The 57,671-nt window shown below is 40.8% G+C and carries 45 protein-coding genes (1 of these 45 running past the window's edge); 31 read left to right on the top strand and 14 right to left on the bottom strand.

Annotated features, from left to right (window positions below):
• Together tilS and Q0064_RS14100 are read left to right on the top strand one after the other, a co-directional pair.
• Positions 1–1,111, top strand: the 3' portion of a protein-coding gene (tilS, locus tag Q0064_RS14105; RefSeq protein ID WP_298148851.1) for a tRNA lysidine(34) synthetase TilS. The gene continues 140 nt to the left of window position 1, outside the view; the window shows 1,111 of its 1,251 coding nt (coding positions 141–1,251); the start codon falls outside the window, past its left edge; it ends in the stop codon at positions 1,109–1,111.
• Entirely contained in the window at positions 1,108–3,132 is a 2,025-nt protein-coding gene (locus Q0064_RS14100; protein WP_298148850.1) for a thioredoxin family protein, read from the top strand. The genes tilS and Q0064_RS14100 overlap by 4 nt, the downstream gene beginning before the upstream one ends.
• A gap of 7 nt (positions 3,133–3,139) precedes the next feature.
• On the opposite strand, the gene Q0064_RS14095 is transcribed toward Q0064_RS14100, so the two are convergent.
• From Q0064_RS14095 to Q0064_RS14075, 5 genes are all read right to left on the bottom strand, one after another.
• Complete coding sequence (locus Q0064_RS14095) at positions 3,140–3,859, bottom strand: DUF4386 domain-containing protein (RefSeq protein WP_298148849.1); 720 nt, start codon at positions 3,857–3,859, stop codon at positions 3,140–3,142.
• Between the two features lie 4 nt (positions 3,860–3,863).
• The gene (locus tag Q0064_RS14090; RefSeq protein ID WP_298148848.1) at positions 3,864–4,316 is read right to left on the bottom strand and encodes a hypothetical protein; all 453 of its coding nucleotides are present in this window, start codon (positions 4,314–4,316) and stop codon (positions 3,864–3,866) included.
• Between the two features lie 93 nt (positions 4,317–4,409).
• Positions 4,410–4,970: a Crp/Fnr family transcriptional regulator gene (locus Q0064_RS14085; RefSeq protein WP_298148847.1), complete on the bottom strand. Its 561-nt coding sequence runs from the start codon at positions 4,968–4,970 to the stop codon at positions 4,410–4,412.
• Between the two features lie 307 nt (positions 4,971–5,277).
• Positions 5,278–6,741 (bottom strand): magnesium chelatase, encoded by a 1,464-nt coding sequence (locus Q0064_RS14080; RefSeq protein WP_298148846.1) that lies wholly within the window; start codon positions 6,739–6,741, stop codon positions 5,278–5,280.
• A 1-nt stretch (position 6,742) separates the two neighbouring features.
• Positions 6,743–7,849: a VWA domain-containing protein gene (locus Q0064_RS14075; protein WP_298148845.1), complete on the bottom strand. Its 1,107-nt coding sequence runs from the start codon at positions 7,847–7,849 to the stop codon at positions 6,743–6,745.
• Positions 7,850–7,985: 136 nt separating this feature from the next.
• Here Q0064_RS14075 and Q0064_RS14070 point away from each other — a divergent pair, with 136 nt between their 5' ends.
• The 3 genes from Q0064_RS14070 (at position 7,986) to Q0064_RS14060 (ending at position 11,685) form a co-directional block, all read left to right on the top strand.
• Positions 7,986–9,374, top strand: coding sequence for an MBL fold metallo-hydrolase (locus Q0064_RS14070; protein WP_298148844.1), 1,389 nt, complete (start codon positions 7,986–7,988; stop codon positions 9,372–9,374).
• Positions 9,375–9,449: 75 nt separating this feature from the next.
• Positions 9,450–10,571 (top strand): TlpA disulfide reductase family protein, encoded by a 1,122-nt coding sequence (locus tag Q0064_RS14065; RefSeq protein WP_298148843.1) that lies wholly within the window; start codon positions 9,450–9,452, stop codon positions 10,569–10,571.
• 1 nt (position 10,572) lies between these two features.
• Positions 10,573–11,685 (top strand): TlpA disulfide reductase family protein, encoded by a 1,113-nt coding sequence (locus Q0064_RS14060; protein ID WP_298148842.1) that lies wholly within the window; start codon positions 10,573–10,575, stop codon positions 11,683–11,685.
• Between the two features lie 188 nt (positions 11,686–11,873).
• On the opposite strand, the gene Q0064_RS14055 is transcribed toward Q0064_RS14060, so the two are convergent.
• From Q0064_RS14055 to asnB, 8 genes are all read right to left on the bottom strand, one after another.
• Positions 11,874–12,533 carry an SOS response-associated peptidase family protein gene (locus tag Q0064_RS14055; RefSeq protein ID WP_298148841.1) on the bottom strand — a complete coding sequence of 220 codons (660 nt, stop codon included), beginning with the start codon at positions 12,531–12,533 and terminating at the stop codon, positions 11,874–11,876.
• A gap of 35 nt (positions 12,534–12,568) precedes the next feature.
• Entirely contained in the window at positions 12,569–13,228 is a 660-nt protein-coding gene (locus tag Q0064_RS14050) for a thiamine diphosphokinase (RefSeq protein ID WP_298148840.1), read from the bottom strand.
• A gap of 793 nt (positions 13,229–14,021) precedes the next feature.
• Positions 14,022–15,098 carry an endonuclease gene (locus Q0064_RS14045; RefSeq protein WP_298148839.1) on the bottom strand — a complete coding sequence of 359 codons (1,077 nt, stop codon included), beginning with the start codon at positions 15,096–15,098 and terminating at the stop codon, positions 14,022–14,024.
• A complete protein-coding gene (locus tag Q0064_RS14040) occupies positions 15,095–16,312 on the bottom strand; it encodes a methyltransferase domain-containing protein (protein ID WP_298148838.1) in 1,218 nt (405 codons plus the stop codon). The genes Q0064_RS14045 and Q0064_RS14040 overlap by 4 nt, the downstream gene beginning before the upstream one ends.
• Positions 16,313–16,358: 46 nt before the next feature.
• Entirely contained in the window at positions 16,359–16,883 is a 525-nt protein-coding gene (locus tag Q0064_RS14035) for an HAD-IIIA family hydrolase (RefSeq protein WP_298148837.1), read from the bottom strand.
• Entirely contained in the window at positions 16,870–17,625 is a 756-nt protein-coding gene (locus Q0064_RS14030; protein WP_298148836.1) for a Rossmann-like and DUF2520 domain-containing protein, read from the bottom strand. Before Q0064_RS14030 ends, Q0064_RS14035 begins: the two co-directional genes overlap by 14 nt.
• 239 nt (positions 17,626–17,864) lie before the next feature.
• A complete protein-coding gene (locus tag Q0064_RS14025) occupies positions 17,865–19,172 on the bottom strand; it encodes an amidohydrolase (protein WP_298148835.1) in 1,308 nt (435 codons plus the stop codon).
• A gap of 1,113 nt (positions 19,173–20,285) precedes the next feature.
• Positions 20,286–21,902 carry an asparagine synthase B gene (gene asnB / locus Q0064_RS14020; RefSeq protein ID WP_298148834.1) on the bottom strand — a complete coding sequence of 539 codons (1,617 nt, stop codon included), beginning with the start codon at positions 21,900–21,902 and terminating at the stop codon, positions 20,286–20,288.
• A gap of 384 nt (positions 21,903–22,286) precedes the next feature.
• On the opposite strand from asnB, the gene Q0064_RS14015 reads away from it, so the two are divergent.
• From Q0064_RS14015 to Q0064_RS13920, 20 genes are all read left to right on the top strand, one after another.
• On the top strand, positions 22,287–24,695 hold the full coding sequence (locus Q0064_RS14015) for a glycoside hydrolase family 31 protein (protein WP_298148833.1): 2,409 nt from the start codon (positions 22,287–22,289) through the stop codon (positions 24,693–24,695).
• Positions 24,696–24,777: 82 nt separating this feature from the next.
• Positions 24,778–25,596: a M48 family metallopeptidase gene (locus Q0064_RS14010; protein WP_298148832.1), complete on the top strand. Its 819-nt coding sequence runs from the start codon at positions 24,778–24,780 to the stop codon at positions 25,594–25,596.
• Positions 25,597–25,942: 346 nt separating this feature from the next.
• Positions 25,943–26,899, top strand: a complete 957-nt coding sequence (locus tag Q0064_RS14005) for a hypothetical protein (protein ID WP_298148831.1) — start codon at positions 25,943–25,945, stop codon at positions 26,897–26,899.
• Positions 26,900–27,237: 338 nt separating this feature from the next.
• Positions 27,238–27,870, top strand: a complete 633-nt coding sequence (locus tag Q0064_RS14000; RefSeq protein ID WP_298148830.1) for a hypothetical protein — start codon at positions 27,238–27,240, stop codon at positions 27,868–27,870.
• 159 nt (positions 27,871–28,029) lie between these two features.
• The gene (locus Q0064_RS13995; protein WP_298148829.1) at positions 28,030–28,836 is read left to right on the top strand and encodes a DUF3667 domain-containing protein; all 807 of its coding nucleotides are present in this window, start codon (positions 28,030–28,032) and stop codon (positions 28,834–28,836) included.
• Positions 28,837–28,956: 120 nt separating this feature from the next.
• The gene (locus Q0064_RS13990) at positions 28,957–29,193 is read left to right on the top strand and encodes a hypothetical protein (protein WP_298148828.1); all 237 of its coding nucleotides are present in this window, start codon (positions 28,957–28,959) and stop codon (positions 29,191–29,193) included.
• Complete coding sequence (locus tag Q0064_RS13985; RefSeq protein WP_298148827.1) at positions 29,175–29,429, top strand: type II toxin-antitoxin system RelE/ParE family toxin; 255 nt, start codon at positions 29,175–29,177, stop codon at positions 29,427–29,429. The genes Q0064_RS13990 and Q0064_RS13985 overlap by 19 nt, the downstream gene beginning before the upstream one ends.
• A 612-nt stretch (positions 29,430–30,041) precedes the next feature.
• Positions 30,042–30,281, top strand: a complete 240-nt coding sequence (locus Q0064_RS13980; RefSeq protein WP_298148826.1) for a hypothetical protein — start codon at positions 30,042–30,044, stop codon at positions 30,279–30,281.
• Entirely contained in the window at positions 30,265–30,552 is a 288-nt protein-coding gene (locus Q0064_RS13975; protein ID WP_298148825.1) for a type II toxin-antitoxin system RelE/ParE family toxin, read from the top strand. Before Q0064_RS13980 ends, Q0064_RS13975 begins: the two co-directional genes overlap by 17 nt.
• Before the next feature lie 349 nt (positions 30,553–30,901).
• Positions 30,902–31,648, top strand: coding sequence for a 3-oxoacyl-[acyl-carrier-protein] reductase (fabG, locus tag Q0064_RS13970; RefSeq protein WP_298148824.1), 747 nt, complete (start codon positions 30,902–30,904; stop codon positions 31,646–31,648).
• 17 nt (positions 31,649–31,665) lie between these two features.
• Positions 31,666–33,690 carry a hypothetical protein gene (locus Q0064_RS13965; protein WP_298148823.1) on the top strand — a complete coding sequence of 675 codons (2,025 nt, stop codon included), beginning with the start codon at positions 31,666–31,668 and terminating at the stop codon, positions 33,688–33,690.
• On the top strand, positions 33,687–34,112 hold the full coding sequence (locus Q0064_RS13960) for a thioredoxin family protein (protein WP_298148822.1): 426 nt from the start codon (positions 33,687–33,689) through the stop codon (positions 34,110–34,112). The genes Q0064_RS13965 and Q0064_RS13960 overlap by 4 nt, the downstream gene beginning before the upstream one ends.
• A 300-nt stretch (positions 34,113–34,412) precedes the next feature.
• Positions 34,413–35,546 (top strand): alpha/beta hydrolase-fold protein, encoded by a 1,134-nt coding sequence (locus Q0064_RS13955; protein ID WP_298148821.1) that lies wholly within the window; start codon positions 34,413–34,415, stop codon positions 35,544–35,546.
• Positions 35,547–35,549: 3 nt separating this feature from the next.
• Complete coding sequence (locus tag Q0064_RS13950; protein WP_298148820.1) at positions 35,550–36,971, top strand: leucyl aminopeptidase family protein; 1,422 nt, start codon at positions 35,550–35,552, stop codon at positions 36,969–36,971.
• Between the two features lie 3 nt (positions 36,972–36,974).
• Complete coding sequence (locus Q0064_RS13945; protein ID WP_298148819.1) at positions 36,975–38,192, top strand: ATP-grasp domain-containing protein; 1,218 nt, start codon at positions 36,975–36,977, stop codon at positions 38,190–38,192.
• Positions 38,193–38,926: 734 nt separating this feature from the next.
• The gene (locus tag Q0064_RS13940) at positions 38,927–39,775 is read left to right on the top strand and encodes a hypothetical protein (protein WP_298148818.1); all 849 of its coding nucleotides are present in this window, start codon (positions 38,927–38,929) and stop codon (positions 39,773–39,775) included.
• A gap of 259 nt (positions 39,776–40,034) precedes the next feature.
• Positions 40,035–40,550 (top strand): hypothetical protein, encoded by a 516-nt coding sequence (locus Q0064_RS13935; RefSeq protein WP_298148817.1) that lies wholly within the window; start codon positions 40,035–40,037, stop codon positions 40,548–40,550.
• Positions 40,551–40,964: 414 nt separating this feature from the next.
• On the top strand, positions 40,965–41,864 hold the full coding sequence (locus Q0064_RS13930; RefSeq protein ID WP_298148816.1) for a tetratricopeptide repeat protein: 900 nt from the start codon (positions 40,965–40,967) through the stop codon (positions 41,862–41,864).
• Positions 41,865–42,899: 1,035 nt separating this feature from the next.
• Positions 42,900–45,107, top strand: a complete 2,208-nt coding sequence (locus tag Q0064_RS13925) for a S41 family peptidase (protein ID WP_298148815.1) — start codon at positions 42,900–42,902, stop codon at positions 45,105–45,107.
• Between the two features lie 468 nt (positions 45,108–45,575).
• Positions 45,576–47,987, top strand: coding sequence for an outer membrane beta-barrel family protein (locus tag Q0064_RS13920; protein WP_298148814.1), 2,412 nt, complete (start codon positions 45,576–45,578; stop codon positions 47,985–47,987).
• 4 nt (positions 47,988–47,991) lie between these two features.
• Here Q0064_RS13920 and Q0064_RS13915 read toward each other — a convergent pair whose 3' ends face one another.
• A complete protein-coding gene (locus tag Q0064_RS13915; RefSeq protein WP_298148813.1) occupies positions 47,992–48,825 on the bottom strand; it encodes an AraC family transcriptional regulator in 834 nt (277 codons plus the stop codon).
• 160 nt (positions 48,826–48,985) lie between these two features.
• On the opposite strand from Q0064_RS13915, the gene Q0064_RS13910 reads away from it, so the two are divergent.
• From Q0064_RS13910 to Q0064_RS13885, 6 genes are all read left to right on the top strand, one after another.
• The gene (locus tag Q0064_RS13910) at positions 48,986–49,813 is read left to right on the top strand and encodes a phytanoyl-CoA dioxygenase family protein (protein WP_298148812.1); all 828 of its coding nucleotides are present in this window, start codon (positions 48,986–48,988) and stop codon (positions 49,811–49,813) included.
• Between the two features lie 2 nt (positions 49,814–49,815).
• Positions 49,816–50,652, top strand: a complete 837-nt coding sequence (locus Q0064_RS13905) for a sugar phosphate isomerase/epimerase (protein ID WP_298148811.1) — start codon at positions 49,816–49,818, stop codon at positions 50,650–50,652.
• A complete protein-coding gene (locus Q0064_RS13900) occupies positions 50,645–52,009 on the top strand; it encodes a sugar porter family MFS transporter (RefSeq protein WP_298148810.1) in 1,365 nt (454 codons plus the stop codon). Before Q0064_RS13905 ends, Q0064_RS13900 begins: the two co-directional genes overlap by 8 nt.
• Positions 52,000–54,168, top strand: a complete 2,169-nt coding sequence (locus Q0064_RS13895; RefSeq protein WP_298148809.1) for a GH92 family glycosyl hydrolase — start codon at positions 52,000–52,002, stop codon at positions 54,166–54,168. Before Q0064_RS13900 ends, Q0064_RS13895 begins: the two co-directional genes overlap by 10 nt.
• Positions 54,165–56,066 (top strand): beta-L-arabinofuranosidase domain-containing protein, encoded by a 1,902-nt coding sequence (locus Q0064_RS13890; RefSeq protein ID WP_298148808.1) that lies wholly within the window; start codon positions 54,165–54,167, stop codon positions 56,064–56,066. The genes Q0064_RS13895 and Q0064_RS13890 overlap by 4 nt, the downstream gene beginning before the upstream one ends.
• A 68-nt stretch (positions 56,067–56,134) precedes the next feature.
• The gene (locus Q0064_RS13885; protein ID WP_298148807.1) at positions 56,135–56,617 is read left to right on the top strand and encodes a hypothetical protein; all 483 of its coding nucleotides are present in this window, start codon (positions 56,135–56,137) and stop codon (positions 56,615–56,617) included.
• Positions 56,618–57,671 lie beyond the last annotated feature (1,054 nt).

Below are 57,671 nucleotides of genomic sequence, written 5' to 3'. Positions count from 1 at the left end.
CGCTTTCGCGGAATCGCAGCGGATACCATTTTTTAGCACGCGTTTTGACACCAAATCGTTTGCCACGAACGCCAAAATATCCACTCAGGAGGCCGCCCGAATTTTGCGCTATCACTATTTCGAAGAAATTCGAACTCAGCAGGCGTTCGAGTTTATTCTGACGGCACATCATTTAAACGATAGTATTGAAACCGTTTTGTTTCATCTGGCGCGTGGAACCGGAATCGATGGTTTGTTGGGAATTCCGAAACGCAATGGAAGCGTCCTTAGACCTTTACTGTCTTTTTCTAAAGAAGAAATTCTAGAATACGCCGCAGTGAGAAATCTCAGTTGGCGAGAAGATGCTTCCAACGCAAAGACCGATTATACGCGAAATAAAATTCGGCACGAATTGGTACCGCTTTTTAAAGCTCTAAATCCGAGTTTCGAAGCCAGTTTTCATGCAAGTATTCAAGCTTGGGAACAAACGCAATCGCTCGCTACCGATGCTGCTGCCGCCGTTCTAAGTCAGGTGGTGCAAGACAGTCACGGCCAAAAGAAATTGCACATACCTGAATTGTTGAAGTTTCCTAATTATCGAGCTTACTTGCAATTTTGGTTGGCCGATTTTGGTTTTCATGCATGGAACGATATTTACGATTTACCTTTCGGAGAAACGGGAAAACGCGTTTTTTCGGAGGATTACGTTTTGACAAAAGACCGGGATTTTTTACTTCTTTCTTTGAAAGAGGAGGAACCACCGATACATGTGGAGATCAAAACCATTCCGTTTGCCTTGACAGAACCGATTGCATTTTCGGGCACTTACGTAGAATCATATCAGAAATCTAAACGAACGGAAATATACGTTGATGCCGATTTGATTTCTGGGAATTTAAATCTCAGAAATTACGTACAAACTGATAAATTTGCTCCTGAAGGAATGTCTGCCGGCACCAAAAGTGTTGGGAAGTTTTTAAGAGACGAAAAGGTATCTTTGGAGTATCGAAAGAAAGCACTGGTTTTATGCGATTCACAGCAAGTCATTTGGGTCGTGGGATACCGTGCAAACAGAAATTACCTCGCAACAACACAAACTAAATCAATTCTTAAGTTCACTTTGTATTCATGAAGAAAATACTTTCTTTTTTCGTTTTGCTCTTTGCCTTTTCGGCAGTGGCGCAGGTTGTTCAGCCTGTAAAATGGCAAACTGCTGTTGAAGATAACGGCAATGAAACGTTCACTTTGGTTTTCACCGGAAAGATCGATGCCGGCTGGCACGTTTATTCGCAAACCACACCCGATGGCGGTCCGCTTCCGCTATTGGCAACATACGAAGCTGCGGGAAAAGGTTATGATTTGATTGGAAAAACGACAGAAAGCAAAACTAAACGTGCGTTTAACGATGTTTTTGGTGTGGATGAAGTTTTCTTTGAAGGAAAGGTTGTTTTACGCCAGAAAATTTCCAGAAAAAATCCGAAGATAAAGTCTGTTGTTGCGTCACTTTCCTATCAAGTTTGTGAAGAGAAATGCATTAACGAAGATAAAACCTTTACTTTTTCACTTCCTGAACCCAAAGTTTCCACTCCAGTGGCTGGTGAAAGTAATACGGTAACTGCTGTTGATACGGTTTCAAAAGCTGTTGATACTGCGGCAGTTGGCACCAATGTAAAGTCGTCAAAGAAGGAGGAAAAATCAGCGAAAATTAAAGTAGAGAAAGCTGAAGAAAAGAGTAATTGGAGCATTTTTCTTTTAGCGTTTTTAGGCGGTATAGTTGCCACTATAACGCCTTGTGTTTTTCCGATGATTCCGATGACTGTAAGTTTCTTCTTGAAACAATCGGGAAGTAAGGCGAAAGGTCGTTTTAATGCAATATTTTACGGCTTTTGCATCGTATTGATTTGCGTATTGATTACGTTGCCTTTTCATTTGTTGGAAGGAGCAAATCCAGACGTTTTTTCAGAGATTTCGACCAATGTTTGGCTGAATGTGTTCTTCTTTATCATTTTCAGCATTTTCGCCGTTTCATTCTTTGGCGCATTCGAAATTACCATGCCAAGTGCTTTGGCTAACAAAGTTGATTCGGCTTCGGATCGCGGCGGCAAAATTGGTATTTTCTTTATGGCGCTTACGCTGATTATCGTGTCGTTTTCGTGTATTGGTCCGGCATTGGGATTCGTTTTAGGAACATCGCTTAATTCGGATGGCGGCGCATGGATTTTATCTTTAGCGATGTTAGGATTTGGCCTCGGATTGGCTTTGCCGTTTATGTTTTTTGCTTTAGCGCCTTCTTTACTTGGAAATCTTCCAAAATCGGGTGGTTGGCTCAATACGGTCAAAGTTGTTTTTGGTTTTATTGAATTGGCATTAGCTTTTAAATTTTTATCGAATGCCGATTTAGTGTTGAATACGCATTATCTTGAACGTGAAGTATTTATCGCTATTTGGGTTGCTATTTTCGGCTCGTTAACCTTGTACTTGTTCGGAAAGATTCGTTTCCCGCACGATAGTCCGCTGGATCATTTATCTGTTTCGCGAGCATTACTTGCTGTCTTAACGTTTAGTTTTACAGTGTATTTAATTCCCGGATTATGGGGCGCGCCCTTAAAGTTAATTAGCGCATTTCCGCCACCTTTAACGTACAGTGAAAGTCCGAATGGCTTTGGAGGAAGTGTAACTACCGAAAGTGCTACAGCTTTACCTGATGGTGCCGTTGCTGGTCCGCACGGAATTGCCAGTTTTGAAGAATACGAAGCTGGTTTAGCGTATGCAAAAAAGGTGGGAAAGCCCGTATTAATTGATTTTACCGGAAGAGCTTGCCAAAATTGTAGATTGATGGAAGCCAATGTTTGGTCGGATCAAGAAGTATTAAAAATTTTGAAGAACGAAGTTGTGCTCATCTCGTTGTTTGGCGATGAACGTACCAAATTACCCGAAGCTGAGCAATACATTTCTAAAGAAACCGGAAATAAAATTGCTACCGTCGGGCAAAAATGGAGCGAATTCCAAAGACAACGCTACGGCACGAACGCGCGTCCTTACTATGTTTTGATGAATCACGAGGAAAAGATTTTAAATGAACCTGTTGCGTACACACCGGATATAGACACCTATTTATCTTGGTTGAAGGATGGTGTTGGAAAAATGAAGTAATGTACTTTTAAGATATTTCGGGAGCAATTTCTTTAAATGAAATCGCTCCCGCTGCTAATTTTATACCAAGGATAAATAACCAAATTATCCATAAAGTACTACCTACAAGTCCGGAATATGGAGCTACAGGCGATCCAGGAATTACGGTTGCAACCAGTTCACTTTGAGCAAGAAAGTATATCGCCGATGTTACAAATGCCATAATTGCAAACCATTTAGCAATAAGTTTTAATTTTAGTAATGCATGTGCGAATAGGACAGTCCAAGTAATTGTAAATAATTGACCAAGGTGCTCGCCTAAAGCAACTCCAAGAAACTGATTCATTATTCTAAATTGCATAGCAGTGCTTGCTCGAACTGCTGCGTTTCCTTGCATGTAGTGTTCTGATAAGATGGGTACCACTAATGCCCAGCGGAGCAAACCAATCATTTGTAACACCAAACCAAGAGTGCCCACTGTAGTAATCCAGCGCAGATAAAGTATGCGCTGCTCTAATCTTTGTCCTATTTTGATGTAGGCAACTATTAGTGGCAAACCAAGTAAAGCAAATGCCCACCAAGTAATTATTAGTTTTACACCTCCTTGGTTGAATTTTTCTAAGACAATTTTTACATCGAATCGCAAGATATTTGGATAATCAAAAATCTGCTGAAGAATCATGTAAGGAATTAATACTCCCATACTTCCAAGTATGAGATAGTATCCGCTGCGTTTTTCAGTATTCATGACTTTAAAATTTGAATGAATATCCAATACTTGGTGTAGGGTTAATCTGTAAATCTTTACCATCGGCTGCTAATGCAATGACACCAAGACGTAAATTAAGTCCACTCCAAACATACCAACGGAAACCGGCTTCAAGCCCGATAGCATTCACATCTTTATAGTCTCGGCTCGTTCCACGGAGATAGGATAAGCCACTGTAGAACGATGAGGGCACGTCTTTTTTATCGGTTGCAAGAAACCAGTAAGTAACACCCGATTTAACGAATTCAGTCGTTACACCGCTTTCGAAGTTTGTAGGATAGTAACCAACGTGAACCGAAAACTGTTTCTTTTGATATTCTAATCCAACCGATGGATTTCTAAAAGCATTCACGCTGATTAAGTTGTCCGGATAATTTTGAGCAAGCGCAAGCGAACTAGAGATAAGTGCTACTACTAAAAAGATTTGTTTTTTCATATCGTATATTGTTTTTTATTACGATACAAAACTCAGCATACAGCCAATCATCGAACTAGACAAATGTCTAAATCGAAAAAAACACAGATTGCCTTATTTACTTCTTAGTCTACTTAGATGCCGCGGTGTAATTCCTAACATGGATGCAATATATTGAAGAGGAACTTCTTGTAACAAAAGAGGTTCTTCTCGTAGGAGCTTATTGTACCGCTGTTCGGCGGTAAGCGTAATCAAATCGAACTTTGCTTTGTCGATACAGCATATCTGCCATTCTATTAGTGAAATGTAGAAGTCTTTAAATTTTGGCAATTGCTCTTTAAGAGATTCGACCTCTTTTTTCTCAATTGTCCAAAGAGAAGAAGTGGAAAGAGCACGAATGTTCTCACGGGCTGGAGTTTCTGTTAAATAAGCTAATAGCGATGCAACAAAGGTGTTTGGAAGCGAAATATATGTTGTTCGTTCTTCACCCATTTCGTTAAAGGAATAGTATTGAAACCGACCAACTTCTAAAAATCCGAGCTGCATTGATTTTTTACCTTCGGTAACAAAAAAGTCTCCTTTTTCAAATTGCGTCAATTTAAAGAAGCCAGAAATCTTATCACTTTCACTATCGGAAAAGCCTACATTTTTGAAATAGGCCGCTAGCTGTTCCATAGTTATACGTTTGGGAGTTACCGTAAATGTAAGCTAATATTTGTTTTAAGTCTTTTAAAACGAAGGAACTGTTTTTCCGAGAATTCTTTTTGTTTTGTGAAGTATTTTCAGACTACTCATTTCTGCGACAGCGATTGCAAAAGCAAGCGTACCGATAGAAAACGCAAACAACTGCGGTTAAAAGATGGCGACCTTAGAAGCCCTATTTTAAGCTGCAGTTGTGCATTTTATGAGGTACCTTGACTTGGAAAGCGCGGTGCCCGGCGTTTTTCGACAAACAGTAACGACGCCGGGCAGTTGCCCAAAATTACAGACCGCTCACGTAATTGGCGTACAAATCGCGGAACGTGGTGCTGTTTCGAACCCGATTTTTAGCGAGTTTCTTTTGAGCGGCGAGTCCCCAAAGTAACACCTCGGCGATGAAATAGCGGTCGGCTTTGTCGGCGTTTGCAGCATATTGATCGACTAATTGGAATAGGGCAGGGTTGCGTTCGAGCTCGGCTTTGTAGGCACGATCACTTTGATCTTCGGTTAGAACAATTTCACCTTCGTTGAAAAACCAGGTATAAATATCTTGATAAACGGAAGGTTGATTCGGCTTTTCGAGCTTTTCGATTTTTGGGAAAATACTCGTAAAAATCGACTTAACTGCTTCGTCGAGAATAAGTTGCGCAACATACGCGGCGCCTTCTTGTTCGCCTTCGTAAACCAACTCTACTTTACCAGTAATTGCGGGAATGACTCCGATGAAATCGCCCAAACGAATGGTCGTTTTGTTCTCGCCCGAGCGCAACGTGCGTAACTCGGCAGTGCTTAGCAAATTTTCAAAAGCAGTAACCGACAAACGTGCACTAACGCCGCTTTTCTGATCGATGTATTCACTTTCGCGTGCTGAGAAACTAATTTGTTCGAGCAAATCGCTGGCTAATTCTGGGATGTACACCTGTTCCAAACGCGTATCGGCTGCTGTTTCGTAGGAAGTAATTTTCTTGGCAGTTTCGATATCAATCGGATAATGCGTTAAAATTTGCGAACCAATACGGTCTTTCAAAGGCGTTACGATGCTTCCTCGGTTGGTGTAATCTTCGGGATTTGCTGTAAAAATAAACTGCATGTCGAGTTCCAAGCGAAGTTTAAATCCGCGAATTTGAACATCGCCTTCCTGCAAAATATTGAAAAGCGCCACTTGAATACGCGCTTGTAGGTCGGGTAACTCATTGATAACGAATATGCAACGGTTGGCGCGCGGAATCATTCCGTAGTGAATTACGCGGTGATCGGCGTACGAAAGCTTCAGGTTCGCAGCTTTAATCGGGTCGATGTCGCCAATTAAATCGGCCACGGTAACGTCGGGCGTAGCTAATTTTTCGGAGAAACGTTCGTCTCGGTGCAACCATTCGATTGGGGTTTGATCGCCTTTTTCGGCAATTAGATTTTTCGCGTAGAAGCTTACAGGAGCAAACGGATCGTCGTTAATTTCCGAGCCTTGAACCACGGGGATGTACTCATCGAGTAGGCCAATCATGGAGCGGGCAATTCGGGTTTTGGCCTGGCCGCGCAATCCTAAAAGATTGATATTGTGGCCGCTGAGTATGGCGCGTTCTATTTCAGGTAAAACAGTTTCGTGGTAGCCAAAAATACCCGGAAAAGCATCTTGTTTTGCGGCAATTTTTGCCTTCAGATTTTTCTTAAGTTCTTGTTTTATTGATTGATACGAAAATCCGGCTTTTTTGAGGTCACCGAGGGTTTTCAACTTTGTTAGCTCGTTCATGTTATCTAAGTCTCTTTTTTCTATTGTTTTTATAATCTTCAAAAATCATTTCTCCCAAACCTTTAAGTCCGGTGTAGAAGGCTTTTCCCTGATTGGCTTGCGTAAAGTTGTTTACAAATCGTTGTAAATAGGGGTCTTGCGCAATCATAAAGGTGGTTATCGGAATATGCAGTTTTTTAGCTTGTCGCGCCACGTTGTAGCATTGTTCTACGATGTATTCGTCGAGTCCGTTGCTGTTCATGTAATATCTACCGTCTTTTTCGCGCACACAGCTGGGTTTGCCGTCGGTAATCATAAAAATTTGCTTGTTGGTATTTCGCTTTCGCCGAAGAATATCGAGTGCCAATTGTAAACCTGCTACGGTATTGGTGTGAAAAGGTCCCACTTGCAAATACGGCAAATCTTTTAATTGAACTGGCCAGGCATCGTTTCCAAAAACAATGATGTCGAGTGTGTCTTTTGGATAACGCGTTGTGATGAGTTCGGCCAATGCCATAGCCACTTTTTTGGCTGGCGTGATGCGATCTTCGCCGTAGAGAATCATACTGTGACTGATGTCAATCATCAGTACCGTACTCATTTGCGATTTATATTCGGTTTCGTTTACGAGTAAATCGTCTTCGGTGAGTTGTAAATCGGCTCCGAAATTATTTTGGTGTGCGTTTCGCAGGCTGGCGGTTACGTCGATAAGTTCGGGTGCATCGCCAAATTGGTAGGCACGGTGTCCGCCGGTTAGTTCGTCGCCACGACCGTCGGATTTACTTCCGTGGTTTCCGGTACCTCGTTTGGCTAAGTCGCCGAAGATTTGTTCAAGTGCCGATTTTCGAATGAGTTGTTCTAGCTTAGAAGAAAGCTCGGTTTCGCCACTGCCGTCGGGTCGGATTTCTTGTCGGATGAAGCCGCGTTCGATTAAATCTCGTATAAAATCGTCGATGGTGTATTCGGGAGTTGTTAGTTTATATTCGTCGTCGAGCTGTCGTAACCAGTCGATTGCCTCATCGAAATCTCCCGAAGTATGCACAATGAGTTCTTTAAAAATCTCGAACAGCTTGTCGAAAGGGTCTTGTGGCAGCTGTTGGTAGGCACTAAATTTAAATCCAGATTTCATATCCTAAAGATACGTTTTACGAATGTGAATTGTTTGCGAACGAGTATTAATCTTTAGTTAAACCAAAAACGCACGGATTAACGTTTCTTTGCAACTTTACAAGCATATATGCACTAATTTTGGACAAATTTTGAATATGGTAATTCGACAAATTTATACGCCTTGTTTGGCACAAGCTAGTTACTTTTTGGCTTCCGATGGCGAGGCCGCCGTTTTTGATCCGTTGCGCGAAACACAGTCTTACATAGCCGAAGCACAGCAGCTTAACGCAGAAGTAAAATACGTTTTCGAAACGCATTTTCACGCTGATTTTGTTTCGGGACATCTCGATTTGGCTGCGAAAACCGGCGCAACTATCGTTTACGGACCAAATGCTGCGCCCAGTTTTGATGCCTTGATTGCAAGCGATTCTCAGGAATTTTTTGTGGGAAAATGCAAGATCAAAGTGTTGCACACGCCGGGTCACACCTTGGAAAGTAGCTGTTATTTAATTCATGATGAAGACGGAAAACCAACGTTTTTAATTACAGGTGATACGTTATTTATTGGCGATGTGGGTCGACCTGATTTGGCACAAGATACAGCAGCCGACTTAACTTCGGAGATTCTTGCAGGAATGTTGTACGATTCGCTGCATACCAAAATATGGCCTTTACCCGACGATTTGGTGATATATCCGAGTCACGGTGCTGGTTCGGCCTGTGGGAAAAATATGAGCAAGGAAACCTTTGATACTTTGGGACATCAAAAGCAGGTAAATTATGCTTTGAATCCGAATTTAAGTAGAGAAGGATTTATAGCAGAATTGTTGGATGGATTGGCAAATCCGCCGGCGTACTTTCCGCAAAATGTATTTTTGAATGCTAAGGGTTATGATGCCTTAGATCATGTTTTAGAGAAATCCTTAAACCCGCTTTCTGCCGACGCATTTCGCACGGCAGCCGAGCCAGCAGATGTTTTGATTTTGGATGTACGTCACGAAACAGAATTCACAACCGCGCACATTCCCGGAAGTATTTTTATTGGTTTAAACGGAACGTTTGCTCCTTGGGTGGGATCAGTTTTAGAAGATGTAAACCGAAAGCTCTTGTTGGTAACGCCTGTAGGTAAAGAACAAGAAGCGATTACGCGTTTGGCTCGTGTTGGTTTCGACGGCGTTATTGGCTATTTAGACGGAGGTTTTGATTCGTGGCAAGCAGCTGGATTTGAAACAGATTTTATCGAAAATATTTCTCCGGAAGCTTTTGCTGAAGTTTTAAGCGAAGAAACAACTGTTGTCGATGCGCGTAAACCTTCGGAGTATCAATCGGGGCATGTAAACAACGCCTTGAATTTGCCGTTAGATTCGATTAATAGTGCCATTCATGCCTTTCCAAAATCTAAATTTTATGTGCATTGCGCGGGCGGATATCGTTCGGTAATTGCCGCTTCGGTATTGAAGAAGAACGGTAATCATCATGCCGTAAATGTATTGTTAGGAATGAATGGAATTCGCAAAACCGAATTGCCTCTAGTAAGCGTTTAAATAAGTGTAGAATTGTGGTGTGAAATAGGTATTTTTGCACCTTCAAAACAAATAAAAAGAATTAACTAATTAATTATGACTAAAAAAGTGATTTTCGGCTTACTGGCAGCCGTGTCCATCGTTGCGTGCAGTAAAGTTGGCGAAAATGAATTTATCATTACCGGAGAAGCTAAAGGTGTGAAAGACAGCACGAATGTTGTTTTACAAAAGCAAGATTCTACTGGAATCGTTTCTATTGATACTGTTAAAGTTATCGATGGTAAGTTTAAAATCGAAGGTCAGGTTAAAGAGCCGTACTTGCACTTTATTGCCATTAACGGTATTCAAGGTGGTGTGCCTTTGATTTTGGAATCGGGTGAAATTAACGTAAAAGTGAACAAAGATTCTGTTCAAAACTCAACTGTTGGCGGAACAAAAAACAACGATTATTTGACGCAATACAGCAACAAAAGCAAAGAAATCAATAAGAAAATGATGGCTTTCCAAAAAGCTAACATGGAGAAGTTCAATCAAGCGCGTGCCACAAACGACACAGTTACGATGAATGATCTCATGAAGAAAAACAATCAGTTTGGTGAGCAGTTGAAAAACATGAGTTTTGAACACATCGATAAAAACAAAGATTCGTTCTTGTCGGTTTATTTCATCAACCAGTTTATCAACCAGCCTGATGCTGATTTAGCGAAATTGGAGAAGCAATTCAACGCCTTGACAGATGATTTGAAGAAAACTTCAGTTGGTAAGAAAATCAAAGAGCGTTTCGAAGCCATCAACAATACGAAAGTAGGTAGCACTGCTCCTGATTTTTCGGCTAAAACTCCAGATGGAAAAACTGTGTCTTTGAAGCAATCGTTAGGAAAAATTACCATCGTCGATTTCTGGGCTTCTTGGTGTCAGCCTTGCCGTCAGGAAAATCCAGCTATGGTGGCGCTTTACAACGAGTTTAGTCCAAAAGGTTTAAAAATCATTGGCGTGAGCTTGGATAGCGAAGCTAAAGCGTGGACAGAGGCTATTGAGAAAGACAAGTTAACGTGGACACAAGTTGCAAATTTGAAACCCCAGTCGGATCCAATCGCGCGTAAGTACAACATTTCTCAAATTCCAACTACTTATTTGTTGGATGCAAAAGGCAAAATTATCGCCGTTAATTTGAGAGGTGAGGAGTTAAAAGCAAAGGTACAATCCCTTTTAAACTAATATGAAAAAGCTACTATTGCCTATTTTAGGCTTGTTTTTATTGGCATTTGCAGTTGTAAATGGCGATTTCCAGATTCAAGGAACTGCCAACGGACTCGAAGGCAAAACAATCGTTTTCAGAAAGCAAGACGAAAAGTTAGGCTTAGTGGTAGTTGACAGCGCGAAAGTTGTTAACGGAAAATTCTCGTGGAAAGGTAAAGTAACTGAGCCGGAAATTTATTTTGCCGAAATTAAAGATACAGAAAGCCGTGTTGCTTTCATCTTGGAGAGCGGTAAAATTGAAATCACACTTTTAAAAGACAGCATTGGAAGCAGTGTTATTGGGGGAACGCAAAACAACAAAGATCTGCAAGGATTCAATGTTAAAGCCATGACGATTTCGCGGAAAATTCAAAAATTCCAAGAAACCAATAACGAAAAGATGCAGCAAGCACAGAAAAGCAACGACACCGCTACTGTGAATAGCCTCATGAAGGAGTTTGGGAACTACCAAAAAGAACTTATGAATCTGGCTGCTGAATTTCCAAAGAAAAACCCAAAGTCGTTTATCTCGGTTCTGTTTGTCGACAATATGTTCAATGCGCCTGAAGTTGATATCGAAGAAATCAAAAAAGTGTACAATAGTTTGGATGCGAAAATCCGTGCTACAAAACCAGGTTTGAAAGTATTGAAGAAAATTCAGGATTACCGCTCAGTAAATATCGGCGATCAAGCACCCGATTTCTCGGCTTCTAGTCCAGATGGTAAGAAAATAAGCTTAAAGGAGTCGCTCGGTAAAGTTACCATAATCGATTTCTGGGCAAGTTGGTGCGGTCCGTGTCGACGTGAAAATCCGAATGTTGTGAAACTGTATAACGAGTTTCATGCCAAAGGATTGAATATTATCGGTGTATCACTCGATAAAGACGCAGCTAAGTGGAAAGAGGCTATTGAGAAAGACCAACTTACATGGCCACACATTTCAAATCTCATGTTTTGGGACGAACCTATTGCAGCAACTTACGGCGTAAAAAGTATTCCAGCGACATTCATACTCGACGAAAAAGGTAAAATTATTGCTCGCGACTTGCGTGGTGAAGAACTTCGCGCTAAAATTGCAAGTATTTTAAAATAATACAATTGTTTTAAAGGTTGGAAAGGCTCTCATTTTTGGGAGCCTTTCTGTTTTAGCATTAGCCGATTATAGGTACAAAATATCAATCTAAAGTACTGCTTAACTTTTGCTACTTTTTAGCTGTCCACAAACGTCGGTAACCAACCCTAATTCAAATCCAGTTATCAGACTTTTTAAAACTAGATTTTCTAAAACAAACTAAGCTGCGCATCAGGTTCTAAGGGTTCAGCTACAGCCGTAAGTTTTACTTTACTTCTGTTTTCAAACAAAGATATAGGCTCGCGTTGCAGCCATAAATCTACTTCCTCAGCCTCTAAAACAACGGGCATGCGTTTTTTGCTGTTGTGAATTTCGGCCATTAATTCGTTTGCCTGTGTAGTAATAATTGAAAAGCTCAGAAATCGCTTTCCCCAATTTTCGTAAATATTGAAAATACAAGCGAGCGATAACAAGTTGTCGTTTGTTGCAGAAATTTCAAATAAGCGTTTTTGCTTGCCTTTTGCATCCAGCCATTGGTATTCAAAAAACGATTGTATGGGCAGTACACAGCGGTTGTTCAACGACGACTTAAAAACGGCTTTTTCCGCCAATGTTTCAATTCGAGCGTTCAAAGTATTGGTTTCTTTACGAAAAGCATCGACAGCCTTTGCGAAATCAGGAATGAGTCCCCAAACGCCAAAATCGGCATTATTTGCCAGTATGAGCGGTAGTTCGGGATAGCTAAAACCGCTAATTTTTGCTCGGTGTGTTTCATCGGGAGCAATAGCACCTTTTTTATCTTTGAATTTCTTGCGGTATTGCTTTTCGATAGTCGACAGTTTTTGAACGGGATTTACAAAATAGCACATACCAACTCGAGTTTAATTTTTTTAATGAAAAACGTCTAATCCCAACATTCCATCAGCAATAAATCGCCCGATTCGTGTTCTATTTTTACGATACCGTCATCGGCGGCGGCGTTGCTGTTTCCGTTTCGGTAACCCAGTGTAAGCGATTCGTTATTAAGCGGGTACAGCAAGTTTACAGTTCGAATTCCGTTTACTAAACCAAGGGGAACGAGCGATAATACAGTATTTTTCGGATACCATTTTTCGAAGTTTCGCGGTAAAAGTATCACCCGAGAATAGTCGTCGTAAACGGTGATTTTTAACGATTCGCGATAGGGTGCCAGCAGCGATAAGTTGCAAAAAGCATGATCGGCTCGGCGTCCGGTAGCCCAAACGACATTCACGGCCGGATGTCCGTTTGCAATAAGATAATCGAATGCTTTTTCGAGATCGGTTTTATTCTGATCGGGAGCAGAAACGAAGTTTAAATCAGTCTGATTTTCAGCGATAAGCGTTTGAGTTATCGAGTCGAAGTCGCCCAAAACAACATTAACTTTAATACGTTTCGCGAGCAGCCTGTCGATAGCCCCATCGAGTGCCACAACCACGGGCGACCATTCGAGTAGTTGTCCGAGCAGTTCGTCGCTGCACGCGGCACCGTTGGCAATGATGAGCGCCGGTTCCTGATTGTCTTTAACGATATGATGTGACGACACGAGTTTCAAAATTCTATGAGTTCCAAAGGAAAACAATTCTTTGCAAGAAACAAAATGTACCACCGCCGCAGGTTCGCAAGTGTTGAAATTAGTCCGCAAATAATTAGCAAAGCCCCAAATTTTCTAATCTTTAAATCTTTCAATCTTTCAATCTTTCAATCTTTCAATCTTTCAATCTTTCAATCTTTCAATCTTCCGGCCAGCTATTCCCGCCATTTGTTTCAAGTACGCACCAAAACGAGGTATTTTGCACGTGCAGCTCACGGCTTCTTTTAGTCGCCGCAGCTTTCGGCAAAATAGCCCCGTTTTGCTTTGCGCGCTTTCCACGTCTGTCGGGGCTGTGCAATACGTAACTAACGTAAAGTGCAATAAATAAATATAAAATACCTATATTTATCTCCTCAAATACTCTTGTAATTGATATTTAATTCTGAAGTCGACGTGTAAATTATCTACATTCTCAAAAACTTTTATTTTTTTAATTTATTTTCGGGTGAGCGATAGGAGTGGTATCCTTTTTGGCGTTACGGAATTTCCATTAAATTGTTGCCAAAAAGATATAGCGGATAGCGCGACGGCGGGGCATAGCATTTTTGGCGAAGCGTTACGATACAACCGCCGACACCCCCAAAAAAGTAAATGCACTAAAAATTGAACTATTTTAAACTAGGAACCGTCAGGAAAGATTTTTTAAACAGTTTTTACGATAATCGCTTATTCTCTAAATCTTGAAAATTTTCAAAAAAAAACCGAGAACAGCAGCCTCGGTTTACATTTTTTGATTTCTACAGGTTTAGTTCACAACTAACTTTTTGGTAGTTGTTTCGCCATTGGCGGTTAGTTTTACCAAGTAAAATCCTTTATTCAAGTTCTGAATTTGGTACGTATCGTTAACTTCGGTTGGCTTGTTAATGCGTTGCACGAGTTGCCCGTTGAGGTTGATTACTTCAATAGTTTCCAAATCTACGGATGCATTAACATAAACGTAATCTGCTTTGGCAGGGTTTGGATATATCGAGGTAGCTGCATCGAGGGTGCGCGTTTCGGTGTTCAAGAATAAATTTGGCCAGCGGTTTTCGGCTACAGGTCCGCCCCAAATTAGGGTCGCTAAAACCGGATTATCAATAAACGGATTGCGGTTTCCTTGGCGTAAAGATGCAGGTGCCGTTACTTGAATATACGTATTGCGTTGATCTTCAAACGGCGATACGGGATCTTCGGCATTCCATTGCAAGAAAATCTGCGGCATATTGCTATCAGATGCAATTGTACTTCCAGCTCCAATATTAATTGGTAAACACTGATCGCCATAACGCAAATACATGTACATGATGATACGAGCAACATCGCCTTTCCACTCATCTCCCGGATACCAATTTTGTCCTGTTGTTCCAGCATTACCACTTCCAGCAGCAAACTTTCGGTTGCCTCGTGCACTGTTCTGAGTAACATCGCAAGGGCGCAACATGTGCGGGTCGGCACCCGGACCTGATTGTCCCAAATCGGGAGTACCAACAGACTGTGCGTAAACGTGTTCCCGATTCCATTGGCCAGCACCACCACCGTCGTTGTTTTTGTCGCGAGCACGGTCGTTAAATGCCATGCCATCGGTGCCGTTTTCGTAACCGTACATCAACAATACTTGCGAGGAGTTTTGAGGGTTTAAATCGGTGAACTTGAGAATAGTCCACAAATCGCTGTAACTAATGTCTACCACATCGGTATCTGTTATCTTGGTTGTTAGTGCTGTTTTTAGTGCATTTCCTGTAAGATTCCAGTTAAAACCGTTGTAGTACGCCGCGGGTGCACCAGCTTGTGCAAAAACGCCGGCGGCGACAAATATAAATAGTGCGTTTATAATTCTTTTCATATGCTTTTACGTTCTAACAATGCCATGTAAAATCCGTCGAAACCAGTTTCGTGGGCAAAGATGTTTTTATCAGTTACAAAATTAAAGTTTTTTCCGTGGTCGCTTTCCAAAAATGCAGCTACTTGCTGCTGATTTTCAGATGGTAATATAGAACAAGTAGCATAAACCAACTTTCCACCTGGTTTTACCATTTCCGAGTAGCGATACAATACATCGCGCTGTACTTCGCGAATATTATCGATAAATTCGGGCTGTAGTTTCCATTTCGAATCCGGATTGCGTTTCAACACACCCAAACCGCTGCATGGTGCATCAATCAAAACGCGATCGGCTTTTTGGTGTAGTTTTTTAATCACTTTCGTGGAATCGATAATGCGGTATTCAATATTAAAAGCACCGTTTCGCTTGGCGCGAAGTTTCAGTTGCTTGAGTTTGCTTTCGTATAAATCCATCGCGATAAGCTGGCCCTTATTTTCCATTAACGAAGCCAAGTGTAAAGTTTTTCCACCAGCTCCAGCACAAGCATCGATTACGCGCATACCGGGTTTAACATCGAGTAGGGGAGCTACCAACTGCGAACTGGCATCTTGAACTTCGAATAAACCTTCTTTAAAAGCATCGGTTAAAAATACGTTGGCACGTTCGCGAAGTACGAGTCCGTGCGGTTGCTCTTCAAGATAATCGGTCGCTATATCGAGATCCATTAAAATGGCACGCAATTTTTGAGGCGTCGTTTTAAGCGTATTTACACGTAAAATAACTTTTGCTTGCTGATTTTGTGCATGAAGTTCTTTGGTCCATAATTCTTCTCCGAGTTCGGCGACGGCCATTTCATCCATCCAATCGGGAATGGCTTCACGGAACACACGTTGTTTAGAAAGTTCGTCGAAACGGCCTTTGATTTTTCGTTCAGGCACGCCTTGTAACTGCGTCCAATCTGGAATTGGATAACCGCGCAACACTGCCCATACGGCAAAAATTCGCCACAGGTCTGGTCGGTCGAAGGGCGCTTTTACGTCGGCAATTTCCGCGTATAGTCGCTTCCAACGTACAATTTCGTAAATGGTTTCGGCAACAAATTTGCGATCGTGGCTTCCCCAGCGTTTATCTTTTTTCAAAGCCAATGCAACGACTTTATCGGCGTAGGCATCTTCGTTGAAAATCATGTTCAAGGAATCAATCGTGGTGTAAACCAGATTTCGGTGTAATCTCATGCTATAAAAAAATCAGCCCGCAAAGGTAGCTCATTCTTTTGGAACATCAGTCGTGTTTGCCGTCAAAATACGTGGTCCATTTGCCTTGAACGCGCATCGTTTGTTCAATAACATCGCGCACAGCACCTACACCGCCATTTTTATGCGAAATGTACTTGGAAATGGCTTTGATTTCGGGCGCTGCATCCTGCGGACAAGTTGGTAAGCCAACTAGTTTCATGACATGATAATCGGGAATATCGTCGCCCATGTACAAAACGTGTTGCGGATCGATTTGGTAACCGTCGATAATCTCGTGAAAGGCTTCGACTTTATCGGCCGAACCCAAAACAATATCGGTAATTCCCAAATTTTGTAATCGAATGCGGACGCCATCGTTTTTACCGCCGGAAATTATAATGACACGATATCCTGATTCTACTGCCGCTTTCATGGCAAAACCATCGCGGATGTACATGGTACGCAACATTTCTCCGTCGTTTGTAATGTGAACCTCGCCGTTGGTTAACACACCGTCGACATCAAAAATGAAAGTGGTAATATGATTTAGTAGGTGCTTATAGGATTCCATGTTGATTTTGGATTAGTTCGGAAAGTTTTTGATATAAATTGCGCAATTCCGCATCAGTTAGAGCTTGTACGTGATTTTGCATCGTTGTCTGGTCGTTTCGCAATGCCGGGCCGGTTTGTGCTTTTTTAGGCGTTAATGAAAACGCTTTGTCGACTGTTTCGTAAATCAAAGGTTTTAGAACCTCAAACGGCACATTTTCGGTGTTAAGAATTTCTTCTGCGGAAGCGAATAAAGCGTTTACGAAATTGCAGCTAAACACGGCAGCTAAATGCAGTTTTAACCGTTGTTCTGAGCTTGCAGAGTACAGTTGTGCTTGCAAATTCTCTGCTAAAATTTCCAAGTGTTTTTGCGCTTGACTGGTATTCGATTCAAGAAAAACAGGAAGTTTGTTCCACGAAAGTGTTTTAGTTTTCGAAAAGGTTTGCAGCGGATAAAAAACACCGCGATTTTCGAATCGCCCGAGTGTGCTCATTGCTACCGAAGCTGCTGTGTGTGCAACAGTTCCTTGGAATGAACTTGGAATTTGCTCAACTATGCTAACAATTGCTTTATCGGCAACGGCAACAAGTATTAAATCGGTTTCGGATAGTCGGTTAAATGATGTCGAGCAACTTACCGGAAATCCGTGCACATCCGGATTTCTTCCGACAACTTCGACGAGTTTAAGCGTTTTACAATCGGCAATAGCCTGAGCCAAATGAAAGGCGACGTTTCCGGTACCGACTATTGAAATGTGCAACATGGAGGTAAAGGTACAAATTTGATTGTTTTTCTAGAAAGTAGTCGCTATAGCTGTAAAGTTACGTTTCATGTTTGCGATTCTTTACCTTTTCTTTATCGAGATTGGCTGAAACAGCTTTACGAAAGGTTGTTTTTGACTTTCAAACGAGTTTCTTGGTTTTTGGCAGGGAAAAAGGTTTCGTTTTTTTGCTTGTTGAAGAAACCAAAGCAGCAAGTTAAAAACCAGTGTGTTTGTGCGAATTACTTTCCGTAATCGAAAACTAACTGGCAGAAAGCAACAATACCAAGTTTAAACGAGCTATCGTCGAGCATAAAGTCGGGTGTGTGATGCGGCCCAGCGGTTTTTACATCTTTACCTTTCGGCATACCGCCTAAGAAGAAAAATAGTCCTGGGACTTTTTCAGCAAAGAATGAAAAATCTTCCGAGCCGGTTTTCGCAGGAATAAGTTTCACATTGTCAACGCCGGCAGCTTTTCTTAAACTCGGCAGCATTTTTTCGGTAAGCGATTCATTGTTAAATGTTACGGGATATTTAACGGAAAACGGCAATTCTACAACTGCGGTAGCGCCTGCAGCCTCGGCAGTTTTTTCGGCAATTTGTCGAATACGACTGTATATCAGCTGTTCATCGGATTCTGTAAAAGCACGTACATTACCGATAAGTTCAACTTTTTCTGAAATGATGTTATGTCGATTTCCTCCGTGAATGGCCCCCACGGTTACTACTGCGGCGTTTTCGGTAATGTTTACGTTTCGACTTACAATTGTTTGCAAGGCCATAACTACTTGTGCAGCAACCGGAATCGGATCAACTGCCAACCACGGCTGCGATCCGTGACTGGGCTTACCTACAATTGTTATTTTAAAATCGCCTACACCGGCCATAATTCCGGCAGGTCGATAGGTAATGGTTCCCGTTTCAATCATCGAATCCATGTGCAATCCGAAAATAACATCTACTTTTGGATTTTCCAATACACCTTCTTTCACCATAAGTTTAGCACCCCCTTCTTCGCCTTTTGGTGCTCCTTCCTCGGCAGGTTGGAAAATGAATTTCACCGTACTCGTTAACTGATTTTTCATGCTTGAAAGCACTTCGGCTACACCCAACAAAATTGCGACATGGGCATCGTGTCCACAAGCGTGCATTACAGGCGTTTCAGAACCGTTATACGTGGTACGCACTTTAGAAGCAAAAGGAAGGTTGTTACGTTCTTCCACAGGTAGAGCATCCATATCTGCTCGAAGGGCAATCACCGGACCGGGTTTTGCCCCTTTTAAAATTCCTACAACACCAGTTACCCCTACTTGAGTTTTTACTTCGAAACCTAACGATCGGAGGTGGGTTGCTATTAAAGCTGCTGTTCGCACTTCTCGATTTCCCAGCTCCGGATTCTGATGTATGTCGTGTCGCCACGCGATCACTTTCGATTCAATTTCCGTAGCCTTGCGCTTTATCTCGTCAGTTAAATTGTTTTTTTGTCCATATACAAGTGCGCTAAAAAAAGCAAGTAAATAAAACAGCTCGATGTTTCGTTGGGTGTGCATGTGTTGTTTAGTTGGAATAAATCGGTTGCTAAAGTTAATGGATTTTGATAGGAAAATACTTTTAGAACCGATAGTTCGCTCCGAAAAGGGAAAAAGTTTTTAGGATTAGAGTCTCAAAATTATAGGAACAAACTTCGATAAAATACTGCTGTTAGTTATCTTTTTGCTCGCCCGAACCCACTTTCGTTGAAGTCCGAGCCTGTCGTATGCAGCGTTGTGTACATTGTGTAAAACTTCGTGAAACATTGGGGTATTTTTATGAAGCTAGAAGCTAGTCCCGATGGCTATCGGGAGAGAAGCTAGACTTCGTGACGTTCACCACTTAACTTATCGTTTTGCCCAATCCAAACCACAATTCGTGGGAGCCTGAGCCTGTCGTATGCAGCGTTGTGTACATTGTGTAAAACTTCGTGAAACATTGTGCTCCCTCGACGCGTAAGCTTGTCGAAAGTTAGTTCCTGAGCTTGTCGAAGGCTAAACCGCAAAGGACGCAAAGATTTCCGCAAAGTGCGCCAAGTGGAACTTTTGTAGTATCAAGATTAGCGTATTAAGTATTAAGACTTTGATGCATTCACCACTTGACGTGTCATTTTCCCAACCTAAACGCACGTATCGTCGGAGCCTGAGCGTGTCGAAGGCAAGAGAATTATTTTTGGGAAATGACACGTTCTGTGTTTTCCTCAGCGGCGCCGTATTCAGCAAGATTCGGTGTGGTTCGGTGTTTTCTGTGCGCTAGAGAAGTTCGGAACGTCAGCTTGTAAAAGGTGGCGTTGTGTCCCTAGTGAAAAACATGGTGAAACATTGTGCTCCCTCGACGCGTAAGCTTGTCGAAGGTTAGTTCCTGAGCTTGTCGAAGGCTAACCGCAAAGATTTACGCAAAGTTCGCAAAGACGTTTTTTACCTTTTTCCCTTCTGATAGGTATCGGAGTTCGCTTTTTTAGCTTTTTTCGCTTTCTTAGCTTTTTTAGCTTTTTTAGCTTCTTTAGCTTTTTTAGCTTTTTTCTATTTTCTTATATTTTTCAATCTTTCAATCTTTCAATCTTTCAATCTTTCAATCTTTCAATCTTTCAATCTTTCAATCTTTCAATCTTTCAATCTTTCAATTGAAATTCGCTATGCGTGTTCGATCGATTTTGCAATTTCCACATCGGCATGTACGTGTGCAGCATTGGCGCGGCCGCTTGGATCTTGGTTTTCTTGCCATTTCGGAATCCATTTACGAACCGTTTGCGCAGCGCTTTGCTGTGGATAATATTTATGGAAAATACTGCGATAAAAATACGCTTCCTTGGTCGCCGGCGTGTTGTATGGGAACAATTTTTCGGCCTCCGCCATTTGCAAATCGCTTACCTGCGACGCACAATATTCAATTAACGTATCGATCCAGCTGTAGCCCACACCATCGGAAAACTGCTCTTTTTGTCGCCATAATACCGACTCCGGTAAAAACGGATCTTCTGGTGTATGAAACGCTTTACGTAAAATATATTTCTCTCGACCTTCGTAAGTTTTTGGCTGCTTTTCTACCGGATCAATCTGCATCGCAATATCTAAAAATGCTTTGTCTAAGAACGGAACGCGCGCTTCCAATCCGTGCGCCATGGTCGATTTGTCGGCGCGAAGAAGGTCGGCAGTAAACAACTTTTGTACGCGTTCTACCGTTTCTTTTCTGAAATCTTCAGCAGTTGGCGCGTTGCGGAAATACAAATAACCTCCGAAAACTTCATCGGCTCCTTCGCCAGAGAGTACCACTTTTACGCCCATGTCTGTAATGGCTTTTGATAAGAAAAACATGGGCGTACTGGCGCGAACCGAAGTTACATCATAGGTTTCGAGATGCCAGATGAGCTTTTCAAGAATAGCAATTCCTTGCTCAATCGTAAAGTGGATTTCGTGGTGTTCGGTTCCGAGAAATGCAGCAACGTCGCGAGCTGCTGCGGCATCTGGGGCTGATGCATCGAGACCGATTGAAAATGATTTTAACTTTTTCCCCTGTTTTTTTAGCAAACGCGCTGCAATAGCCGAGGTTAGGGAAGAGTCTAAACCTCCCGATAACAGCACACCAATAGGCACATCGCTCATCAATCGTTTTTGCGTTGCGGCAATTAAACCTTCGCGAATGGCTGCGTAATCTACAGCAACGGCTTCACTTTGTAAATCTTCGTATTTAGGTCTGTAATATTTCACAAAACCCGTTTCTGGAGTGTAATAGTGACCGGGAGGGAAGGTCGAAAATGTTTTACACTGATCAGCAATTGCTTTCATTTCTGAAGCAAAATAGGTTCTACCGCGCTCGTCGGCACCATAATACAAAGGCTTAACACCTAATGGGTCGCGACCCGCAATAAAATCATCGCCATCAACAACAACAAAGGCAAAGTCGCCGTCGAGCTTGTCTACAAAATCGTATTTGAATTTCTCGTACAAGCGCACAATGATTTCAGAATCCGATTTCGTTCTAAACGTATCGTGGGCAAAGTACGCTTGCTTAAGCAGTTGGTAATTATAAATCTCGCCGTTATGGATCATCCAAGCGGAACCGCTACCTTGAATGGGTTGTTTTCCTGAATGTAAATCGATAATCGATAAACGTTCATGGGCCAAGATATGTCCAGATTCAGTTACGTGGATATCACTTTCATCGGGTCCGCGGTGCGACATTCGTTTCGACAGTTGTGCAACTAGTTTTTCATCTTTTCCTTTTCCTATAACGGCTAATATTCCACACATAATTTTATTGCTTTAAATCTGTTGCAAATATGTTTGTTGCTGTTATTAATTTAAAACGAAAATCTATTTTTAGTTATAAATTAAAACATTTTAGTGTTATTTTATTTAAATCATTAAATCTTTTAATACAAATTACCTTGGTTTTATTTCAAATTAGAAGATGAAAAGCCCAGCGATTTCTCAAAACCAACTAAAATTGGAAATCGGGCCGCTACTTTTTGCTTGTTTTTGAGAGAAAATCATCCTTTTATCATGGGTGCGGAAGCCTAGTAAGACGGTAGTCTGAAAAAACATTTCAATACGAAAACGTTGTAGTTTCTTTCTGGTTTTTTAGGCAGACTTTAAAATCTTACTTTTGGAAATTTGCCAAACCAATTGTAACCTATGATTACCAATACCGAACTTGAATACAAAGGCGATCAGTACCCTTCGGCGGTGCTGGAAGTAAAACAAGAAGCCGATTCTATTTTCTTTTCAACCGGAAATAACGTCATTCTCAAAGTAACTGTTCTACGCGACAGTTTGTTACGCTTTCGCTACACAACTAAAGGGTATTTTAGCAACGATTTTTCGTACGCCATTGATAAAACACAGTCGCACGGTTATAACTTTTTAGAACTAACCGAAGGAGCCGACGTGTATCAAATCAAAACCAATAAAGTGGTTTGTATGATTCGAAAAGCCGACTTGCGTGTGGCGATTTTCGACTTAAACGGAAACATTATTCTAGAAGATGAGTCGGGTTTTCACTGGGAAGAGAATTATCACTTCGGTGGAAACATCGTTAAAATGAGCAAGATTTCTCACGAAGGCGAAAGCTATTACGGTATGGGTGATAAGGCTTCGCATTCGAATCTAAAAGGCAAGCGCGTCGAAAACTGGGCGATGGATCAATACGCGTTTCATAAAGATCAAGAGCCGCTCTATAAAGTTGTTCCGTTTTACATCGGTTTACACAACAAAAAAGCCTACGGAATTTTCTTTGATAACACTTTCCGTACTTGCTTCGATTTTGCACACGAACGCAGAAATGTAACAAGCTTTTGGGCTGAAGGTGGCGAAATGAACTACTACTTTATTTACGGTCCGGATATGGCCGACGTAGTTACAACCTACACGCACCTCACTGGAAAACCGGAAATGCCGCCTATGTGGACACTCGGTTACCACCAATGTAAATGGAGTTATTATCCGGAAAGTAAAGTCAAAGAAATCACCTCAAAATTCCGTGAACTGCGTATTCCTTGCGACGGTATTTATTTGGATATCGATTACATGGAAGGTTTCCGTTGTTTTACTTGGAACAAAGAGTATTTTCCAGACCCAAAGCGCATGGTTGCCGAATTGGCCGAAGACGGATTTAAAACCGTTGTAATTATTGATCCAGGAATTAAAATCGACCCAAATTACTGGGTGTATAAAGAGGCGCTAGATAAAGATTATTTCTGTAAACGTGCCGATGGTCCGTACATGAAAGGAAAAGTGTGGCCTGGCGAATGTAATTTCCCGGACTATACAAACCCGGAAGTACGCGAATGGTGGGCAGGTCTGTTTAAAGAATTGATCGCCGAAATTGGTGTAAAAGGAGTTTGGAACGATATGAACGAACCTGCTGTAATGGAAGTTCCCGGCAAAACATTCCCTATGGATGTGCGCCACGATTACGACGGAAATCCGTGCAGCCACCGAAAAGCACACAACATTTACGGAACTCAAATGGCGCGTGCAACCTATGAAGGTGTGAAGCGATTTGCCTATCCTAAACGTCCGTTTATTATTACACGTTCGGCATATTCGGGTGCACAGCGTTATACATCGTCGTGGACCGGGGATAACGTAGCCAGTTGGGAACACTTGTGGATTGCCAACATTCAAATGCAACGAATGTCGATTTCAGGAATGGGCTTCACCGGTTCGGATATTGGCGGTTTCGCGGAACAACCAAGCGGCGAATTATATGCACGGTGGATTCAATTGGGTGTGTTCCATCCGTTTTGTCGCACGCACTCTTCCGGCGATCACGGCGAACAAGAGCCATGGTCGTTCGACTCTGAAGTAGTTGATATCACGCGTAAATTCGTTGAACTCCGTTACAAACTGCTTCCGTATTTGTATACCATGTTTTGGGATTATGTAAACGACGGTGTTCCGATGCTTAAACCTTTGGTGTATTTCGATCAAGAAGACATTCAAACCCACTATCGAACCGATGAATTTTTGTTTGGAAATCAGATTTTAGTGTGTCCGATTTTAGAGCCAAACGCGCAAGGCCGACGCATGTACTTGCCGCGCGGAAACTGGTACAATTACTGGACCAACGAATGGATTTGCGGTGGAAAAGAACTTTGGGTAAGCACGGCTTATAACGAAATTCCGATTTTTATTAAAGAAGGAGCTATCATACCAAATTATCCGATTCAGCAATACGTTGGTGAGAAGAAATTTGAGGAAATTAGTTTAGAGGTGTATTACAAAGAAGGTAAAGAAAAATCGACTTTGTACGAGGATGCACAAGATGGTTACGATTACAACAAGGGACGCTACAGCCATTCAACTTTCAGCTTTCGCGGAAAGGAAAAAGAAGTTACGATTCTTCAGCACAAAGAAGGAAAATTCGTTACCGATTACAACAAATACCGCGTTCGTTTTTATGGCTTGCCTTTTGAAATCGGTAAAGTTCAAATCGACAACGAAGAAGTAAATTTAAAAGACGTTTTAGTTGGCAAAAACGAACTGTTAGTCGATAAAGATTTTACGGAATTACACATTGCAGCAAAAGGCTTGAAAAAATAAGTTTGAGAATTCAAAAATATCTTGCGTAATTACGTAAAGTTTCGTTTGCGATATCTTGTATTTTTGTAGAAATTTTAGCGAAATGAAAAACAAATTTTTAGCCTTGGGAATCCTATGTTTAGCCTTAGCAATTGCTTGTGCAACAAACCCAGTTACGGGTAAAAAGACACTTGCTTTAGTACACAACTCAGCGATTTTACCTTCGGCTTTTCAGCAATACAACGATTTTTTGAAAACCAACAAAGTGGTATCTGGCACAGCCGATGCCAAACGCGTTGAGTTAGTAGGAAATAAAATTCGCGCTGCTGCCGAGAAATTACTGGCCGCTCGTGGGCAAAGTGCTGCTTTGAAGGATTATCGCTGGGAATACAAATTGATTGAAAGCAAGGAAGTTAACGCTTGGTGCATGCCCGGCGGAAAAATTGCGTTTTATACCGGAATTCTTCCAATAACTAAGGATGAAGCCGGAATGGCTGTAGTTATGGGTCACGAAGTAGCGCATGCCTTATTAAATCACGGGCAACAACGCATGAGTGGCGGCGTTCTTGCCGAGCTTGGTGCAGGTTTGGTGGGAGCAGCAGTGGGCAAACAGTCGGAGCAAACGCAAGCGCTAGCCATGCAAGCCTACGGAGCGGGCGCGCAATTCGGAGCTTTATTGCCGTTTTCAAGGAGTCACGAAACCGAAGCTGATGAAATTGGCCTCATTTTAATGACAATTGCAGGTTACAATCCCGATGTTGCTATTCCGTTTTGGCAACGTATGGCAGCACAATCGGGCGGACAAGAGCCTGCCGAGTTTATGAGCACACACCCTTCGAACAGCACGCGAATTGCAAATATTCAGAAACAAATTCCAATAGCACGACGCGAAGCAGCTAAGCTCGGAGTTACTCCAAAATAAAGACTATATAAAAACATTTTGATTAACGCGAAAGCTGTTCTTTTGGGCGGCAATTCGCGTTTTTCATTACAAGTACGCAGTAAAAGTCGCACATCCCTAAGGTATTTTTTTGCTTCCGTTGGTCGCACAAAACTACCTACGGCTGTTGCTACTTTTACTTTGCGCGCTTTCCATTTCAACCGCGGCCGCGAAAATCGTTACTAACGTTTAGTGGAAAAACGTATATTCGTAGCGTTAATAAAGCAAGATAAGTGTACCGTTAGTACTGATTATAATCTGAACCATTGTCATTTCCCGTGTGTGGTTTGCTATCCTTAAACGTAATGTTGTTTTAAAAAAAAAGAAAATGAAAAACTTAGTAATGATTTGGTTACTGTTGCTAACAACATATTCATACTGTCAAACGAAAGAAAAAATAACACTGGAGTGGAAATTGGCAAAGAATGATACTTTGAAGTACAAAACCACCATGAAGGAAAGTAAAGAGCAGCTAGAACAAAATGATGCCGACACTACTTCCTTGTTTTCAGGAAATGAATTTCAAAAACTGCGTGAATCCGTTGCTGATTTTAATGCAGGTGTTCGGTATGAAACGCATCTTTATCCGAATAAAAAAAATGAAAAGTTAATTGACATTGAAATGCTGATGTTCAATGATTTAAATAGTAGTCCCTTTGCGCGATTGAAAGAGGAAATCAAAACAACAGAAGCTGACAAAAAATCAAAAAAGAAGAAAAACAAAAACAAAGATAAAATTGATGAAACAGAAAATGACAGCATCAAATTTGAGAATCTTTACAAAGATATTGTCAGTTTAAAAGGGAATATTGCTTTACGCGGCAGAATTTCTCAATCCGGAGAAGTAGTTAGTACCTATTATAAAAATTCTCAGAGAAATCTAATTGCATTGTTATTCGAACTGCCGAACAGAAAAGTTGAAGTTGGAGAGAAATGGCAATTGAATCTCAATTTTATCGAAATGGATCAGAATTTTCTCTGTGATAATTTTAGTCGCGAGAATGCAGTGTTTATCGAACAAATTATAGAGAAAGAAAACGATAAAATTGCCGTAGTCAAATACAATATCCAAGAATATATAGATGGAGATTTCGAAAGTCCGTTAGTTGGCATTTTCGGCATGGAAGCGAACGAAAAAACATTCATGAAATTCTCATACATCGCAACAGCTAATTTTTCAATTACAAAAGGAAAATGGATTACTTACGACGGTGAAATGATTATTGAAAGTAATTTTTCGCCCTTTTCTAGAAAATCAAAAACCGAATTTAAACTCGTTGAATAATAAAACTGTTAGCGTTCATTTCCTTTAACGGAAATAACTCATTTTAAGAGTTTAGAGGAAAGTTATCGTGGAGAAGTTCACTTCGAGCTTCTGAATCTTCCTACTCATTTGCCAATTCCAGTAGACTATAGAACTCAGGAGGAAATTGACCAAACAATAAGAAAAAGTAAGGAATCAGCAATAAGTAGAGGTATCTAATAGAGTCTATGTCAGCAAAAACAATCATTCCAGCAGATTTCAATGCCGCTTTACTTGAAAAAGTAAGTTAAACTAAAAGCTTGATTTTCCCATTTGGTTATTCCTTTGCTTTTTTAACTTTGAAAAATATCAGTTTTTCCATGAAGAAAATATTAATTTTCATAACGTTATTGCTATGCGTAAATTTTGCACAGGCACAAAATACCTTTAAGGATACCGTTTTTTTGGAAGAAGTGGTAACTAAATTCCGAAAGAAAAAGAAACTGTTGAAATATGAAATTTCCGGTCATGCAGCCTACAGTGGACTTCATCACGGAACAAGCAAAATAGTTTGTCTGCTAGACAAATTACCGACGGGAACTATAAAAAATGTAACCTTCTATTTAAACACGGGTTTGCCCAATATGTTCAAAAGAAAACTGAAGATCAATTACAAAGATGTTTTATTAGGTATTTTGGTTTGCGAAGTCGACGCTAACGGAAAACCCGGAAAGATACTATCCGAAAATGAAGTGAAATTTTGGGTCAAAGCAGATCATCGAGGTAGTTTAACTGTAGATATGTCAAGTTTAAATCTAGAAAGCACAAAAATGTTTTTTGGTTTTACAGTTCTTTCGGAATTATCAAAAAATGAAAATAATCTCTATATGAGATTTTGTGAAAACGAAAGCGCTGCAACATACAGTTTTGGGAATGTATTCAATCGCAATGAGAAAAACTGGTATTTAGACGGAAAGATGAGTTTTAAGTTAAAAATGAAAATTGAGCAATAGGGAAGGTAACCTTTCCGCCGTAATAGCAGCTTTTTCTGAGACCTTCTTTGCCAATTCTTTCATAGATAATCGTAAAATTAACTCCAGTACTACTATTACTTTTACATTTCTATTTTACTAATTTTATCCAAAATTTAGCCAGCCAAATAACCACTTACCATGAACGCAACTTTGTGTCCGAACTGTAACGATGAAATTATCAAGAACTTTTGTTCAAACTGTGGGCAAAAAAAGTTCAAGCGGATTGATAAAAAATACATTTGGGATGAGATTCAATACACGACTATTCACACCAACAAAGGACTTTTGTACACTTTGAAAAACTTGGTGGTAAATCCGGGTAAAACGGCGCGTCAGTTTATCGACGGTTGTCGCGTAAACCATTACAAGCCCATTTTATTGGTGTTTTTATTGAGTGGTATATCGACCTTCATCTCGATAAAATTCTTAAACTTTAGCGAGATTCTTAAAAAGCAGTATGAAAGCCAACAAATGAGTGCCGAATTCGCGAACGAAATAGTACATTTCATTGCGTCTTACAACTCTCTCATCATGTTAGCGCTAGTGCCAATTTTTGCCAGCTTTACCAAAATCGGATTTTTTAAATGGGGACATAATTATTACGAGCATATTGTTATAAACGCCTACTTTTTAAGTTTTTACATTGTTCTGATAATGATTTTTGTTTACCCAATTATGTATTTTGTTAAAGATAATCCGGTATTATACGGTCAAATGTCACAGTATTTTATGCTACTCGTACCCATTTTACTTTTCTGGTTCTTTTGTGGTTTTTATCCGGAACGCAGCAAAAAAAGTGTGTTTTGGAGCGTGTTACTTACACTCATTGTTACCGTGATCGGTTTCGGTATCGTCATGACTCTGGCAGTAATCGTGGGAGTGGTTATGGCTATGGCAGCCGGTCCGGAAGCTCTTGAAATGTTTAAACCAAAAACGGTAAAGTAGGGTTCGAGTTGACACAGTTCGAACGTATTTGCCAACTTTTTTACGTTAGGATTTATGTTGTAAAAATGTATTGACAATCAACATTTAAAAAATTATCTTTGTTTAAGTAATAGTGTTATTATGGACTTGTCAGCTGAATTAAAGGAAAACCTGATCTCTAGAATCAAAAATTCTAATGACATAACCCTTTTAAATAAATTGAAAACTGTTTTTGATTCTTCTGAACAAGCATTATATCAATTGAATGCTGAACAAGAAAATGCAATAAATAGTGGCAGAGAACAAATCAAAAGGGAAGAATTCTCAGCTAATGCAAAAGTAATTACCGATTTGCGGGAATGGCTATCAAAGAAATAGTTTGGTCGAAATTAGCTGAGGCTGAATTTGCAGGTGTTTTAGAATTCTACTTCAAAAGAAATGCTAATGCAAAGTACAGTCTTAAAATTCTTGACGAGGTCGAAGATTTGATAAGTAAGCTAATTGAGCATGAAAATCTTGGCAGATTAACTAACAATAGATGCACGAGAGTTATTCCTATTAAACATTTTGAAATTTTCTACGAAATAAATCACGAGAGAATTGAAACAACGTAAGTTCGACATAAAAACCTTTGTTAGATCGCTTGAAATGAAACTTTAGATTGGCTACTACCAATTTCGATGCACGATTATTTATAGCTAATCATTTAAACAGTCGCTTACGTCGTTGTATTTTTTTGAGATACCTCGGTATCCCAAAGAAAATACGCCTGTTATACCAATTAGATCTATAAAACAGCCCGATAAAAAAATGTTTTTAAGCCATAACGGCTTTAAAAAAATCTTCCGTAGCGCTGCTATGCAACATTTTTTTGCATTGTTCTGTCTCAAAAACAAGCTTTTTTCTCCAGACTATTTTATAAATCCAATTGGTATTAATCAACTATTTAAATGATTTCTAACTTCGATTTTTATATCGAACTCACGTTGAAATAGTATCTTTTTGGGATTCAAGGCGAAATCCAAATAAAAGGAAAGTCATTTAATTTTGGTACGATCGAGATTGATTTTCAATTCTTTTTCAGCTCTTTGTTACTGTTTACAGTCCGATGAATTAACAAATGCACAAAATCAAGAGTAGGCGTATTGCAGTACTTTAGTTTTTAAACCAATTTTAAAAAACAATTGAATTAATTTGTACTTTTAGATTTCTTAATTAAAAAAGCCATGAAACTTGAACAAAGCTTGCAGAGTAAAAAGTTAGAATTAATACAATGGCTTTCATCCGTTGAAGATGTTTCCATAATCGAAAAAATAGTGGAATTGAGAAAAATAGAAACCAACGACTGGTGGCACAGTATTTCAGAAACCGAAAAGAAAGCCATTGAAAGTGGAATCCAAGATGCTAATTCGGGTAAATTGAATCCGCATTCAAGCGCTAGAAAGATGTATGAAAAGTGGTTATAAAATCCTGTGGACTGATTTTGCTTTAAAGGAATTAGAACAGACATTCAGATACTTAGAGGAAAATTGGTCGGAAACGGAGTTAAGAAATTTAGCAACAAATATTGAAGAAAAATTAGTTTTAATAGCTCAAAATCCGTACTTATTCCAAGAATCAGAATTTAAGAAAGGCATTCGTCGTGTCATCATTTTAAAATACAACACACTTTACTACAGATTTTCAAACGAACAAGTTGAAATTATCGCATTTTTTTTCAAACAGACAGAATCCTGAAAAGATAAAGCTAAAGTAAGACGATACGTCTAATTGTATTTCCCCTGCACTAGGGATTGAAACGGAAAGCCGCGACGCCAAAAAGCGCTTGAAGCCCGTGGTGCAGTGGCGACCAACGGAAGCCGCGGCAACACTTGGCTGAAATGCTTTTGGGTGTTGTGCCTTGCAGTGGAAAGCCCGACCTGCCGCAACGAACTTCCACTAAATGCACGCGGCAGGAAGTGCCCAAATTATTAGAAAACCTGAGGTCGGTCGAAAATCCTTTTTCCAACAAATTAAGAAAGCCGAAACTTCGATTACGTGCCAATATTGTTATATTTGGCGTTCGTTATTAGAAGCTATTGTTACTATGAAATTACTTGAAGGAAAAACTGTGATTATTACCGGCGCAAGTCGCGGAATTGGAAAAGGAATTGCCGAAGTTTTTGCGAAACACGGCGCAAATATTGCATTTACGTACAGCTCGTCGGCCGCAGCAGCAGAGGAATTGGCCGCGAAATTAGCCACCGAAGGCGTTACCGTAAAAGCGTACCAATCGGATGCCTCGAAATTCGATGCCGCACAAGCTTTCGTCGATCAAGTTTTGCAAGATTTTCCTTCTATCGATGTGCTTATTAACAATGCCGGAATCACCAAAGACAACCTTTTGATGCGTATGTCGGAAACCGATTTCGATCAAGTAATTGAAGTCAATTTGAAGTCGGTTTTTAACATGACCAAAGCGGTTCAAAAAACGATGTTAAAACAACGTTCGGGCTCAATCATTAACATGAGTTCGGTTGTTGGTGTGAAAGGAAACGCCGGACAAACCAATTACGCGGCCTCGAAAGCGGGAGTTATCGGTTTCACGAAATCGGTTGCCTTGGAACTGGGTTCGCGAAACATCCGTTGCAACGCCATTGCTCCAGGTTTTATCGAAACGGAAATGACTGCCAAATTGAACGAAGACGTGGTTAAAGGTTGGGCAGAATCGATTCCACTAAAACGCGGCGGAAGCACCGAAGATGTTGCAAACGCCTGTTTGTTCCTCGCTTCAGATATGAGCGCCTACGTAACGGGCCAGGTTCTTAACGTCGACGGCGGTATGCTAACCTAATTATTCCCAATTTTATTATGGACGTATTGACGGTTGTCAGTATTCTTCTCGGCGCTGGCGCGGCTTTTGGCTTGGCTTGGTATCAGTATTTTTACCAATCAACCGATCGTTCACGCTATTACAAATTGCTATTTTGGTTGCGATTTCTAGGAATCTTTTTCATCATTCTCGCAATAATCAATCCGCGCTTTAATCGTACTACTCTGGAAGTTAAGAAACCAATACTTGCAGTTGTGGCCGATAATTCGTTGTCTGTAAAATATTTAAAGGCAGATAATCAAATACAACAAGCCGTTTCGTCGCTACAAAATAACGCTGCTTTAAACGATAAGTTTGAATTGCGACTCTTCTCGATCGACGAAGCTTTGAAAGATACTACAGCGCTCGATTTTTCGGGTAAAAGTTCTAATCTGCACGAAGCTGCGTCTGGTTTGCAAAATTTGTTTCGCGGAAAGAATCGCGCTACTGTTTTGATAAGCGACGGTAACCAAACAGGAGGTTCTGATTTTGTGTACAGTTTTGGAAAATCGTTGCCTGTTTATAGCGTTGTTGCCGGCGATACGCTTAAACAAACCGATGCTAAAATCGCGAAAATTAACGTCAATAAGTTTGCATTTAAAGGCAATCAGTTTCCGTTTGAGTGCTTTGTGCAATACACCGGAAAGAAATCGGCAAACGGCGTTCTACAAATTAAAGAAGGCGGAACTGTTGTTTTTTCGCAAAACGTTGATTTTAACGCGGGAACCGATGTAAAAGCCGTTTCAGGTTTGTTGCAAGCCGATAAAATTGGTTCGAAGGTGTACACGGCAGTTTTCCAAACGGCTATTCCAGAGAAAAATAAATACAATAACAGTCAGGTTTTTGCAGTCGAAATCGTCGATCAACGCGCCGAAATTGCGATTGTTTCCACGGTTAATCATCCGGATTTAGGAGCTTTAAAGCGCGCTATCGAAACCAATGCGCAACGTAAAGTTACTATTCTAAAACCATACGAGGCTTTAGAAGGCAAAACCTACAACGCTTATATTTTATACCAGCCGAACCAGAATTTTAAGAAATTGTGGACGAAGCTCGAAAACGACAATCAAGGTATTTTTTTCATTACGGGCATGTCGACCGATTTCCCGTTATTAAATACGTGGCAATCGGTTTACAACTTTAAGATGTCGGCACAAACCGAGGATTACCGACCTTCACAAAAAACCGATTTCACGCTTTTTGCACAAGAACCCATTAACGTAGATGCCTGGCCGCCGTTGCAGAATCCGTACGGAACAATTAGTCCGAGCCAGAATCGGTCTGTTTTGTTTAGTTCGCGAATCAACAATATAGAAACGGGCGTTGATCTATTCGCTTTCGCGGAAGCAAAAAGTCGCCGATTGGCCTTTCTTTTCGGCGAAGACAGCTGGAAATGGCGCTTGGCAGATTACGCTCAAAATCGCAACTTCGAAGCTTTCGATTTGTTGATCGACAAAACTATTCAATACCTGACGGCTAATCAGAAGAAGAGTCGTTTACTGCTCGATTACGAGAAATTTTACAATTCGGGCACTGCTGTGGAAATTACCGCACAGGCGTTCAATAAAAACTTTGAGTTCGATCGTGAGGCGGAACTTATTTTATCGCTTACGCAGATTGCAACGAACAAAACACGTAAAGTTGAAATGCCGAGAGGTGAGAGCGTGTATAAATCGACTTTCGACAATCTCGCGCCTGGGAAATATCGTTTTACTGTGACGTACACCGGCGGTGGTGCGGCTTCGGGATATTTTGAAGTTTTGGATTACGATGTGGAACGTCAGTTTGTAAATGCCGATTTCACAAAAATGTCGGAACTCGCTACACAGACGTCGGGCGGTGTTTTTCTTGCCAATCAGACTCCTGCGTTGATCGAGAAATTACTTAACGACAAGCAGTTTAAAGCCGTTCAGAAAGAAACATCGAAATCGACGTCATGGATCGATTTATTTTGGTGTTTGTTGTTGTCGGGCTTGTTATTGGGCGCCGAGTGGTTCCTCAGAAAATACCGTGGCTTGTCATGATACGTTTGGTTTTTATCGCAGCACTTTTCCTTTCCACGCAAGTGAGTTTTGCCCAAACCTGGGAACGAAACTTAGAAAAAGCCTTTGCCGATTCCAAAAGTCAGCGAAAAGAAATTCTCTTTGTATTTACCGTACGTGATCACTGCGAAACCTGCGATTTGTTGGAGCAACGCGTGTTTCAATCGGAGTATTTCAAGCAGGAAGTTGCTTCGCGCTACATCTTGTTTAAATACGATTTCGAAACCGATAAACACAGCATCAGCGAGCAAGAGTTGGCAGCACGACTGCGGATGGTGGAGAAATACAACAAAGACGGCTTTTTTCCATACTTGGTTTTGGTGGCGCCCGACGGTCGGATTCTCAAATCACGTGGAAGCTACGACGGCGAATCGGCGGCTTCTTTTCTTAAGTTTTTAAAATAAATTACGCGGTTTTCAAAAGTGGAGCTATCGCAATCGCGGTAGGAAAACGTTATCGTAACCATTTGTTTAAAAAAACTCGGTATTTGAGGCGCTTTTTGCTTGTCAACGTTAAAAAAATCTGTAATATTTGTAAGAGTAACATTTCAGATTTCGTAGCAGCTGAAACGCTTTTGATGCGACTTTAAAACGAGTCATTTCGATTTTTCGGTGCTGTAGAAACGAAGATTCAATTTGGAATGAAATCAAAAGACAGTTAGCAATCGCGCACATTTGCCGATTAAACGAGAATCGTACACATACATGGAATCGATAGTATCAAAAGTGAATCAGTCAGACAACCAAGCCATTGTGGAACCGCGTTTGAACATCATTTTGACGACAGATGAAGACGACTTTAGGCCGGTTTATATCGCAGGAAATTTCAACAATTGGGACACACAAGATCCGAATTACGAAATGGAACATCTGGAAAACGGGTTATACCATTTTACGTTTCCAAACGATTTTACGTTCCCCGAACCTTTACAGTACAAGTTTACTAAAGGCGATTGGAGTGAAGTAGAAATAGACCGTTTTGGAAACCGAACTGAAAACCGTGTTTGTCCCGATTTAAAAGGCGTTCGCCGCGAACACGTTGCCAAATGGCGTAAAAACTGGTTGCCTTTTAAACCAAATTTCCTACCGCAGGTACAACTCATTTCCGATGAGTTCGAAATGCCGCAACTCAACAAAAAACGAAAAGTTTGGGCGCTTTTACCACATGATTACGACCAAACCGACGAGCGTTATCCGGTTCTTTATCTGCAAGATGCACAAAATCTATTCAACGAAAGTAGCGGATTCGGCAATTGGGAAATCGACAAGAAATTGGCGGTTATGTCGGAATACAAAATCGGAAAAATTATTGTCATTGCCGTAGAGCACGCCGAAGCCGATCGCATTAAAGAATACAACGTAGGAAATACCGTTTTGGGCGTCGGACAAGGTAAAAAATACATTCGTTTTATAACCGATACGCTAAAACCTTTTGTTGACAAGCGCTACCGCACACTCACCGAACGCGAACACACGGGTATTGGCGGCAGTTCTATGGGCGGATTAGTGAGTTTATTCAGTGGTTTGCTCTATCCCGAAGTGTACGGAAAACTCATGATTTTTTCACCTTCGCTGTGGGTTGTTCCCAAGCTAAAAATCGATGAAGAAGATCTCGCATTGCAAGGCAGTACCAAGATTTATCTGTATGCTGGTGGCGACGAGTCGGAAACTATGGTAAAACACGTTACGCAGTTCAAGCGCAATTTACTACAATCCAAACAATTGTCCGAAAAAGTTCAAATACAACTCAGTATCAATCACCACGGAAAACACAACGAAACGTACTGGAGCGACGAGTTTCCGAAAGCAATCGAATGGCTCTTTTTCCAAAAAAAATAAATTATGAAACTCTCTTTTCAACACGATATTCCGTCTTTTTCTGGAAACTTTATCATTCCGGTCTTTGAAACGGGTCCGAACCATTTAGTGCCCATCGAATTCTACGGCGTTAGTGTACCGTCGAAAGTTTTTTACGGAAAAGCCAACGAAATTTACGCCATCGAAAAATACGATAACCTTCACTTATTTGTCGGTTTAGGGAAAACGCCTGATTACAAGTCGGTTGTAACCATGTTCCGTCGTGCGGCACATAAATATCCGGAGTTTTTCAACAAACCCGTTTTGATTGATTTACCAAACGGACTCGAACCGCAGCTCGTTTCGGCAATCGTTTCCGGACTCAAACTCGGAACCTACAAAATAGGGCATTTCAAAAACGAAAAGCCACATCCGATTACGAATTCCGATTTTGCACTCACCATAAATAATTACAAATCGGAAGAAGCCTTTCTACAAAAAGCGTTAATCTTGGCAGATGCGCAGTTGCAATGCATGCAATGGGTTGATTTGCCGCCAAACGTTGTTACGCCCGAGTATATGGCAAAAGCGGGTGCCGATTTGGCAAACGAAACCCAGTTACAAGCCACGGTTCTCGACAAAAACGCCTTGCAGGAATTAGGTATGGGCGCCTTGCTGGCTGTCGGACAAGGAAGTAAAAACGATGCGCGATTGCTCGTGCTCGAACTCAATCCGGAAGCCGAAGGCAAACATTATGCGTTGGTGGGTAAAGGCGTGACGTTTGATACGGGCGGACTCAATATTAAAACCGCTGGCATGCAATTCATGAAGTCGGATATGGCGGGCGCGGCGGCGGTTGTGGCTACCATGCAGTATTTGGCAAAGTCGGATTGTAAAAAACGCGTTACGGCGGTGGTTCCGTTGTGCGAAAATGCAGTAGATGCCACGTCATTAAAACCGTCGGCCGTCATTGAAGCCTTCAATAAAAAGACAATCGAAATTATCGATACCGACGCAGAAGGCCGACTCATACTCGCCGATGCGCTTGCGTATTTGATTGCCAAGCACAAACCCGATGTTATTGTAGATATAGCGACCTTAACTGGCAGCAGTGTGGCTACTTTTGGTTACGAATGCGGCGCGTTGTTTACCAATAACGTTGATTTGGAATTTGCGTTGCGAAGCGCCGGAAACCAAGTGGGTGAAAAACTTTGGCCGTTGCCCTTGTGGAGCGCTTACGACCCAGACATCAGCAGCGATATTGCCGATGTGCGCAACTACAGCGGAAAACCGATTGGCGGCGCGATAACGGCTGCAAAATTCCTCGAATACTTTACCGATAAGCACGAAGCCTGGGCGCATTTAGATGTAGCCGGTGTGGCTTTTGGCGACAGCGAATTTGCAAAATCTAAACACGCTACGGCCTTCGGAGTTAATTTATTAAGTACATTTATTGAAAATCACTAACAGATGGAAAACACAGCCAAAACCTTCGTTTGTATCTCAAATTACTTTAAAGGATCCGATTTTTTAATCAACCTGAAAAAGCTTAACAACAAAGTTTTTCTCATCACTTCTGAGAAGTTAAACGACAAGCCGTGGCCGTTCGAATACATTGATGAGGTTTTTTATATGCCCGGTCAGGATGTCGATTGGAATTTAGAGCATTTATTGTTGGGAATCAGTAATTTGATGAAACACGAAAAAATTGATGCTGTGGTAGCGCTCGACGATTTTGATGTTGAAAAAGCTACGTACATCCGCGAGAATTTACGCATCGACGGTATGGGACAAACAACCGGCAGATATTTCCGCGATAAGCTCGCCATGCGCATGCGCGCCAAGAGTTGCGGCATTTCAAACCCCAAGTTTTCGGCACTTTTTAACGATAACGAAATCAATAATTTCGCCGATTCGGTTTCGCCGCCGTGGGTGTTAAAACCGCGTTCGGAGGCTTCGGCATCCGGAATTATCAAGGTGCACAACAAGGAAGAATTGTGGAATAACATCAACGAATTGGGCAACAACCGTTTCAAATATTTGGTGGAGCAATTTCGTCCGGGAGCGGTATATCACTGCGATAGTTTGATCGTAAACGGCAAGATATTGTTCAGTATTACGTCAAAATATTTGGCAACGCCTATGGAAATCTCGCAAGGCGGTGGCATTTTCCGTTCGGCGGTGATCGAGTACGGTTCGGAAGACGATGTGGCGATCAAAGCCTGCAACGAGCAAGTAATAAAAGGATTTGGATTGAAGCACGGTGCGGCGCATTCGGAGTACATTAAATGCAACGACGACGGCAAGGTGTATTTTCTCGAAACCTCGAGTAGAGTAGGAGGAGCGCACTTGGCCGAAATGGTCGCTGCAGCGTCGGATATCAATTTGTGGGCCGAGTGGGCAGCTATTGAAGACGCGCTGGCTAAAGGTCACACGTACAAATTACCAAAGGTGAAAAAGGAGTTTGCGGGCATTGTGCTTACGCTTTCCAAGTACGAGCATCCCGATTTGAGTGCTTTTAGCGATCCGGAGGTTTGTTTCCGTGTACCATTGGAGTACCATGCCGGCCTGATTGTTAAATCTAAAGACCGCGACCGCGTGATGCAACTGCTCGACGACTACGCCACCCGCCTCACAACCGACTTTGCTACGGTAGCCAAACAACAAGAAGTCAAGAATTTACATTAAAAGAATAGGATTAGTTTTTAGAAGCTAATCCCGTTTTTCGCTACAAGTACGCAGCCCAAGAAGGTATTTAGCACGTGCAGCTCGCGGCTTCCGTTGGTCGCCACAGCTTTCGGCAAAATAGTCTTCTTGGGCTTTGCGCGCTTTTCGCTGCAACCGGGGCTAGGAAATGCGTTATTGAAAATGAGTGGAAAAATTATTGCAATCAATGAGTTTTAAGGAGGTTTATTTTTTAGTTCAGCTTCAAAACTGTAAAATTTTGAAAGGAAGAAACAAGATTTTAAGCTTTATAAAGAAGGGTTTGGTAATAGCTAATTTATTCTGTTTTTGGGATACAACCTGGAATAAAATGGATGGTTTTTGGTGATAAACGCATGTATTTTTTCAAGTTACACGCTAAACTAGCCATAAATACCTTCTTGTTTGCATTTTAAATGCTTAATGTCTACAACGTGGTAAAAAATAGTGGTTGCATTTTTTCTATCAAGAAAAATTTCTGTAAAGTCACAAAAATTTATGTGTATTTTTGAGTTGTGCAACAGGAATAGCCGTTTTGCAAAAGCGGAGGTTTCGCGCTTGTGTGATAGAGAAGTGCTAAATTTGAGCTTTGTACTTCTAATGAAGTTTGCGGTTAGTTAACAGCGATGTGCTGCGAATTCAAATCTGCCTAGCTAAATTAATCACTACGCCACTCACCAAAAAGTTTGTACTAACCTAACCATAACAGACACCAAAACATGCACAAAACAGTAGCCATTATCTTCACACTTATATCCGTAAGTGTATTGGGACAAAAAAATCCAACCGAGCAAGCACAACCAATTGTAGCTGAGGGAAAATTACTATATAAGTCGGAAATGGCTTCTTGGTATGGAACAGATTTGTTTTTAGAAAACTACAAAAACAGAGAAAACATTGGCGGTTATTTTTCATACAGTGAAAACGACGTGGCAAAGTGTGTTTTCTTTTCAAGAGTAGAAAATCCAAAAGTTATCGGGACAATTTCGTTTGACAGCACTTACGATTTAAAGGATGCAAAAATTGACCTGACAGAAAGGGATTTTACGCGAACTGAAACTGACCTGTATCAAATCAGGAAAGCGGCACTAAACGAGTTAAACACAAATACAGATGGACTTTTCAAGTTCTATAACAATACAAGTCCAAACATAATTCCGCTAATTAGCGAAAAAGAAAAGAAAGTTTATGTTTTGACTGGACCCAAAATAAGCGGTGTTGTTATTTTTGGTAACGACTACTTGCTGACATTCGACAAAAACAACAAACTTTTAATGAAAAAACAACTTCACAAAAACATTATACCCATTGAATACGGAAATACTGAAGAGGGAACGGAACTTGAAGGAGCTTTGCATAGTCATTTGCCAGAAACAGGTGATTTTATTACGGCGACAGATATATGCACATTAATGCTTTATGCGAAGTTCGCAAAATGGAAAACATATAGTGTTGTGTCTCAAAAGTATACGAATATTTGGGATTGTGAAACAAACGAATTAACCGTAGTTCCAATAACAACCATTGACAAAATAACCAAAGACCAAGAAAAGAAAGATAAGAAATGAGATGAGTAGTTGCTACACCTAATGCGGGTAGCTACCGTACAACTACTAATTTCTTTAAAATATCACAAGAACAATAGGAATTGAATCTTCTGTAGACTTTTGGATCATCGACTTCTATTTTCAACTCAAAATGCTAAAATTCGGATCGGGCAAAATGGCGTTTTTTTAACAAGTCTTGTAAAATTGCGTTGTGAAGATTTGTATATTTGGGATCAGTAGCGACTTAATCTAAATACTCGTTTCTTGTAATCATCTCGACATGTTCCGTTTAATTCTTAATTTATCGCTGCTTTCAGCACTAGTTTGTTTCGGACAAAGGGAGTCATTGTCTGACACGCTCGCAAAAATTAAAGTCACCCCAACTTTCTATGTTATTCCTGGAAAAACTTATGTAGATAGCGTAGAGATGAATATGTCAAAAACATATCTTGACCCTCACAACCTAAAAGAAGTAAAATACTTTAAAGGTGAAGATGCTAAGATACACAGTGGTTCAACAAAAGGAGCTATTTTGATAACGCGTAAAAAACAAAACCAATTAATTAGTTTGGCAAATTTGAAACCCGACTTAAAAACTGCCAGCGAAAAAGCTTTACCAACAGATTTTGTAATTAATGGAGTACTCGTAGATACTGCGGCGGTTAAAATAGAGGTTACAGCGATAAAATCAATCAAAGTTCTTAAGCCGGCAAAAAATTCAGAGTTAATGCATCGCAGCGCAAGAAACGTAGTTCTCATAGAAACTAAAGATAAAAAGCGTAAAAAATTGAAATAGTCCAACCTATTGTAATAGCAGGTAGTTGTTTAAAACAAAAATTAAGGTGTTCCTTCGTAAGTAACGGCGAATACGCAGTGCTGCCGAATACTGAATATTGGGGTTACAGTTGTCAAATAATTAATATAGCGTAACTAACGCATAGGCACAACGGTCTGGCAATATTAAGACTTTAATTTTCAGTTAAAGCATCGTGTTAAAACTTGGATTAGAACCTTTGTTAGCCACAATTAAATGTGTTAACGTTAGCTTTTATAAAAGCATTATTTTTAGAGAAAAAATTACGGCAGTCACTTTGGCGGTGCTCAACTATCTTTATTTAACCGCGTTGTCCTATTTACTAAACTATATCCAATGAACCGAAGGCATTTGTTAATACTATTTCTTGTTCTATTACAGCATTCATTCGCCTGTTTGAACGGGGAAACTAAAAAACTTAAAAATGGAGCTTTTATTTATGAAGATCACGATGGAGTAATACCTTACGGTCACGATTTTTACATTGACAATTTCCCAAAATTAATTAGAGAACTAGATAGTCTTTATACAGCTACAAGAGATATTGATTATTTGTCTGATAAAGGTTATGTACTTACAATTCAAGGGAAGTATCAGCAAGCTCTACAGATTTATTTTAAAATTGAACAGTTGGAACCAAACAGATATTCAACGGCTTCTAATGTTGGAACGATTTACGAGCTTCTTGGAGATTATCAAAAAGCTTTGTTTTGGATTAGTAAGGCGATTCGATTAAATCCAAAATCCCATATGGGTTCCGAGTGGCTTCATTTAAAAATACTAGAAGCGAAAATCGGCGGAACTAAATACGTTAACTCTAACTTTTTATTAAACACCAATTTTGGAAACTTAGAAGAGCCTACTAGTACTCTATCAAAAGCACAAAGAAAAGCGCTTATAAATTCCTTATATTTTCAATTGAACGAACGATTATCTTTCATTAAAACAGAAGATCCGATAATTGGTATTTTACTTTTCGAATTGGGAAATTTAGTATTTCTAGAAAAGAATTACCATGATGCAAAACAGATTTATTATAAAGCGAGAGATTATGGTTATGATACTTTGCCTCTAAGAGAACGAATTGATTTGGCGAGCAATATGTTATTGCTAGAACTTCGTAAAGAAAACCACCAACTTTTTTTACATAATATATATCATCAAAATGTATTTGTGATAACATTAACACTTGCTTCAATTGTAATTTGTACTCTATCGATTACATTATGGAGGTTAAGGAAAAAGTACAGAACTTTAAGTAAAAGATTAGTTGATGAGAAATCTGATGTCGTTTAGCAGGAATTTAGTTTAATTTAGGGTGGATTTATTAAAATGTGATATTATATGAATGAAGTTTTTTGTAACGTTTTAACTGATGCTACTTCAAATTTTCAAAACAATTTAAGTAATAGATAGACTCTGTGTTTGCATCTTGCTTTTTTATGTAGCAGTTGGCTTTTCTCAAAATAGCCCGGATAATAGCGCAGCAGACGAAGTTATATCTCAAATTGAACTGATTGAAAGTGGGAACAGTTACAATGTTCAATTACTAAACTCGATTGCATGTTTGACGGGTATTTATCCAAAGAAGTCTGATTGGTACCTATTTCGGAATAATCTATGAACCAACAACAGCAGAACTTAACGCTTGGAAGAAGTTTGTTGATGAAAACCGCTCAAAAATAACTTATAAAGACGCTTCAAAGTCAGATTTCTCCGGCGTCAGAGAAATTTTATATGAATACGAACCAAAGAAATTTCGATCAAATTATTGCCAATAATTCGCTTACAACTTGACAACCTTAGTTTTATTGCTTTCGGTACATGTTTGGTAACTCCAATGTCAAAAATACTATTTTAAAAAGGTTAAAAGAAGTTATAATACCAACGGTTCGTTTCCCAAATCACTACAATACTCTTACAAATAATAAAATTTAGCAACCTATGTCTCCTCTGTGCCTATGTGGTCAACCGAAAGTCTGTGGTTGTAAAGGTGAAAAGCGAATTCCGGAAATACCGGAAGCGAAAGAATTAAAAAAAGCTAAAAAAGAGAAAAGTAAATAGCGTACTAAATTGAAATGCTGCGACTCCAGTGTGTTGAACTATTGCCATGTTAAGACACTAATGTATTTGCGCTACTTGAACTACGTTTCTTAACACAAAAATCTACCGAAGTACCTAGAACATTAGTCGATGCTGTACCAAATTCTTCGAGAATGTACTCGTTTGTCAATCTTTGCCTCAATCTACTTTATGTGGTAAGTTTTCGTTAAACCGCAGTGCTACTTTCTCGTTAGCGCCTATTTTTGGAATGATCTCAAAGTGCTAACAATGAAAAAACGACCAACCATTTTGCTCGTTCTCTGTACAACACTTGTTTTTTCACAGTCTGCTGTAACTGCCGATTTCGATTTTGAACTTCAAAACAAAGGTTCGTTTTCCAGTTGGTATTCATTTGGTAGTGACCAATACGAAGTTTCAGCCGATTCCATCCAAAGGTATAATGGTAATTACAGCGCAGCCTTATCTTACAACGGCACAAATTACGATTACAAAGCCATTGGCTATACTTTACCCCAAAATTATGCCGGTAAAACGATAACAGTTTCTGCATACGTAAAAACAGAAAACGTCAAGAATGGCTATGCAGGCATTTGGATTCGAATTGATCCCAATATTGCAATCGACAATATGAGTAATTCCGGAATTAAAGGTACAACCGACTGGAAAAAGTACGAACTCACGCTAGAACTCTCACCTGAAAATACTACGCAAATTGCCTTAGGTGGTTTACTAGTAGGTTCCGGTAAAATGTGGATCGACCAGCTGCGCGTAAGCATTGACGGCGTAGATGTTACGCAAGCTAAAGTTTTTCAAAAACAAAAATTCCCAGCAGACTACGACCAATCCTTAGACAGCGGTTCCAATATTCAATCTATTCCTACCGATGAAATAACTTTAGCACGTTTAGAAAAACTGGGTTTGCTTTGGGGGTTTCTCAAATACTATCATCCAAATTGTGCCGCAGGAAATTACCAAATGGATTACGAACTGTTGCGCATTTTACCCAAAGTACTACAAGCGCATGATTTAGCGGAATTTAATACATGTCTAAGTAACTGGGTTCGCAGTTTTGGAACGATCGAAACAAGCAAAAAGACCAAACTACGCGATTCCCAAATTAAAATTCAAACCGATTTTAGTTGGTTTACTTCTTCAGATTTTTCACCAGAATTAATTGCACTTTTACAACAGATTGAATCCGCTAAACGCCCACAGAAGCATTATTACGTCGACTTCTATCCGGAGGTTAGAAATCCGCAATTCACCAACGAAAAGGCCTACGATGAAATGCTTTATCCCGATGCCGGTTTCCGACTTGTGTCCTTGTTCCGGTATTGGAATATGATTGAGTATTTTTTTCCTTATAAATATGCCATTGACGAAAATTGGCGGTCGGTTTTAAAGGCGTTCTTGCCTAAGTTTTTGAATGCAAAGAATGAGACGGAATACACAATCGCGGTTCTGCAACTCATTACTCAAATACAAGATACGCATGCAACTTTATTAAACAAAAGTGAAGTTTTGAATACCTATTTTGGCAGTCGGTATGCCGTGGCAAAAGTTACATTTGCAGAGAAACAAGCTGTGGTAGCTGATTTCCACAATCGAGAATTGGGCGCTAAATCAGGTTTAAAACGTGGTGATGTTATTACCAAAATAAACGAAAAATCAATTGAAACCCTTGTAAACGAGCGGCTTCCCGTAACTCCGGCTTCGAATTTGCCTACCAAACTTCGCGATATTGCCACGAATTTGTTGCGGACTAACGAAACAAAAATGCGTCTAGAATTTCTGCGCAAGGGCAAACTGGAAAGTATCGAAGTTTCTACTTTTTCTCCCACGGAAATCGACATTTACGGCAGAAGACGCGAAATTGACAGCTGCTTCAAATGGATCGACACCGATATTGCCTACCTGAATAATGGAAGTTTAAAAAGAGCGTATGTCCCTAAAATTTGGGAAGAAATAAGAAAGTCAAAAGCAATAATTATCGATGCTCGCAATTATCCGAACGATTTCCCTTTGGAAGTGCTTTCTCGCTATTTTCTTCCCAAGAAAATAGCCTTCGCCAGGTTTACAAACACTAGTTTACAGCAACCCGGAACCTTCATATTTACCAAGCCTATGTTCACGGGCATACGCAATCGCAATTATTACAAAGGGAAAGTGATTGTTTTAGTAAATGAGCAAACGCAAAGTTCCGCCGAATTTCATGCTATGGCCTATCAAGCCCATCCGAATGCGCTGATTGTTGGAACGACTACAGCAGCGGCCGATGGAAATGTCTCTAATTTGGTTTTACCCGGCGGTATTTACTCCTCGTTTACGGGCATTGGTGTGTACTATCCCGACGGTCCAGAAACGCAACGGATAGGAATAGTGCCCGATATCGAAGTAAAGCAAACTGCTTTAGGGATCGAACAAGAACGGGATGAAATTCTTGAAAAAGCACTTGAAATTTTTACTAATAAATGAAAGAGTAGCAAGTGCGAAGAAGTAGAAACACTTGCGGATTTTTTTGAGTGATAAAACGTAAGCTCTTGTAAACAAATTTTTTGGAACCTTTATTTTTTGCCAACAAACCACCTAATTTTGATATAAATGTTTGTGTTCGCTCATTGAAAATGATGTTCTTATTTCAATGTTATACAATTCTTGGTTACTTACGTAAAACTCATTTCTGGGTGAGCGACAGCAGTGATATCCTTTTTGGCGAACGGGATCTCCACTAAACATTTGCCAAAAAGATAAAACGAATGGCGCGACGGCGGCTCAGCGAAATGTTTGCGAAGCGTTACGACTACGCCGCCGGCACCCCCAAAAAAAGTACCAATCGTTAACCTAACAATTCCGTGTGGTTTTTTTAACGCTACTTTTCGGCGGATTAAGGGGCGATACTTACGGAAAAGTACGTTCTTTGCAGCGTTTTAAAATTTCCTCTTTATGTCGGTTTCTCGCAGCGCATTTGTCATTTTCCTATTACTAACTTCGCTTGTTCACGGACAAAATTCCGGATTTACCCTTTCGGGGAAAATAGATTCGGCCAGCGAAGCAAACCTGCCGATAACCATAACTTTAAGCACTGCTGCAAACAAAGTAGTGGCTTCAACTTCGGTTAACGAACAATTTCAATTTGTGTTTACCAATGTAGCTGCCGGCACATACAATCTGCGAATCGAAGCGGCAGCCGCCGAAACACTAATCCGGAAAGGCATTGCGCTTACCGCCGATACCGATTTAGGAGCGCTTGAACTCAAACCAAAATCGACGCAACTTACTGAAGTCGTAATCAGCCAAAAAAAGCCGATTGTTAAAGTTCAGGCCGATAAAACCGTTTTTCAAGTTGAGAATACAATTAACGCTACCGGAACATCAGGCTTTGAATTGTTGAGAAAAACTCCGGGCGTGGTTATCGACAATAACGATAATTTAATTGTCGAAGGAAAATCGGGCGTATTGATTTACATTGACGGAAAGCAATCCTTTTTAAGTGGTTCGGATTTAACCGATTTTTTGAAAACCATTCAAGCGACCGATATTTCGGCCATCGAACTGATTACACAACCGTCGTCTAAATTCGATGCCGCGGGAACAGCAGGTATTATTAACATAAAACTTAAGAAAAGCAAGTTATTTGGTACTAACGGAAGCGTGTCTACGGGTTTAAATGTGGGCGAATATGCAACCACAGTTAATGCCGTAACAATTAATAACCGCAGTAAATACGGTAATTTTTACGCCAACTACAGCAATCGATTCGGGCGTAATTACAATTTCATAAACCTGTACCGCACGCAAAACGGATTGTTTTTGAACTCTCGTGGCAGTACCGAATCCGGTGTTAACGCTAATAATTTCCGCATGGGTTACGATTATTCCGCAAACAGTAAACACACTTTCGGAGCGATAGTTTCGGGGAATTTCAACAACAATTACACCTACGGAAATACACGAACGCCCATTGGTTTGCTAAACCCAATGCGTACCGACAGTATATTGCGCGCCAACAACATTGCTAAGGCAACTAACAAAAATTTATATGCCAACGTAAACTACAAATATCAAGATTCGCTTGGTCATCAATTAAATATCGACGTTGATTACGGTTTGTACAGCAGCGACCGCGATTCGTATCAGCCAAATATTTATTACAACCCGACGGAAACCGAAATGCTGAGCAGTCAGATTACGCGACAAATAACGCCAACCGACATCGATATTTACACGTCTAAAATCGATTACGAGCAGCCGCTTTTGAAAGGAAAGTTCAGCGCTGGAGCTAAGTTTTCGTTGGTAAAAACAACGAACGTTTTCGATTTGTTCGATTTTGAAGACGGCATACCGGTTTTTGATGCGAATCGAAGTAATGCGTTCGACTATACTGAAAATGTGAATGCACTTTACGTGAATTTTAGTCGCGACATTGGTAAATTTAACTTTCAAATGGGATTGCGCGCTGAGAATACGCAATCGAAAGGCGAGCTTACTGCCAATCAGGTTTCTGAAAACCAAGTGGTGAAACGCAGCTATACCGACTTATTTCCGAGCGGAGGTTTAACGTATGCGGCCAATCAAAATCACTCTTGGGCACTTATTTACTCGCGTCGTATCGAACGTCCGAATTACCAAACTTTAAATCCGTTTCAGTTTCAACTTGATGAACTAAATTTCCAACAAGGAAATCCGTTTTTGCGTCCGCAATACACACACAATCTCAAGTTTAGCCATACGTACAAATACACGCTAAACACCAGTTTAACGTACACTTATGTAACCGATTTCTTCGCTCAAGTAACCGAAATTGTAGATGAAACGAAAGGTTCGTTAACTACTAAAAACGTTGCTAATCAAGAAGTTATTAACTTGGGTATTTCGTATCCGTTTAATGTTAAAGATTGGTGGAATGTGTACGCGAGTGTGAACGCATTTCAGAGTAAATACACAGCCAACAGTCCAGAATTTGTTCCGTTAACACAAGAAACCTTGAGCTTTTACGGACAAAACACTTTTTCGTTACCCAAAGAATATACTATCGAAGTTTCGGGCTGGTATTCGTCGCCGGCCGTTTGGGGCGGAACGTATCGCACCGCTTCAATTGGTTCATTAGATGTGGCGTTTCAGAAACTTTTGCTTCAGAAAAAACTCAATATTCGACTCGCTTTTTCAGATATTTTGTTTACCTCGCCTTGGCACGGAAATACCGAATTTGGCGGTTTAGCGATTCGTGGCGACGGTGGTTACGACAGTCGGCAGGTACGTTTAAACGTGAGTTACAAATTTGGTAGCGATTCGGTAAAGAAAATGCGCGAACGATCAACCGGCTTAGAAGACGAGCAAAATCGTTTAGGGTCGTAAAATATTAATGTAATTTACGGTAAGCTGTAGGAGCACTTCCTTTCTTTCGCAAGAAAACCCGATTGAAATAGCTGAGCGTTTCAAACCCACAGTCGTTGGCTATTTGCGCTACAGATTGATCAGTTTGCAACAGCAGTCGCGCTGCTTCGTTAATCCGAATTTCGTTCAGGTAATCGGAAAACGTTTTCCCTACTGCTTTTTTGAAGAACTTACAGAAGTTGCTTTCCGTCAGAAAAATAAGTTCGGCCACTTCTTTCAAAGTTATGGGCTCAGCAAACCGATTTTGAATGTACAAGCACACTTTGTTAATTCGCATTTCGTGCTGTTTGCTTACTGTTACGTGTGCCGCATTGGGAGCAATTCTTCGAGAAGATAATTGCGTTAATCGGTCTAGAACTAGCAGCAATTGAACAATTTTCCCGAAGTCTTTTCGCTGTATCACTTCTTCCAAATCGCTGATGCATTCCACGGAAGCTTCAAAAGCCAAGCCGCTAGACGCGTTTTCTAATAGCGACTTTACTCGGGCACATTCGCGTAAATTTCCGAGCGATTCAAATAGGGCAGGTGTAAACTGTACAACGATGGCTTCAACAGTTTCGGCCGCATCCTTACTCGACCAGGTGTGCGGCACATGACTTCCCAAGAGCACCAAATCGCCGGCTTCGAAGGTTTCGTACTTGTTGCCAACCAATCGAAATCCGGATCCGCGAACTATATACGTCAATTCATACTCCGGATGATAATGCCATTTGAATTCAAAAAAAGGCAGTTCAAATCGGTAGGCGTACAAGCTTTGGCGGCCTTTCTCTAATGGTATGTCTTCTAAATACGCCTTCAACTTTATTATGAATTTTTAGAGTGATAAAGCTAGTTAAAAATTCAATATAGTGTTAGATTTTGTCAATTTTAAGGTATTTGATCGTACGAGCTTGTTCTAGTTTTGGATTGTTGAACAACTTTCATTTCTATAACCGATTACGAACACAAAAAATACGCAAATGCTAGTTCCGGCACACATCAAAGAAGAGTTAAGCACTTTCGTGGAATTGACTCCAGAGCAAATAGCTTTTTACGACACGAATCGTTACATCAAAGTAAAACAGGTGTTGAGTTCTGAAACCTTGCAGTTTTTTAACGAGCAAATTTCGCAGCAGGTAGCACAAATGAACACCGAACATACAGCTTTAGAAGATCGTACTACCTACGGTAAAGCTTTCTTACAGTTATTTAATCTATGGCTTGAGAACGATGTGGTTAAAGAGTTGGTTTTCAGTACACGAATTGCGAAAATTGCTGCCGATTTAATGCAAACTTCTGGAGCGCGTTTGTACCACGATCAGGCCTTGTTTAAAGAAGCGGGAGGAGGAATAACGCCTTGGCACGCCGATCAGTACTACTGGCCGTTGTCGAGTGATAAAACCATTACAGCGTGGATTCCGCTTCAGGCAACGCCACTCGAAATGGGGCCTTTGGAATTTAGCGCGGGCAGTCATCGTTTGGTTGAAGGTCGGGAGTTAGCTATTGGCGACGAAAGCGAAGCGATCATCCAAAAGAAATTGCGTGTAACCGATTTTGAGCACGTTATTGAAGCCTTCGACGCGGGCGAAATCAGTTTTCATTCCGGTTGGGTTTTTCACCGAGCGGGAGCCAATACAACCAACGAAATGCGAAAAGTAATGACGGTGATTTACATGGACGAAAACATGATTTTGAAGCAGCCGGAAAATAAGAATCAGGAGACAGACTGGCATAAATGGTGTCCGGGAGCTGAGGTAGGTCGCGAAATTGATACGCCTTTAAACCCGATTTTATACTCCTCGAAATAGCCATGAAACTAAAATACATCGCTCCGTTCTGGGGCCAAGAACAGCTGTCGGCAGAGGCTTTTCTTTCGAAAGTTGTGGAAAGTGGCTACGACGGCGTGGAAATCAATTTTCCAAACAGCGATTCGTTTGTTCGCGAGTTTAAACAAGCACTGCAAAACATCCGCGAAAGCGTAAATCCCGAATTCATGTTCATTGCCCAGCAAGTCTTGGGTTTTCGAGACGAAGCGGTTGCCTCCTACAAACAACGTATGAGCGATCGGTTAATGTATTTGCTGGAACTACAACCTACTTTCGTGAATTCACATACGGGTCGCGATTATTTCGATTTCTATGAAAACTGCGATTGTATTGAAGCAACTACTCAACTCGCAAAGCAGTATCAAATTCCGATTTACCACGAAATTCACCGCGGCCGATTTTCATTTCATGCCAAAACATTAATTCCGTACTTGGATATTTTTCCCAAATTGGAATTAGTCGGCGATTTATCACACTTCTGCGTTGTTTCAGAAAGCATGCTCGAAGGGCAAGCGCATTTTTTGAAACGAGTATTTCCGAGAATCAGGCATTTGCATGCGCGAGTAGGTTGGCAGCAAGCGCCTCAAGTAAACCATCCGTTTGCACCGGAATGGGATTCACACGTGCAACAATTTTTGGCGTGGTGGAAGGAAATCGTACAGCTACATCGTTCAAAAGCTGTGTTTTCCATAACGCCCGAATTTGGTCCGTTTCCATATCTACCGCAAGAGCCGTTTTCGCAAAAACCCTTTGTCAATCAATGGGATATCAATAATGAATTCAAGCAATTTTTGAAACAAAATCTTTCGAGTTATGCCTAGTTCTAATCAAAAATATTTGCGTTACATCACATTCAGTGCGGCATTAGGCGGTTTGCTCTTTGGTTACGACACGGCTGTGATTTCGGGCGCTATCGGAAGTTTAACCAACTATTTTGATCTGACGGCCGTCGAAACGGGTTGGGCAATATCAAGTGCGCTGGTGGGTTGTTTAATCGGTGCCTTTTTTTCCGATTCGTTGAGCAGTCGCTACGGACGCAAACCAACCATGCTCATTTCGGCAGTGCTTTTTACAGTAAATTCTGTCGGAACTGCAATTCCCGAGAGTTTTAGCGTTTTTGTTTTCTTCAGAATCGTTGGTGGCGTGGGAGTTGGCTTAGCGTCGATGGTTGTACCGATGTATCTGGCCGAAATTGCGCCAGCTAAAAAACGCGGAGCCCTTGTGGCAAACTATCAATTAGCGATAGTGCTTGGCATTGTACTGGTTTATTTCGTGAACTATTTTATTGCATTACAAGGCGATACACAGTGGAATTTGACCACCGGTTGGCGTTGGATGTTCGGTTCGGAACTCTTGCCATCGATCTTGTTTTTAGTTTGTTTGTTTTTGATTCCTGAGAGTCCGCGCTGGTTGGCAACGCAAGGAAAAGAGCAGCAAATGCAGGCGGTTTTAGATCGGATTAACAGTAGGGAAGAGGCGGAAGCGGCTCGTCGTGAAATCGATGAACATGCCGGAACAACTTCGAATAATCAGTGGAAGTCGCTTTTTAAACCCACATTTCGAAAAGCGCTCTTTGTCGGAGTTGTTTTGTCGGTTTTGCAGCAATTCTGTGGTATAAACGCCATATTGTACTACGCGCCGGAAATCTTCAAGAATTTAGGTAGTTCGGCCAACGCGTCCTTATTAGAAACCAGTGTTTTAGGCGTTGTGAATCTCATTTTTACCTTATTAGCTATTAAATGGGTGGATAAAATGGGAAGGAAACCGCTGTTGCTTATCGGTTCTGTGGGCATGACTGTGGGTTTACTCGGCGTCGGAATTTGTGTCTTTTACACCGTAGCATCGTACTTGATTCTGCCGTTTTTACTGCTGTTTATGGCCTCGTTTAGCGTTTCATGGGGGCCAGTAGTTTGGGTGTTGTTGTCGGAAATCTTTCCTTCAAAAATTCGAAGTTTGGCTTTGGCAATCAGCGTTTTTATTCAATGGATTGCTAATTTTTTAGTCACGCAGTTCTTCCCCGTTTTGGTTGCCAACGAGTCGTTAGATTCCTACTTTAACGGAGCTTTTCCGTTTTATTTGTTCGCGATAATTTGCTTATTTTCAGTGTTTTTTGTGTGGAAGCGTATTCCTGAAACCAAAAACAAAACCTTAGAACAAATGGAGTCGTTATGGAACTAAAAAAGTGCTTTTTACCGCTGCTGTGTTTGATTGTATCACAGCTTGCGCTTTCGCAGAAAAACAGCAAACACGTAAATCCGTTTATCGGAACCGACGGCACGGGACATACATTTCCTGGTCCGTCGATGCCTTTTGGAATGGTGCAACCTGGCCCAGATAACAAAGATTATGGTTGGAATCATACGAGCGGATATCAATATAAAGACACCTTACTACTCGGATTTTCACAGACGCGTTTTAGTGGAACGGGAATCAACGAAATGGGCGATGTTCTGCTGTTACCCATAAATCCGAAAAAGGAAAAATTGAAAAACGCCTATTTCAAAAAGACCGAGAAAGCAGCCGTTGGTTACTACGCGCTTCGCAAAAAAGACGAGGTTTTTGTTGAACTTACCTGTACCGATCGCGTAGCCTTACACAAATATCGATTTCCAGAAAAGGAAGCCCAAGTGCTTGTTGATACCCAACACGGACTTCGATTTGTTTTCGACGAAAATAATCCGAAAGGTTTGGTCGTGGAGAGCGATGTTCGCATTGAAAACGATTCAACCATTTCCGGCTATTGTTCCACACAAAATTGGGTGAATCGATCGTATTTCTTCACACTCACATTCTCACAAGCTTTCAAGTCTTCCACGAAAGTGACTCGAAAACCCAACGATAGAGCACCAAAATTTCTTCTCGACTTCCAGCTAGAAAACAAGCGCGAACTGTTGGTGAAAATTGCCCTTTCATCGGTTTCCGTTTCTAATGCAAAAGAAAATATGCAAGCCGAGTTGCCGCATTGGAATTTTAAAGAAGTTCGAAAAGCCAATGAAGCCGCTTGGAATCGGTATTTGAATCGGATTGAAATTTCAGGCAGTCAAAAACAAAAGGAGTTGTTTTACACGGCTTTGTATCACGTTTTACTGCAACCATCGAACATTGCCGACGTGAACGGACAATATCGCGGAGCAGACGACAAAATTGCAACCGCTCCCAACAACGAATATTACAGCACACTTTCGATTTGGGATATTTATCGAGGTGCTTTTCCATTGCTGCAACTGGTGGCTCCAGAACGAATTAACGGCATCGTAAACAGCATGTTACTTCATCACAAAGCCAAAGGTTTTTTACCGATTTGGACGGCCTGGGGACAAGACAATTACTGCATGATCGGAAATCACGCCATTCCAATGATTTTGAATGCCGTAGAAAATGGATTTTCCGGTTTTGACAAAGAAGAAGCTTTTAGAGCTATGTACGAAACGGCCACGAAATCGCATATAAATTCCGATTGGGAATTGTACAATGCTTACGGGTATTATCCGTTCGATAAGCTCGATAATGAAGCGGTTTCTCGAACTTTAGAAAGCGGTTACGACGATTGGTGTGTAGCCGAAATGGCACGCAAATTAGGAAAGCACGTCGAACAAAAAGAGTTCGAAAAAAGAAGTAATTATTATAAAAATCTGTTTGATGAACAAACGGGGTTTTTCCGAGGAAAAGATACAAACGGAAATTGGCGCACGCCATTCGATCCGTTAACTGCTACTTCGCCACTAAACAATCCCGGCGATTACACCGAAGCCAACGCTTGGCAGTACTTCTGGACGCCAACGCAATACGATATTCCGGGCGTGCGAACTTTGCTAGGTGGCGAAACCGCATTCCGAAAGAAACTCGATGAATTCTTCACCACAGAAGCTTTAAATCCGAACAAATTTCTCGGTCAGGAAGCCATGATCGGGCAATACGCACACGGCAACGAACCCAGTCACCACATTATTTATCTCTACGCTTTTACCGATACTCCAAAAGTCGGACAAAAGTATATTCACAAAGTAATCAACGACTTTCACAACAATACGCCCGATGGCATGATAGGCAACGACGATTGCGGGCAAATGAGTGCTTGGTACATTTTATCAACTTTGGGTTTTTATCCGGTTAATCCAGCCAGCGGAACTTTTGTTTTGGGCGTTCCACAATTAAAGGAAGCTAAATTGTTGCTGAATTCCGGAACCGAATTTCTCATAAAAGCAAAAGGCTTTACCAAAAATACGATTTACCGAAATGATTGTTATCTAAACGGTACAAAACGTACGGATAATCAGATTTCTTACCAACAAATTCAACAAGGCGGCACACTCGAATTCGAAATGCAAAAACAATGAAAAAAGTAGTAATCATCATTTTTTTAGTTCAATTTCTTTCCGCGAAAGCGCAACAATGGGAGAAATTCCAAAGCTTGCCTTTTGGAAGTGTGAAGCCGCAAGGTTGGTTGCGCACGCAAATGCAGGCGGATATTGAGGGTTTTGTAGGAAATCTCGATAAAATTGTTCCGGAACTCATTAACGATCCGATTTACGGCAGCGAACGTTTGGGCAAACATTCCAAAGCCAAAGATTTGGGCAATATGAAAGAAGGCGATGCAGCAGGCGACGATCAGTACAAATGGTGGAACAGCGAAACCCAATCGAATTGGTGGGACGGCTATTTGCGAAATGTCTTGCTGTTAGGCGACATAGAAGGCATTGCAAAAGTTCAGGCGTACGTAAAACGCATATTACAAACGCAAGATGCCGACGGTTACCTCGGAATTTACGACAAAGATTTACGCTACCAATTTCAATCGGAAAACGGCGAATTGTGGGCAAAAGCAACACTTTACCGCGGTTTATTAGCGTATCACGAATATGCGAACGATAAAACAGTTTTTGAAGCTGTTGAACGTGCTGTCGACAATGTTATGCAAGCGTATCCGATACATAATTCGAGTCCGTTTTCGTCGGGAACCGGTTTTAACGGCGGCGTATCGCACGGACTCACTTTTACCGATGTGCTCGAACGCCTTTTTTATCACACACAAAACGAGAAATACCGCGAGTACGCTTTGTTTTTATACCGCGATTTTTCCAATACTTTCCAAACCGAAGCCGATGTTCAACTCAAAAATGTACTCAACGAGAAATATCTGTTGCAATCGCACGGCGTTCACACTTTTGAACATATTCGAACGCTTATCATTGCAAAATATGCGGCAAAAGATGGTGCGGTAGATGCTGCTTTGAGTCGGTATTTAGAAAAAATTAAGTCGGTTGTGACGGTTTCAGGTGGTGCTATCGGCGATGAATGGATTGCCCAACGCACGGCCGACGCGTCGCATACCGGTTACGAATATTGTTCGCTTCAAGAATTGCTCGACAGTTATTGTTTGCTACTGCAAAAAACGGGCTCGGCTGTCGTGGCCGATGAGGTTGAAAACATCTTTTACAATGCGGCTCAAGGGTCGCGACATCCGGAGAAATCGTGTATTGCTTATTTAAAAACCGATAATTCGTTCGAAATGTTGGGCACGAAAAACGGCGAGGTAGAACCCGATCGCAAACAAACGCGCTACAAGTATTCGGCTGCACATCAAGATGTTGCTGTTTGTTGCAATCCGAATGCCGGAAGAATTTCGCCCTACTTCGTTCAAAACTCGTGGATGCGTGAAAACGAGTCGACATTCGTGGCTACGCTATTGATGCCTAACGTTTTAGAAACCACAGTAAACGAAAGTTCTGTCAAAATTATCAATGAAACCAATTATCCATATGAAAATAAAATGACGTTTCGTATCCGTTTGAGTGCGCCAACCAGTCTGGTAATCAAAATTCGTAAGCCAGCATGGGCAACGCAAGTGCTTACAAACGAGCGTTTTGTGTACGAAGACAACTACATAAAGATTGAACGCACTTTTAAAGAAGACGACCTAATTGAACTCGAATTCAAAACAGAAGTTCAAATTAAAAAGAGCGCGAAGAATGAACACTATTTTGCTTATGGAGCTTTATTGTATGCGAAATCTATTGAAAACAAAGAGCTAACAGGAAGAACTTACGCGGAAAAGTTCAGTGATTTTACGTACAAACCAAAAGAAACAATTCGCTACAATTTCATGGAGAAGCATCGAGCCAAGTACAAAAAGAATCAAATAATCGTGCGATTGCGCAATGCCAATTCCAAGCGTGTCGAAACGCTTACTTTGATTCCTTTCGGAAAAACAATTTTACGACAGGCTGCATTTTAATGAGCATTTAAGTCACATAAAAATCGAACTTATCGAAAACTTGTCTATTTTTATTAAAAAAAGGTTTAATGATTTCATTATTAATTTCAGCAGCTAATATTCTACTTCAGATTGATAGTTCAACAAATGTAGATAATGATTTCGCTCCGGGGTTGTTCTTTTTTGCAATGATTGCAATAGCAATTATGCTCATTTTGTTTGGCGTAGGTGTCGCTATAGTTCTTCTTTGTTGTTTGTGTTTACTGGCATTAACATCGCTAGGTATCATTTCTTCCGCGGTTTTGTATGGCTTATATAAAAAGTCGTTTTTATCCGGATTTCGTGCATTAGTTATTGCTGCGTCTACAATTTTCACAGGTATTTTCTCCGCGGTTTCGTCTTCAGTGATTAATGAGTTTTTTCACATTTCGAGCACTCGCAACGTACTAGTTTTAGGTTTTCTTTTCGGACTCGTAGTTGGTTTTTTTAATGGTAAATTAGCTAACCTTGTTTTGCAAAAAGTGTTGACATTTTTCAAAGACAAAGTACTTACCAGAAGTAGCTTATCGTAGAGGTAACCAAATATTACCAAAGAGTACACAAAGCACTTTTCGATTAAAGGAAAAGCCTTTTTTTAATTTTTTGTTTTACCTATGCCACGCCTGCCCGTTTTTAACGTGAGTTCGATATAAAAATCAAAGTTAGAAATCATTAAAATGGTTGATTACAAGGCGTCTTTTCTTTGGGATGCCGAGGTTTCTCAAAAAAATACAACGACGTAAGCGACTGTTTAAATCATTAGCTATAAATAATAGTGCATCGAAATTATTAGTAGCCAATCTAAAGCTTTCATTTCAAGCGATCTAACAAGGGTTTTTATGCCACGCCTGCCCGTTTTTAACGTGAGTTCGATATAAAAATCAAAGTTAGAAATCATTTAAATGGTTGATTACAAGGCGTCTTTTCTTTGGGATACCGAGGTATCTCAAAAAAATACAACGACGTAAGCGACTGTTTAAATGATTAGCTAAAAATAATAGTGCATCGAAATTATTAGTAGCCAATCTAAAGCTTTTATTTCAAGCGATCTAACAAAGATTTTTATGTCGAACTCACGTTTTAAAGTGAATCGGGTCGGGCAGGCCGCGCTTTTCGTTTCTAGTTGCCACATAAAAAGCACTTTTTGCTAGGTCGTTTTTCCGGCTTTCGCTGTCGCCGTTAAACTTCCGCAAAAAGTAACTTTTTCTGCGGCAAGCTATCCACTGCAATCGCTCGTGGGAAATCGTTATAAAAGGGTTTTCATTGCCGAAATTTTCCTCAAAATTTACGGAAAACCCGTAAAATCGTTTCGGTTAAATTCCGTACTGTCAGATAAGTGGTAGTTGACGACGGTTTTCTACGGTTCACCACAAGCAGCCACAAACGGCCACAACCGACCACAAACCAAGGCAGACTGCGGTTCTCTAAATCGAATCGCCGTCGACACTGGTTCATTCCCTCGCTTGAAAACTCAAATTTCCACCTCGCGTTTTCATTGCCGAAATTTTCCTCAAAATTTACGGAAAACCCGTAAAATCGTTTCGGTTAAATTCCGTACTGTCAGATAAGTGGTAGTTGACGACGGTT

Origin of the sequence: Flavobacterium sp. (assembly GCF_027490375.1) — a bacterium.
Taxonomy (GTDB): domain Bacteria; phylum Bacteroidota; class Bacteroidia; order Flavobacteriales; family Flavobacteriaceae; genus Flavobacterium.
The sequence above is the reverse complement of the archived record's forward strand: the minus strand, read 5'-3'. Positions and strand labels throughout refer to the sequence as shown.

What these genes read in the sequence shown, in the direction of transcription:
- Q0064_RS14100 (WP_298148850.1), top strand. Translation starts at nt 1,108, where the DNA reads ATGAAGAAAATACTTTCTTTTTTCGTTTTGCTCTTTGCCTTTTCGGCA.
- Q0064_RS14095 (WP_298148849.1), bottom strand. Translation starts at nt 3,859, where the DNA reads ATGAATACTGAAAAACGCAGCGGATACTATCTCATACTTGGAAGTATG.
- Q0064_RS14090 (WP_298148848.1), bottom strand. Translation starts at nt 4,316, where the DNA reads ATGAAAAAACAAATCTTTTTAGTAGTAGCACTTATCTCTAGTTCGCTT.
- Q0064_RS14085 (WP_298148847.1), bottom strand. Translation starts at nt 4,970, where the DNA reads ATGGAACAGCTAGCGGCCTATTTCAAAAATGTAGGCTTTTCCGATAGT.
- Q0064_RS14080 (WP_298148846.1), bottom strand. Translation starts at nt 6,741, where the DNA reads ATGAACGAGCTAACAAAGTTGAAAACCCTCGGTGACCTCAAAAAAGCC.
- Q0064_RS14075 (WP_298148845.1), bottom strand. Translation starts at nt 7,849, where the DNA reads ATGAAATCTGGATTTAAATTTAGTGCCTACCAACAGCTGCCACAAGAC.
- Q0064_RS14070 (WP_298148844.1), top strand. Translation starts at nt 7,986, where the DNA reads ATGGTAATTCGACAAATTTATACGCCTTGTTTGGCACAAGCTAGTTAC.
- Q0064_RS14065 (WP_298148843.1), top strand. Translation starts at nt 9,450, where the DNA reads ATGACTAAAAAAGTGATTTTCGGCTTACTGGCAGCCGTGTCCATCGTT.
- Q0064_RS14060 (WP_298148842.1), top strand. Translation starts at nt 10,573, where the DNA reads ATGAAAAAGCTACTATTGCCTATTTTAGGCTTGTTTTTATTGGCATTT.
- Q0064_RS14055 (WP_298148841.1), bottom strand. Translation starts at nt 12,533, where the DNA reads ATGTGCTATTTTGTAAATCCCGTTCAAAAACTGTCGACTATCGAAAAG.
- Q0064_RS14045 (WP_298148839.1), bottom strand. Translation starts at nt 15,098, where the DNA reads ATGAAAAGAATTATAAACGCACTATTTATATTTGTCGCCGCCGGCGTT.
- Q0064_RS14040 (WP_298148838.1), bottom strand. Translation starts at nt 16,312, where the DNA reads ATGAGATTACACCGAAATCTGGTTTACACCACGATTGATTCCTTGAAC.
- Q0064_RS14035 (WP_298148837.1), bottom strand. Translation starts at nt 16,883, where the DNA reads ATGGAATCCTATAAGCACCTACTAAATCATATTACCACTTTCATTTTT.
- Q0064_RS14030 (WP_298148836.1), bottom strand. Translation starts at nt 17,625, where the DNA reads ATGTTGCACATTTCAATAGTCGGTACCGGAAACGTCGCCTTTCATTTG.
- Q0064_RS14025 (WP_298148835.1), bottom strand. Translation starts at nt 19,172, where the DNA reads ATGCACACCCAACGAAACATCGAGCTGTTTTATTTACTTGCTTTTTTT.
- asnB (WP_298148834.1), bottom strand. Translation starts at nt 21,902, where the DNA reads ATGTGTGGAATATTAGCCGTTATAGGAAAAGGAAAAGATGAAAAACTA.
- Q0064_RS14015 (WP_298148833.1), top strand. Translation starts at nt 22,287, where the DNA reads ATGATTACCAATACCGAACTTGAATACAAAGGCGATCAGTACCCTTCG.
- Q0064_RS14010 (WP_298148832.1), top strand. Translation starts at nt 24,778, where the DNA reads ATGAAAAACAAATTTTTAGCCTTGGGAATCCTATGTTTAGCCTTAGCA.
- Q0064_RS14005 (WP_298148831.1), top strand. Translation starts at nt 25,943, where the DNA reads ATGAAAAACTTAGTAATGATTTGGTTACTGTTGCTAACAACATATTCA.
- Q0064_RS14000 (WP_298148830.1), top strand. Translation starts at nt 27,238, where the DNA reads ATGAAGAAAATATTAATTTTCATAACGTTATTGCTATGCGTAAATTTT.
- Q0064_RS13995 (WP_298148829.1), top strand. Translation starts at nt 28,030, where the DNA reads ATGAACGCAACTTTGTGTCCGAACTGTAACGATGAAATTATCAAGAAC.
- Q0064_RS13990 (WP_298148828.1), top strand. Translation starts at nt 28,957, where the DNA reads ATGGACTTGTCAGCTGAATTAAAGGAAAACCTGATCTCTAGAATCAAA.
- Q0064_RS13985 (WP_298148827.1), top strand. Translation starts at nt 29,175, where the DNA reads ATGGCTATCAAAGAAATAGTTTGGTCGAAATTAGCTGAGGCTGAATTT.
- Q0064_RS13980 (WP_298148826.1), top strand. Translation starts at nt 30,042, where the DNA reads ATGAAACTTGAACAAAGCTTGCAGAGTAAAAAGTTAGAATTAATACAA.
- Q0064_RS13975 (WP_298148825.1), top strand. Translation starts at nt 30,265, where the DNA reads ATGAAAAGTGGTTATAAAATCCTGTGGACTGATTTTGCTTTAAAGGAA.
- fabG (WP_298148824.1), top strand. Translation starts at nt 30,902, where the DNA reads ATGAAATTACTTGAAGGAAAAACTGTGATTATTACCGGCGCAAGTCGC.
- Q0064_RS13965 (WP_298148823.1), top strand. Translation starts at nt 31,666, where the DNA reads ATGGACGTATTGACGGTTGTCAGTATTCTTCTCGGCGCTGGCGCGGCT.
- Q0064_RS13960 (WP_298148822.1), top strand. Translation starts at nt 33,687, where the DNA reads ATGATACGTTTGGTTTTTATCGCAGCACTTTTCCTTTCCACGCAAGTG.
- Q0064_RS13955 (WP_298148821.1), top strand. Translation starts at nt 34,413, where the DNA reads ATGGAATCGATAGTATCAAAAGTGAATCAGTCAGACAACCAAGCCATT.
- Q0064_RS13950 (WP_298148820.1), top strand. Translation starts at nt 35,550, where the DNA reads ATGAAACTCTCTTTTCAACACGATATTCCGTCTTTTTCTGGAAACTTT.
- Q0064_RS13945 (WP_298148819.1), top strand. Translation starts at nt 36,975, where the DNA reads ATGGAAAACACAGCCAAAACCTTCGTTTGTATCTCAAATTACTTTAAA.
- Q0064_RS13940 (WP_298148818.1), top strand. Translation starts at nt 38,927, where the DNA reads ATGCACAAAACAGTAGCCATTATCTTCACACTTATATCCGTAAGTGTA.
- Q0064_RS13935 (WP_298148817.1), top strand. Translation starts at nt 40,035, where the DNA reads ATGTTCCGTTTAATTCTTAATTTATCGCTGCTTTCAGCACTAGTTTGT.
- Q0064_RS13925 (WP_298148815.1), top strand. Translation starts at nt 42,900, where the DNA reads ATGAAAAAACGACCAACCATTTTGCTCGTTCTCTGTACAACACTTGTT.
- Q0064_RS13920 (WP_298148814.1), top strand. Translation starts at nt 45,576, where the DNA reads ATGTCGGTTTCTCGCAGCGCATTTGTCATTTTCCTATTACTAACTTCG.
- Q0064_RS13910 (WP_298148812.1), top strand. Translation starts at nt 48,986, where the DNA reads ATGCTAGTTCCGGCACACATCAAAGAAGAGTTAAGCACTTTCGTGGAA.
- Q0064_RS13905 (WP_298148811.1), top strand. Translation starts at nt 49,816, where the DNA reads ATGAAACTAAAATACATCGCTCCGTTCTGGGGCCAAGAACAGCTGTCG.
- Q0064_RS13900 (WP_298148810.1), top strand. Translation starts at nt 50,645, where the DNA reads ATGCCTAGTTCTAATCAAAAATATTTGCGTTACATCACATTCAGTGCG.
- Q0064_RS13895 (WP_298148809.1), top strand. Translation starts at nt 52,000, where the DNA reads ATGGAACTAAAAAAGTGCTTTTTACCGCTGCTGTGTTTGATTGTATCA.
- Q0064_RS13890 (WP_298148808.1), top strand. Translation starts at nt 54,165, where the DNA reads ATGAAAAAAGTAGTAATCATCATTTTTTTAGTTCAATTTCTTTCCGCG.
- Q0064_RS13885 (WP_298148807.1), top strand. Translation starts at nt 56,135, where the DNA reads ATGATTTCATTATTAATTTCAGCAGCTAATATTCTACTTCAGATTGAT.